Genomic DNA, 48,821 nt, shown 5'->3' with positions numbered 1-48,821 from the left:
TGGCCAGCGGCCAGGTATGCCGCGCAAACAGGCCGGACACATGACTGCCCCAGACCGGTGGTGCCTGCTTCACATTTCCCTTGCAACGCAGGGGCCGTCCACACATGAACACAGATAAGCACAGATGAATTTCCTATCTGTGTCCCGCGCAGCGGGAATCTGTGCTCATCTGTGGCCCATTTCCCTTCTCGATGTCCGCTTGAATGTCGATTGGCCCCAATGCCAAACGGCGTCGCAAAAACGAAGGGGGCGGAAATCCGCCCCCCCTTTTCTTATCCCAGCACCACCTGATCGGCGGAGCGCAGCCGGGCCACCGGATTGCCCATGCGGCGCCATTCCTCGAAGCGGCGCCGTGCATCGGCTTCGGCGTGTTTGCGATTGAAATAGCCGAGATAGGTCACCCTCATTTCGGCATGGTCGTGGCTGGCGGGGCTGCCGTCCAGGGCGAAGCCAAAGCGCAGCGGGCGAAACGATCCCATCTCAGTAGCTCCGCAGCAGGCCGACGAGGCGGCCCTGCACCTTGACCCGGTCGGGCGGGAAGATGCGGGTTTCGTACTTGGTGTTGGCCGGTTCCAGGGCGATGGAGGCGCCCTTGCGGCGCAGTCGCTTCAAGGTGACCTCCTCGTCGTCCACCAGGGCGACCACGATGGTCCCGGCATCGGCGGAATCGCACGAGCGGATCACCACGGTATCGCCATCATGGATGCCGGCATCGATCATGGAATCGCCCTCGACGGTCAGGGCATAGTGATTGCCACTGCCCAGCATGGCGGCGGGGATATCGACGCTGTTGGAATGATCGCGCAGCGCCTCGATGGGGGTGCCCGCGGCGATCTTGCCGTAAAGGGGCAGGGTGACCGCGTCGGAGGGGCCAGCCACCGGCGCCCCGGTCAAAGTGAAGCCGCCCTTGATGACGGTGGGCGAGAACGCCTTGCTGGACTGCGGCAGCGGTTGATCGGCGGCGTTCTCGGGCAGACGCATGACTTCCAGGGCGCGGGCGCGGTGGGCGAGGCGTCGGATGAAGCCGCGTTCCTCCAACCCGGTGATCAGGCGATGGATGCCGGACTTGGACTTGAGGTCGAGGGCGTCCTTCATTTCGTCGAAGGACGGCGATATGCCGGTGGCGCGCAGCCGCTGATCAATGAAAATCAACAACTCGTATTGTTTGCGTGTCAGCATTTCGATTCTCCCCGCCGATCGACCCCATGGGAACAAAGTTCAAACCTTCTGCGTTTGTTCTAGTCGCGTTCCCGTTATGCGTCAAGATGATTCTTTTTGGTTCTCATGGCGGAATCCTTGGCCGATAGGACAAGGCATGACGGAAGCGGTGCTGACCGCTGTTGCTTTGCCACAACATGTGGTATAGGCATGCCATCTCTTTTCATGGCGTTGGGGCTAGGGTCGGACCATGGCGGGTCATTCACAATTCAAGAACATCATGCACCGCAAGGGGGCGCAGGACGCCAAGCGGGCCAAGATCTTCACCAAGTTGATCCGCGAATTGACGGTGGCGGCGCGCGCGGGCTTGCCCGACCCGGCGGCCAATCCGCGCCTGCGGGCGGCCATCGTGGCGGCGCGTGGCGCCAATATGTCCAAGGACACCATGGACCGCGCCATCAAGCGCGGCGCGGGGGGCGAGGACGGCGCCAATTACGAGGAAGTCCGCTACGAGGGCTATGGTCCCGGTTCGGTGGCCATCATCGTCGAGGGGCTGACCGACAATCGCAACCGCACCGCCACCGAAGTGCGCACCGCCTTCAACAAGAACGGCGGCGCCCTGGGCGAGACCAATTCGGTGTCCTTCATGTTCGACCGCATCGGCGCCATCCGCTATCCGGCGGCGGCGGCCACCGGCGAGGCCATGTTCGAGGGCGCGCTGGATGCGGGGGCGGATAATGTGGAATCCGATGAGGAGGGCCACGAGGTCACCTGCGCGCCCGACGATCTCGGCGCCGTGCGCGACGCGCTGGAAGCCAAGTTCGGCACCCCGGAATACGCCCGCCTTGACTGGAAGCCGCAGACCACCGTGCCGGTGACCGATGAAGAGGCCGCCAAGGCGCTGCTCAAGCTGCTGGATATCCTGGAGGACAATGACGACGTCCAACGGGTTCAGGCCAATTTCGAGATTTCCGATGAGCTGATGGAGCGTCTCGGCGGGTGACCGCTTGGAGCGAAGCGACGAGCCCGTTGAGGGCGCGCGCCTTATGGCGCGAAAGCCAAGCACGCGGAGGCGTGCGCCGGCGATTGAGGCGGAAAATATGAGACTTCTAGGCCTCGATCCGGGGCTGCGCAATACGGGCTGGGGGGTCATCGACGTGGTGGACAACCGCCTGCGTCACGTCGCCGATGGCGTGATCCGCTCCGATGCGTCGCTGTCCCTGGCCGAGCGCCTGACTCAGTTGTTCGATGGGGTCAATGGCGTCATCGCCCAATGGGAACCGGAGGAGGCGGCGGTGGAGGAAACCTTCGTCAACAAGAACCCGGAAAGCACACTGAAGCTGGGCCAGGCGCGCGGCGTCGTGCTGTTGGCGCCCGCCAAGGCCGGTCTGGTGGTTGGGGAATACGCCGCCGCCCTGGTCAAGCAGTCGGTGGTCGGCACCGGCCGCGCCGCCAAGCAGCAGGTGGGCATGATGGTCCGCACCCTGCTGCCCGGCTGCCTCGCCGCCACCCCCGATGCCGCCGACGCCCTGGCGGTGGCCATCTGCCACGCCCATCATCGCTCGACCCAGAAACGACTGGCGAGGGCGCTGTCATGATCGCCAAGCTGAAGGGCCTGATCGATTCGCTGGGCGACGACTGGGCGGTGGTGGACTGCTCCGGAGTCGGCTATCTGGTGTCGTGCTCGGCCCGCAGCCTGGGGCGGCTGGAAGCGGGAACGGCCGCCAGCCTGTTCATCGAGACCCATGTGCGCGAGGACGCCATCCAGCTTTACGGCTTCCTCGAGACCGGCGAGCGCGACTGGTTCCGCCTGCTGACCACCGTTCAGGGAGTGGGGGCCAAGGTGGCGCTGTCCATCCTGTCGGTGGCGGCGCCCGAGCAACTTCTGCAAATCATCGCGGCCCAGGACAAGGCGGGGCTGACGCGGGCCAACGGGGTCGGCCCCAAGCTGGCGCTGCGCATCCTCACCGAGTTGAAGGACAAGGCGGGCAAGATCAGCCTAGGCGGCTTCGCGCCGGGCGGGCCGGTCGTCTCGCTGCCGGGGGCGCTGCCCATGCCGGTGAGTGCCGGGCGGATGGAAGACGCCATCTCCGCCCTGGTGAACCTGGGCTACAAGCGGCTCGAGGCCTTCCAGGCGGTGGGCGAGACGGCACGTGACCTGCCCGAGGAGGCCGACGCCTCCACCCTGATCCGCGCCGCCCTGAAGCGGCTGGGCAAGGATCTGGTGCGATGACGAGCGAGACCGATTTCACGGATCATGCCTTGGGTGCGGGCGGGACGCCCGCGCTCCCCATGCCGCCGGAGCGCGGGCGTCCCGCCCGCATGGTGCCTTCCTCCCATGAGGCGACGCCATGAGAGAGGTTTCCCCCGAACAGCGCCCCGGCGAGCCGGAGGCCTCCATCCGGCCGCAAAGCCTGGACGATTTCGTCGGCCAGCGTCAGGTCTGCGAGAATTTGAAGGTTTTCATCAGCGCGGCGAGCGCTCGTGGCGAGGCGCTGGACCATGTGCTGTTCCACGGCCCGCCCGGCCTGGGCAAGACCACCCTGGCCCAGATCATGGCCCGCGAACTGGGCGTCGGCTTTCGCGCCACCTCGGGGCCGGTGATCCAGCGGGCCGGGGATCTGGCGGCGCTGCTGACCAATCTGGAGCCCCGCGACGTCCTGTTCATCGACGAGATACACCGCCTTAATCCTGCCATAGAGGAAGTGCTTTATCCTGCCATGGAGGATTTTCAGCTCGACCTCATCATCGGCGAGGGGCCTGCCGCCCGCTCGGTGCGCATCGATCTCCCCCCGTTCACCCTGGTGGGAGCGACCACCCGTTCCGGCCTGCTGACCACGCCGCTGCGCGAACGCTTTGGCATACCGTGCCGGATGAATTTCTATACGCCGGACGAACTGGAAAGCATCATTAGCCGCGCCGCCCGCGTGCTGGGATTTGCCCTGACCGCCGACGGCGCCGCCGAGGTGGCGCGGCGCTCGCGCGGCACACCCCGGGTCGCCGGGCGATTGCTGCGCCGGGTGCGCGATTTCGCCGCCGTGGCGGGCAAGTCGCCGGTGAGCGCCCCGGTGGCCGATGCGGCGCTCAACCGGCTGGAAGTGGATCAGATCGGCCTGGACGCCATGGATCGCCGCTATCTGCGCTGCATCGCCGAGAATTACGGCGGCGGCCCGGTGGGGGTGGAAACCCTGGCCGCCGCCCTGTCGGAAAGCCGCGACACCCTGGAAGAGGTGGTGGAACCCTATCTGCTGCAGCAAGGCATGATCCAGCGCACCCCCAGGGGGCGCATGCTGTCGGCTTCCGGCTTCAAGCATATCGGCCTCAATCCGCCCAAGGATCTGTTGGTGCAGCTCGACCTGCTGGCCAAACTGCCGGAGGACGGGGAATGAGCGGTGGGCGGCCGGGATGGCCGCGCTCCGGAGCGCGGGCTTCCAGCCCGCCCCAGGCCGGGAGCGCGACGCCATGACCCGCCTTCACGCCTTCCCCATCCGGGTCTATTACGAGGACACCGATGCCGGCGGCATCGTCTATCACTCCAACTATCTCAACTTCGCCGAGCGGGCGCGGACCGAGCTGGTGCGCGAGATGGGTATCAGCCAGCGCGCCTTACTGGAAGAGGGCGGGGGCTTCGCCTTTGCGGTGCGGGGTGCGAATATCGACTTCATTCGGCCCGCCAAGCTGGACGATCTTTTGCGGGTGGAAACCCAGGTAATGGCGGTGGGCGGCGCCAGCGTCGAATTGCGTCAAGCCATAAAACGCGAGCCCGAGGGCACGGAAGTGGTTCGCATCGACGTTCGGCTAGGCTATATCACCCTGTCCGGCAAGCCCGCGCGCATTCCGGCCGGGGTTAGGGACTTGTTCGGGAACTGGATCAGCGAAAGGCGGTAGGTATCATGGATCCTTCTCAGGCAGTGGGTGCCGCAGGAGCGGCGGCTCAGATGGATTTGTCCATGTGGGCGCTGTTCATGCGCGCCGACATCATCGTCAAATTCGTCATGCTGGCCTTGATCGCCGCCTCGTTCTGGTGCTGGGCGATCATCTTCGACAAGCTGCTCAAGGTGCGCCAATTGCACACCAAGGCGGAGCAGTTCGAGGAAGCCTTCTGGTCCGGCGGATCGCTGGAAGAACTCTACGACCGCATCGGCTCGCGGCCCATGGACCCCATGTCCTCCATCTTCGTCGCCGCCATGCGCGAATGGCGCCGCACGGCGGCCAAGGGCCTCGCCGACCGCGACAGCACGCGGGCCAGCCTGCCCCAGCGCATCGACCGGGTGATGAGCGTCACCCTGGGCCGCGAGATGGAAATGCTGGAACGCCGCCTGGGCTTCCTGGCCTCGGTGGGCTCCACCGCACCCTTCGTCGGCCTGTTCGGCACCGTCTGGGGCATCATGAACAGCTTCCAGTCCATCGCGGCCACCAAGAATACCTCGCTGGCGGTGGTGGCTCCCGGCATCGCCGAGGCGCTGTTCGCCACCGCGCTGGGGCTCGTCGCCGCCATTCCTGCGGTGATCGCCTACAACAAGATTTCCAGCGACCTGGACCGCTATTCCAAGCGGCTGGAGAATTTCGCCGGTGAATTCGGCGCCATTCTGTCGCGTCAGCTCGAGGAGAAGGCCTGATGGGCGCCTCCATCGGAGCCCGCAAGGGAGGCCATTCCAAGCGCTTCCGCCCGGTGGCCGAAATCAACGTCACGCCCATGGTGGACGTGATGCTGGTGCTGCTGGTGATCTTCATGGTCACCGCGCCGCTGCTGACCGCGGGCGTCCAGGTGGACCTGCCCAAGACCTCGGCCGCGCCGCTCAAGGGCGACGACCAGCCGCTGTCGGTGACCATCGACGCCCACGGCAAGATCTGGATCCAGGAAACCGAGGTAGAGTTGGATCAATTGGCCCCGCGTCTCCAGGCCATCACCGCCCAGAAGCCCGATACCCGCATCTTCGTGCGCGGCGACAAGGGCATCGATTACGGCCGCGTCATGGAAGTGATGGGAACCCTGGGCGCGTCCGGTTTCCCCAAGGTGGCGCTGGTCACCGAGGTCAAGGGCTCCACCGATCCCGCCAAGCCCGTCAAGAAGGGAGCGCGCTAGGTCTCGATCATGGAAATGCGGCGCGAAAGTTACGTCTTCTCCGGCATCCTGCATCTGGCGATCTTCTTGATCGCGGTCTTCGGGCTGCCGCAGTTCTGGCGTGAGCCGCCCATGGACGAGACTCCCATGGTGGTCGATATCGTCCCCATCGGCGAAAAGAGCAATCCGCCGCCGTTGCAGGACAATAAGCCGCAGCCCGAACCCCAGAAGGCCGAGCCCGAACCGCCGAAGCCCGAGCCCCCAAAGCCCGAGCCGCCCAAGCCCGAGCCTCCCAAGCCTCAGCCGCCGCCGCCGCCGCCCACTCCGGCCCCGCCGCCGCCGCCGCCTCCCAAGCCGGAGCCTGCGCCCGCGCCCGCGCCCAAGCCGGAACCAAAGCCGGAACCGCCCAAGCCGGAGCCGCCGAAGCCGGAGCCCAAGCCGGAGCCGCCCAAGAAGCAGAAGAACGTCACCGACGAGTTGGATTCGCTGCTCAAATCCGTGGACAAGAAGAAGCCCAAGCCGCAGGACGAGTTGGACAAGCTGTTGAAGTCGGCCGAGAAGTTGAAGCCGACGGCGCCCGAGAACAAGGACGCCACCCAGACCCAGGCCCAGTCGGTGCGCGGCTCGCTGTCCAACAATCCCAACGAACCGGTCTCCATGACCGAGAAGGATCGCATCCGCGCCCATATCGAGCGGTTCTGGAACGTCCCGGCGGGGGCCAAGGACGCCGATAAGCTGGTGGTCTATATCCGTGTCTCGGTGCTGCCCGACGGCACCGTGACCGATGCCCAGATCCAGATGGGCGATCCCACCATGATGCTGAACCCTTATTATCAGGCCGCCGCCGACAGCGCCCGACGGGCGGTGAAGGCGGCCAGCCCGCTGCCCATACCGCTCAATAAATACGACCAGTTCAAGGACTTTACCCTGGCCTTCAACCCCAAATTCGCGGCAGGAAGGTGATCCCCATGTCACGCACCCGATTCCTCGCGGCAGTGGCCGCAGTCTACGCCCTCGGCATCCTGATGGCCTTTCCGGCCGTGGCCGAGGTGCGCATCGACATCACACGCGGCCAGATGAAGCCGATGCCCATCGCCATCCCCGAATTCGCGGGCGGTTCCGGGCAGGAGACCAAGATCGGCCACGACATCGCCATGGTGGTGTCGGCCGATCTTGAACGTTCCGGCCTGTTCAAGCCCATCGACCCCAAGGCCTTCATCCAGACAGTGGCCAGCCTGCAGGTGCAGCCGCGCTTCCCCGATTGGAAGGCCATCAATGCCGAGGCTCTGGTCTCGGGCAAGGTGGAAGCGACCCCAGACGGGCGGGTGAAGGTGGAGTTCCGCCTGTGGGACGTGTTCGCCGAGGCCTATATGACCGGCTGGACCTTGTCGGCGGCTCCGTCCGATTGGCGTCGCCTGTCGCACAAGGTGGCCGACGCCATCTATAAGCGCGTCACCGGCGAGGACGGCTATTTCGATACCCAGATCGTCTATATCGCCGAATCGGGTCCGAAGAACGACCGCAAGAAGCGCCTCTCCATCATGGACCAGGATGGCGAGAATCACCGCTTCCTGACCGATGGCAGCGATCTGGTCTTGACGCCCCGGTTCTCGCCCAGCTCGCGCGAGATCACTTATCTGTCTTATTTCAAGGGCGTGCCGCGCGTCTATATCTTCAATCTGGATACCGGTCGTCGCGAGGTGTTGGGCAATTTCCCCGGCATGACCTTCGCGCCGCGCTTCTCGCCCGACGGCAACAAGGTCGTGCTCAGCATGGCCGAGGATGGCAACACCGAAGTCTACGAAATGAATCTTCTGACACGTCAGAAGTCTCGTCTGACCAATCATCCCGCCATCGACACCGCGCCCAGCTATTCGCCCGACGGTCAGCAGATCGTGTTCGAATCCGACCGGGGCGGCGGGCAGCAGCTTTATATCATGACCGCTGGCGGGGCCAATCCCAACCGCATCAGCTTCGGCGACGGCCGTTACGGCACGCCGGTCTGGAGTCCGCGTGGCGATCTGATCGCCTTCACCAAGCAAAAGGGCGGGCAATTCTTCATAGGTGTCATGCGTCCCGACGGTTCGGGCGAGCGCCTGCTGGCGGAAGGCTTCCTGGTGGAAGGCCCCACTTGGGCGCCGAACGGGCGGGTTTTGGCCTTTTTCCGCGAATCTCCGTCCGATGAAAGAGGTCGTGGTCAGTCGGTGCGCCTTTACACCATCGATTTGACCGGAACCAACGAGCGGGTTCTTTTAACTCCGATTGATGGGTCCGATCCTGCGTGGTCCCCCTTGATTCCCTAGAATTATGTTTGTATAGTCCGCGCCGATTAGGATTTTTACCGGTGCCATCGGGTTGCAAGCCTACGATGTCACCGGCGGGGCGTGCCGGTCTGCGGCCGGCGCGGAGTCTCTTGGGTCCGATCGTTGTGTTTTTCCCGCGTCGCACTGAGGGGGAGTCCTCAAATATGAAACTGCGTTTCCTGAGCATCTTTGCCGCCGCCGCCCTGCTCGCGGCTTGCGAATCCGCGCCTTCCGATACCGGTACCAAGGGTGGTGCTGGTCAGACCACTCCGATGACCGGTGCGAAGACCATCGCCCCGGGCTCGAAGGAAGATTTCGTCGCCAATGTCGGCGATCGCGTCTTCTTCGACTTCGACAAGACCAGCCTGCGCGCCGACGCCAAGGCCACTCTGGCCAAGCAGGCCGCCTGGCTGAAGCAGTACGCCAACTACTCCATGACCATCGAAGGTCATGCCGACGAGCGCGGCACTCGCGAATACAACCTCGCCCTGGGCGAGAAGCGCGCGAATGCCGTCAAGGAATTCCTGGCCGCGAACGGCGTTGCCGCCGCCCGCGTCAAGGTTGTTTCCTACGGCAAGGAGCGTCCGGTTGCTCTCGGCTCGAACGAGGCCGCCTGGTCGCAGAACCGTCGTGGCGTGACCGTCCTGAACTAATCAGGTCGATTACGGCGTGAAAGTGGGGCGTCCGCCCGTTCGTCAGGTCCAACGACCGGCGGATCGGGCGGGCGCCTTATTTTTGCCTTGAAGTCATTGAAGACTATCCCTGACCATCACCTTTATCGCAGACGAGGCCGGCCCGTGCGACGCATCATCACTTCCACCGTGTTTGTCGCCCTGCTGGGTGGCCTTGTCGTCGTGGCATCCGCTCCCGCCCAGGCCCAAAGCGAGACTCGCGCCCTGTATGACCGCATCGAGCGGCTGGAACGCGATCTGTCCATCGTGCAAAGCCAGGCGGCGCGGGGAGGGGCCAGCCCTACCGTGATCCGCTCGCCCGCCGCCAATGACGGCAGTGTCGCGGGCAGCATGGCGTCGCGCCTGGAAGACCGCATCAACGAGTTGGAAGACGCCAACCGCTTCCTGACCGGCAAGATCGAGGAAGCCAATTTCAAGACTGCTCAAGCCATGAAGCAGCTCGAGCGCTTGCAGACGGACATAGACCTGCGCTTCAAGGAATTGCTGGATGCGCGGCCTCAGGGCTCGTCGTCCGTGCAGGCGCCGCAGAGTGCGACGCAAAGCGTCTCCATGCCCGCCACCACGCCCAATGGGGCGCCTGTGTTGATCCCGCCCAAGGGCGTCAAGCCGGGCGTCAATTCCGCCGACAACGACGGCCCGGCTCCGGGACCGCAAACCCTGGGGCAATTGTCCCAGAAGGATGCCAAGAAGGCCGAGGCCCAAGCCCAAGCCGCGCCCACGGCCGCCCCCGCTGCCACCCCCAAGGATCCGCAGGCGGCCTATGACGACGCCTATTCCCTGGCCCAGAAGGGCGATTACGACAATGCCGAGCGCGGCTTCCAGGCCTTCCTGAAGGCCTTTCCCAATCACCAACTGGCGGGCAATGCCCAATACTGGCTGGGCGATATCGCCTTTTCCCAGCGCAAGGACTTCGCCCAATCGGCAAAGCTGTTCGGCGAGGCCTACAAGAAATATCCCAAGCACACCAAGGCTCCCGACATGCTCTACAAGCTGGGGGCGTCCTTCGGTCAGTTGGACATGAAGGATCAGGCCTGCCGCACCTATGCCCTGCTGTTCGCCGAGCATCCCGGCATGGCTGATCGCATCAAGCGCGCAGCCACCGGCGACAAGCAGCGTCTGGGCTGCAAATAGGTGAGTACGGCGCGGTCCGAGCGCGCCCCGCTTACCGCCGATGATTTCTCGTCCTTGATGACCGGTCTGGGGCCGTTCGAGTCGCGTCCCCGTGTCGTCGTGGCGGTTTCGGGTGGTTCCGACAGCATGGCCTTGGCCCTTCTGGCCGCCCATTGGGCCCGCGCCCAGGGCGGCGAGGCCATTGCCGTGACCGTGGATCACGGATTGCGGGCGGAATCATCGGCTGAGGCGGTGCGGGTGGCCTGCTGGATGGAGGCGCGCGGCATTCGTCACGCCACCCTCCACTGGAGCGGCGACAAACCCGCCACCGGCATCCAGGCGGCGGCGCGAGACGCCCGCTACGGTTTGCTGGGCGCGTTCTGCCGATCGAAGGGCATTTTGCATCTGCTGTTGGCCCATCACCGCGAGGATCAGGCGGAAACCCTGCTGTTGCGCCTCGGACGGGGCTCCGGCGTCGATGGGCTTTCCGCCATGGCCCCGGTGCATCCGACCCGCTGGGGGCGATTGCTGCGGCCGCTGCTGGACATTCCGCGCCAACGTCTGATCGCCACCCTGACCGCTTCGGGCCAGGAATGGGTCGAGGACTTGTCCAATCAGGACGAAGCCTATGCGCGGGTTCGGCTGCGGCGCCTGATGCCTGCCCTGGCGGCGGAGGGACTGACGGCGGAGCGGCTGACGGCGACGGCGTCGCGCCTGGGCCGGGTTCGCGCCGCCTTGGAGCAAGCCACCGCCGAGGCGGCGGCCCGCTGGGTCGAGCCCCATGCCGCCGGTTTCGTTCGCATCCGCGCCGAGGCCTTGGCCGCGATGCCAGAGGAAATCGGCCTGCGGCTGCTGGCGCGTCTGATCATGGCGGTGGGCGGCGGCGTCCATGCGCCGCGCCTGGAAGCGCTGGAACGGCTGTATTTCCATCTGCGGGCGGGAATGGGCGAGGCGCGCACCCTGGGCGGCTGTCGGCTGGTTCCCGAGGTGGGGGAGATGATCGTCTGCCGCGAGCCCGCCAAGGTGGCCCCGGCGGTTGATCTCGTTCCCGGCGCGACCGTCTGTTGGGACGGACGCTTCATGGCCGAGGTGGCCCAGGATGCGCCCGCCGGGTTGCGGCTGGGGGCTTTGGGGGGGCGCAGGCCGCGTCCGGAACGCGGCGCCAGCCCCTTGATCAAGCTGCCCGCCTGCGTGCGCCCCACATTACCTGCGATTATGAACGAGGATGGTGTTTCCGCCGTGCCTCACCTCGGCTATAACCATGCATTGGCCGAGGCGGCGCTGCGACGTTTGGATGTTGCTCCCGCCTTTTGCCTGACGGCCTCGGCGCAGCGGCTTGTCTCGGCGTGAATCGGCATTATTTGTAGGACGACGCCTGCGGGCTGCATTGGTCATATTGGCCTAATTGGGAAGGACCGGACCTTGAATTTCAGCAAGAACCTGGCGCTGTGGGTCATCATCGCCGTGCTGCTGGTGATGCTCTTCAACCTCTTCCAGGCATCGACGCCGCCTCGGGGGTTGGGTCAGACCTCCTATTCCGACTTCCTGGCCGATGTGGACCGGGGCTCGGTGGCCGACGTCACCATCCAGGGAAGCGGTATTTCCGGTCACTTCACCGATGGTCGCCCCTTCACCACCTATATGCCGCAGGACGCCAACGTGGTCGACAAGCTGCGCGGCCAGAACGTGCGGATCACCGCCGTTCCGCCCGGCGACGATACGCCCACCCTGTGGAGCGTGCTGGTCTCCTGGTTCCCCATGCTGCTGCTGATCGGCGTCTGGGTGTTCTTCATGCGCCAGATGCAGTCGGGCGGCGGCAAGGCCATGGGCTTCGGCAAGTCCCGCGCCCGCCTGCTGACCGAAAAGACCGGCCGCGTCACCTTCGAGGACGTGGCGGGCATCGATGAGGCCAAGCAGGAGCTTGAGGAAATCGTCGAATTCCTCAAGGATCCCCAGAAGTTTCAGCGTCTTGGCGGCAAGATTCCGAAAGGCTGCCTGTTGGTCGGCCCGCCCGGCACCGGCAAGACCTTGCTGGCTCGCGCCATCGCCGGCGAAGCCAATGTGCCGTTCTTCACCATTTCCGGTTCCGACTTCGTGGAGATGTTCGTCGGCGTCGGAGCAAGCCGCGTCCGCGACATGTTCGAGCAAGGCAAGAAGAACGCTCCCTGCATCATCTTCATCGATGAAATCGACGCGGTGGGCCGTCACCGCGGCGCCGGTCTCGGCGGCGGCAATGACGAGCGCGAGCAGACCCTGAACCAGTTGCTGGTGGAGATGGATGGCTTCGAATCCAACGAAGGCGTCATCCTGATCGCGGCGACCAACCGCCCCGACGTGCTGGACCCGGCGCTGCTGCGTCCCGGCCGCTTCGACCGGCAGGTGACGGTGCCCAATCCCGACATCCTGGGCCGCGAGAAGATCATCAAGGTCCATATGCGCAAGGTGCCGCTGTCGCCCGACGTGGACGCCCGCGTCATCGCGCGCGGCACCCCCGGCTTTTCCGGCGCCGATCTGGCCAATCTGGTCAACGAGGCGGCCCTGCTGGCGGCGCGTATCGGCAAGCGGGTGGTGACCATGTCCGACTTCGAGGCCGCCAAGGACAAGGTGATGATGGGGGCCGAACGGCGCTCCATGGTCATGTCCGAGGAGGAGAAGAAGCTGACCGCCTATCACGAGGCGGGCCACGCCCTGGTGATGATGCATGTGCCCGGCCACGAGCCGCTGCACAAGGTCACCATCATTCCGCGGGGACGCGCCCTGGGCCTGACCATGTCGCTGCCCGAGCGGGACCGCTATTCCCTGTCGCTGCGCCAGATCAAGTCCATGATCGCCGCCTTCTTCGGCGGCCGCGTGGCGGAAGAGATGATCTTCGGCCTCGACGCGGTGACCACCGGCGCGTCCAACGACATCCAGCGCGCCACCGAACTGTCGCGCAAGTTGGTGACCGAATTCGGCTTCTCCGAGAAGCTGGGGCCGCTGCGCTACAACGACAACCAGGAGGAAATCTTCCTGGGCCATTCGGTGACCCAGCACAAGAGCGTGTCCGAAGCCACCTCCAGCCTGATCGATTCCGAGGTTCGCCGCTTCGTGGAGGAGGGCGAGAACACCGCCCGTGAAATCCTCGCCAAGTTCCGCGCCGAGTTGGAGATCATCGCCAAGGGGCTGCTGGAATACGAGACCTTGTCCCGTGACGACATCGACACCCTGATCCGGGGCGAGCCCCTGGTGAAGGGCGACAGCGACTATCGCCCCAAGGACCAGCCCCGCCGCTCCTCGGTGCCGACCTCCGGCCCCGCCGGTCGCGGCAGCTTCGGGCCAGAGCCCCAACCCGGTGCCTGAGGCCCTGGTGTCATCCGCCTTCCGTCGAAGCCCCGCCTTGCCGCGGGGTTTCGCGCATGAAGGGCTCGATCTCGCCCGCAATCTCTATCTGCTGCCCACCGGACTGGTGTGGGGCGAGCAGGCCGCCGCCGCAATCATCTCGGGCAACGGCTGGCCGCTGGCCGATGGTTGGGCCGCCTTCACCGCGCTCGCCGTCGCCCTGCGCCGGGAGGAGGGCGGTGCCGACCTCGCGGTGGCGCCGTTCAACGAGGCGGTGGAATGGGCCGAGGGCGAAAGCCCCGACATCGCCCGCCATGTGGCCCAGGCCATCCACCGCATCGGCGCCAAGCGCCCCGCCTGGGGCGGGCTGGAGATGGATCGCCCTCATGTCATGGGCATCGTCAATGTGACGCCCGACAGCTTCTCCGACGGCGGCGAGGCCTTCGCCCATGCCGACGCCGTCGCCCGCGCTCTGGCCATGGTCGAGGCGGGCGCCTCCCTGATCGACGTGGGCGGCGAATCCACCCGGCCCGGCGCCCAGCCGGTCTCGGTGGAGGAGGAAGAGCGGCGCGTCCTCCCCGTGGTGCGCGCCTTGGCCGAGAAGGGCATTTGCGTCTCCATCGACACCCGCCATGCCCGAATTATGGCGGCGGCGGTGGCGGCGGGGGCGAAAATCATCAACGACGTCACCGCGCTCAGCCATGATCCCGACGCCCTGGCGGTGGCGGCCCGCACCGGGGCCGATCTGTGCCTGATGCACATGCGGGGCGATGATCCCCGCACCATGCAGACCGATCCCCACTATGATTGTGCACCCCTAGACGTGCTGGACGGCCTCGCCGAGCGGGTGGAGGCCTGTCGCGTCGCCGGAATTCCGCTGTCGCGGATCTGCGTCGATCCCGGCATCGGCTTCGGCAAGACGGCGGGGCATTGCGCCCAGATCCTGGGATCGCTGGCGCTTTATCACGGTCTTGGCTGCCCGGTCCTCTTGGGCGTGTCGCGCAAAAGCTTTGTCGCGAAGCTATCCAGGGGCGAGGACGCCCAGCACCGCTTTCCCGGCACCCTGGCCGCCAATCTGGCGGGCCTGGATGCCGGGATGCAGGTGTTGCGGGTTCACGACGTGGCGGAGACGGTGCAGGCGGTCGCCGTGTGGCGGGCGATGCGGGGAGGGGGATAAGTCGCGACTTGACGAAAAAATGTCCCGTCACGTCGCGGCCCTTTCATTTCGCCGCGGCAGGCAAGGAGACGGTGGTCGGCTGGAAGGGCGGTGTGCCCTTGTCGGCCCATTCAAGCGTGATTGTCCGTGCCGCGCTTCTGAGATCGGCCTCGGTCTTTCCCCCCGTCTTGGGAGCGAGTAAGAGGACGAGGGAGAGTTGGTTGCTCTCGGCATCGTAATTTTGCGCGACCTTAAGGGGGAAATCAGAGTTGATGGTCGCCTTGATCTTCGACTTGCCGGGAGAGAAACCCGGAAAAGCCAGCTTTGCCTTCTGGGGCAATGACACCGTGATCGGCTGATCCAGCTTGGTCATTGGACCATCGGTCGAAACAGCGGCCTGAGGCTCGGAGCCGTAATAGACGATTTGGGCCGAAATGGGCTTGTACTCGGGGTCGCCACCCGGGTGCCGGGTCACGACCAGTCTGGCCTCCAACAGGGGGGCCGACTTGCCCTTTAGATTGATGTCCTCGGGATCGAGGGTGATTTTTTGGGCATAGGTCAGGCCGTCGTTGCTCGCCGAAACGGCTCCGGTTCCACTGATCCAGGTGGCTGGGACTCCGCCGCGGGGCGTGGTCGGCCGGACCTGAAGAGAGAGGGAGGCATAGTCCTTAAGCGGAGACCCGGTCTTTACCGTCAGCATGCCGCCGGTATTGACCAGATAATGGGTGACGGATGAGGACATGTTGCCCGGCAGGTTCGGATTCGGCTCTGCCGTGCCATTGCAGTTTTTTGGGCTGACGATATTCCTGAGCGCACGGGCGGGGCCGTCACGAGTCCATACCACCAGTTCCGCGTCCGTCATCGCCTTTGGCAACTTGCTGGAATCAAAGGTTGCCGCCAGCCCTGCCATATCGGGCAGGACATCGATCTGAGTGGCCTTGATCCCATTGAGATAGACCTGACTGCCCCGCCAGATGCTGGAGCCGTAGATCAGGATCGTGGTCTCCGATCCACATACAGTGACGGTGTTCGGGCTGGTGTCGATGATCCGGGTATTGGCCAGGGAGCCGCCGAAGGTGGCGCGCGCCAGCGCCTCGCTCAGACCGTCGAAATCGGCCCGGTTGGGAGACAGGTGTTTGACGATGCTTCGCTTCGCCGTCAGGTTCTCCTCGCCGTCCAGGGCCGACTTGGCGCTCTCGCCCTCATTCCAGTTGGCGATCCAGGCGCTTTCCACATCGAGGTTGATATAGGGCCACCATCCAGGAACCGAAATTTCGGCGGTCAGGGTGTGATCGCGCACGCCCTGGACCAGGGTGAGCTTTTGCGATGCGGGATCAAGCGCCACATGGGGGCCGAAAACCCAACCAAATTGAGGCAACGGAACCTGATTTCCCTCCGGAATTTTGCTTCCGGCAAATCCGACCACCAGGGGGATGCGCTCGCGCGCATCGACCTTACCCAGGGCGGAGCGGGTGTAATTGATATTGGCATTGGCCGTGGTGCCCTGAGCCATCAGGTTGGCGGTGACCGCGAGTCCCAATTCGAGCGAGGTGATGGCGGAGGTCGCGGTGGACATGCGCTGGACCAGTTCCGTCGGTGTCGCGGCATAAGCGGCGGCGATGGCGGGAGGGGGGGCCTTCCTCGTTGTTTTGGCGGAACTTCTTATAAAGTCACTGAACTCCTGCGGCACCGAACTCGTAAGGAGCTTCGCGCAGGCTTCTTTTGCCTTATCCGTCCCTCGCAATCGTCCGCGAAAGCGGCTCGCCTCGAATTCAAGGGATTGGATCGCCGAGACGAGGCGCTCAATCTTCTGAATCGCCGCGTCATCATTCAACTCGTTCCAATCGCCCATACCGCGAATGGACGCCGCGACATAACTTGCGAGGGAGGTCGCCCGACCGCCTGGGCCAGCAAGTTCAAACGCATCATAAATTGATAGCGGGTAATATGGTGATTTAGGGTGTTTCATATCTTCAAATGATGTCTTTGACCTGGATTCATCATTAATCTCGCAGTGATCATTTATTTCAAGTCCATAAATAATGTCATTGTATCTATTTGTCGGTGTATATGGCTTTCCGCTTTCGATAGACCTTCTTTCATTTATTTCATGTATGCGAAATTCGTCTTGAATGATGGTGTTGACATTGGCAATGGTATTTGCGGCCCTTCTTATTATGCTCACATCGTCTATCAAACGCTGGGCGTCGCCAAGCAATTCAGGAGGAACCACAATCTTGATGATGGCATTTGTATTTCCAATTGAAAGGTCAACATATCGATACAGAGGGCTGCCACCCGCCATGGCGAGATAATTGGTGTCTGCCTTTCGCTTTACACTCAGTCCATTCAATCGATAGGAGACGTGGGCAAGCCATAATTTATACAAATCATTGATGGCCTGCCCATCGATGTTTGGCGGCCGTACCGTAATTCTTGTCGCCGCATATTTGTCTTTACGCTCTCCCGGCAATACCGTGGCGTTGAATTGCAGGCGATAGAGGGCGCTGCCGCGGACGTCGTGGCCGTCATCCAGTCCGGCGGTTGCCAGCTTGGCGCGGATTTCGTCGCGATAGGCCTCGCGATCATGAAACTCTTCCAGCGGCGAGGAACTGATGCCATCCGTTCCGCTTGCCCCGGTGCCTGGAAATTTACTGGCATCGGGGCTAGCAGGGGAATTGGCGATCTGCTTCTTAATGGCATCGATGTCCGCCTGGAGGCTTTGTATCTTGGCGTTGAGAGCGTCCACCTTTGTCTGCTCGACCGGTACGGTCCCATTGGCGGTGCCGGGCGTCGTGCTGGCGATTTCATCGTTCAATCGCTTCCGGGCGATCTCGGCATTGAGCTTGGCATTGGTCAGGTCGGCCTGCTTTTGCTGCAACTCGATCTGATATTGAAGTTTGTCGAGTTGCTCGGTCCGGCGCGCCTGCGCCATGGCCATGGGGTCGATGGTTACGCTTCCAGTGGCCTTGAGGGCCTGCATCATCTGGACCTCGCGTTTGATTTGAGGCTCGAAGCTGAGGCTGGTGCTCTTGCCGAGCAGGTCGCGCAGATAGGCGACTTCATCGCGGCGATCATTGATCAGCGTCTCGCGGGCGAAGATCTGCGGATCGCTGATTTGGATGGCGGCTGGCTTCTGAGGGCCGCTTTCGTCGATGCTGTCCACCGCGAGGGCATAAGGATTTTGATTGCAGCCAGACAGTACAGTCGCCCCAGCGGCGAAGCCTAACGCAGCGAGTTTCCTCATCATTGTGCCCCCTTGCCGAATTATCCGTTAAAAGATAATCCGCATCAGGATAATATGCACTCAATAAGTTATGCGCGTCACCTCTATCACGGTAAGATAGTCCGGTGTCGAGTGTAACGCTATGAAATCGGCGAGAATCAAGGGGCGATGACGTCCCATCCAGAGACGGACTCCGGCAAGCCGACTCCACAACGGGGCAAAGCTGAATGCCTTGCGTGCCCCCCCCCTTTCCCCTTCCCATTCCGTCCGGCGCTTGGTAATCAATCCCCCTCTGCTAGAGGGAAGATGACCAGATTATGACGCGCAAGCTGTTCGGCACCGACGGGGTGCGAGGCACCGCCAATATCGAGCCCATGACCGCCGAGATGGCGCTGAAGCTGGGGATGGCCGCCGGGCGGCATTTCACCCGGGGCGACCATCGTCACATGGTGGTGATCGGCAAGGATACGCGGCTGTCGGGCTATCTGCTGGAACCGGCGCTGACGGCGGGGTTCATCTCGGTGGGCATGGACGTCATGCTGTTGGGGCCGCTGCCGACTCCGGCGGTGGCCATGCTGACCCGGTCGTTGCGGGCCGATCTGGGCGTCATGATCTCGGCGTCTCACAATCCTTATGAAGACAACGGCATCAAGCTGTTCGGCCCCGACGGCTACAAGCTGTCCGACGAGGACGAGCTGACCATCGAGGCCAGCATGTTCAACGGGCTTGAGGCCTATCGGGTCGGCTCCGACCATCTTGGCCGCGCCAAGCGGCTGGACGACGCCAACGGCCGCTATATCGAATACGCCAAGAACACCTTTCCGCGCGGGCTACGCCTGGACGGGCTGAAGATCGTGGTCGATTGCGCCAACGGCGCCGCCTACAAGGTCGCCCCCACCGTGCTGTGGGAACTGGGCGCCGAGGTGGTGCCCGTCGCGGTCAATCCCGACGGCTTCAACATCAACAAGGATTGCGGCTCGCTGCACACCGAGGTGATGCGCCAGCAGGTGGTGACCCATGGCGCCCATCTGGGCATCGCGCTGGACGGCGACGCCGACCGGGTGGTGCTGTGCGACGAATTGGGACACATGATCGACGGCGACCAGCTGATGGCGCTGGTGGGCGACCTGTGGTCGCGCTCCGGCCAGCTCAAGGGCGGCGGCGTCGTCGCCACCGTCATGTCCAATCTAGGGCTGGAACGCTTCCTGGATCAGCGCGGCCTGGGGCTTGCGCGCACCAATGTGGGCGACCGCTACGTGCTCGAACACATGCGCAAGGAAGGCTATAACGTCGGCGGCGAGCAGTCGGGCCACATCATCCTGTCCGACTATTCCACGACCGGCGACGGACTGGTGGCCGCCTTGCAGGTGCTGGCCGCCCTGGTTCAAAGCGGCAAGCCCGCCAGCGAGATGCTGCGGCTGTTCCAGCCACTGCCCCAGATTTTGAAGAATGTGCGGGTGACCAATTCCTCGGTGGCAGAGGTGTTGGCCGCCGCCGCCGTTACCACCGCCATCGCCGACGGCGAAAGCCGCCTGAAGGGCCGCGGCCGCTTGCTGATCCGCAAGTCCGGCACCGAGCCGCTCATCCGCGTCATGGCGGAGGGCGAGGATGAGGCCCTGGTCACCGCCGTGGTCGACGATATCATCGAGACCATCCGGCGGGTGGCGGGTTAAGGCAAGCCTCGCCCTAAGCCGCCCGAGGCTGCGACCGACGGTCGAACCGTTCAATCACCAAGCTCATGCTCCTGGAGATGTCCGGGCATAGCTGGCTGAGGCGTGCCGCCAGGGAGAGGGCGCGGTCGACCTCGATTCTGTGACCGGCGGCTTCCGCCTCGAGGATTTTGGCGAGTTGGTCGATCTCTTCATATCGGTACTGCATGGAGAGCCTCGTGCTATGGTGAAGCGTCGCTGATATAGAGTGAGTCGTACATTAGAATGGTGCGATGCACAATAGGGTAAAGCCCCCATCTGGTGCTGTATTACAATTTGTCACCTAGATGTAGTCTCGCATCTGCGTTGTGGCAGAATGTCGCCAAGCCATTCCAAATGAGAGGATTGCAAATGAAGGGGCGCGTACTGGTGGTTGCGGGCTCGGATTCGGGCGGTGGCGCTGGAATTCAGGCGGACATCAAGGCGATTACTTGCCTGGGGGGCTATGCCACCACCGCCATTACCGCCCTGACGGCGCAAAACACCGTGGGCGTCAGCGCCATAGCCGAAGTGGCGCCCGGCTTCGTGCGCGCCCAGATGGCGGCGGTCCTGAGCGATATCGGCGCCGATTGCATCAAGACCGGCATGCTGGCCTCGTTCGCCATTGTCGAGGCGGTGGCCGAGGCCCTGGCCGAATTGGCGCCCTCGGTGCCGCTGGTTGTGGACCCGGTCATGGTGGCCAAGGGGGGAGCATCGCTGTTGGCCGACAGCGCCGCCGAAGCCATGGCGCGCCTGCTGCTGCCCCGAACGCGTCTGCTGACTCCCAATATTCCCGAGGCGGAGGTTCTGCTGGGCCGCGCCATTCCCGATCTGGCCGCCATGGAGCATGCCGTACTGGATTTGCTGGCGTTGGGCCCCCAGGTGGTGTTGCTCAAGGGCGGCCATATGGACGGCGATATCCTGGTCGATCTCTTGGCCGATGGGGCCGGTGTGCGCAGCTTTTCCGGCCGCCGTATCGTCAGCCGCTCCACCCACGGCACCGGCTGCACCCTGGCGTCCGCCATCGCCGCCGGCATCGCCCAGGGGATGGATGTGGACATGGCGGTGGCGCGGGCGCGCGACTATGTCCGCAAGGCCATCGAGACCGCTCCGGGTCTGGGCGCGGGCCACGGTCCGCTCAACCACGGACATCCCCTAGGCTGAGACAGTCGGAGCGAACCCTTGGCGGATACAGGCAAGCGCAAGCGGAACTTCGTGGCGGCCATCGTGCTGGCGGGTATCAGTTGGGCCGCCATCTACGCCGCCATTGCCGCCTGGCCCAGCCAATCCAAGACGCGCCCCATCAAGGTGGGGGTTTTGCATTCCTTGTCGGGCACCATGGCGGTGTCGGAACGCACCGTCGCCGACGCCACCTTATACGCCATCGAGGAGTTGAACCGGCGGGGCGGCGTGCTGGGCCGCAAGGTGGACGCGGTGGTGGTGGATGGCAAGTCCGACTGGTCCGTCTTCGCCGCCGCCGCCGAGCGCCTGATCGTCGCCGACAAGGTGTCGGCGGTGTTCGGCTGCTGGACTTCGGCCTGCCGCCGCACCGTCAAGCCGGTATTCGAACGCCATGACGCGGTACTGTTCTATCCGGTGCAGTACGAGGGTTTGGAGCAGTCGCCCAACATCGTCTATACCGGCGCCGCTCCCAACCAGCAGATCATTCCCGCCATCAAATGGAGCCTCGACCATCTGGGGCGCCGCCTGTTCCTGGTGGGCTCCGACTACGTGTTTCCGCGCACCGCCAACAAGATCATCGCCGCCCAGGTGGCCGCCTTGCAGGGCCAGGTGGTGGGCGAGGCCTATGCCGTCCTGGGCGACCAGGATTTCACGGCCATCGTTGACCAGATCAAGCGGGCCAGGCCCGACGTTATCTTCAACACCATCAACGGTGATTCCAATCTGGGCTTCTTCCGGGCGTTGCGCGATGCCGGGATTCATCCCGACCGGATTCCGGTCATGAGCTTTTCCATCGCCGAGGCCGAGGTCAAGGCCATGGGCGCCGAAATGCTGGTCGGCGATTATGCCGCCCGCAACTATTTCCAAAGCGTCGATACCGATGAGAACCGCGACTTCGTGTCGGGCTTCAAGGCTCGTTACGGCGAGGGCTATGTCACCACCGCCCCCATGGAGGCCGCGTATTTCGGCGTCATGCTGTGGGCCAAGGCGGTGGAAGAGGCGGGCTCGGCCGAGTTCCGCGACTTCCGCGCCACCATCAAGGGCCAGAGCATGGCGGCGCCGGGCGGCACCGTCACCATCGATCCGGTGACCCAGCATACCTGGAAGACGGTGCGCATCGGCCGCATCCGGGCCGATGGCAATTTCGAGATTCTGTGGGATTCCCAGCGGCCGGTCCGTCCGGTGCCGTATCCGTCCTTCCTGCCCAAGGGCGAGTGGATCAGCTTTCTCGACCGGCTCTACAGCGGTTGGGACGGTAATTGGGCGGCCCCCGCCCGGGTGGCGCGGCCATGAAGCGCATGGGCTTGGCGGTGGAGATCGCGGCCGGTTATCTGCTGTTGGGGGTCTTGCCGCTGCTGATGGTGGTCTGGGCCTATTTCAGCGTGTCGGAGCGGGCGCTGGAAGACGAGATCCGCCACAATGTGGCCTCGCTGGCCGACCAAAAGACGGCGCGCATCGAGGCCTTGGCGCAGGAAAGGCTGCGCGAGATCTCCCTGCTGGCCTATATCCCCACCGTGGTGGAGGCCATGACGGCGTTGTCGCCCCCGGCCTCGCGCACCGCCGCGCAGGACCGCTTCCGGCCCATCTTGTCGCGTTTCGCCGATACCTATGGCGCCCGCAATCTGATGCTGGTCACCGCCGGGGGCGACGTGGCCTTCGCCTCCACCGCCGGACCGGCCAGCGGCACCAATCTGCTGAGCGGGTCGTTGCGCGGCTCGCTGCTGGCCAGTGTGTTCGACCGCGCCCGCACCTTGCTGGAAAGCGAGATGTCCGATTTCGCGCCCTCGGCGCCCTATGGCCAGCCCGCCGCCTTCGTGGCGTCGCCCATCCTGAATGGTGGCAGCCTGATCGGCGTCGTGGTCATGGAGATCGATCCCGCCGCCATCACCGACATCCTGGCCGATTACGCCGGTCTGGGCCGGACCGGCGAGACCCTGGCGGGCGGTCGGTTGGGCGGCGGGCGCATCGCCCTCTATGGACCGGTGCGCCACGCCCAGGCCCTGGCTCCCGAGCGCCAGTTGTCGGAATCAGATCCGCTGGGCCGTTTGTTCGACCGGGCGCTGCGCGGCGAGCGCGGTGTCGGCTTGGCGGAGGATTACCGGGGCGAGACGGTGCTGGCGGCGTGGCGTTATATTCCCAGCTTCCGCTGGGGCGTGGTGGTCAAGATGGATGTGTCCGAGACCCTGGCCAGCGTTGCGCGGTTGCGCGTCATGGGGCTTTGGATCGCGGGCATCGTCGCCATCTGCGGCTTGGTGATGGCCACCTTCATGTCGCGCGCCATCACCGGGCCGCTGCACGAATTGGGATTGGCGACCCGGACCTTGTCCAAGGGCGCGTTCGACGAGCCGGTGATGGTTGAGGGCAGTCAGGAAATCGCCGAACTGGCCAGCGCCTTCAACGACATGGCGTTGGAACTGCACACCTACCACCGGGGCCTGGAGCGCAAGGTCGCCGAGCGCACCCAGGAACTGCGGGACGCCAAGGAGCACGCCGAGGCGGCCACCAAGGCCAAGACCGAGTTCCTCGCCATGATGAGCCACGAGCTGCGCACCCCCATGAACGGCATCATCGGCATGACCGAACTGCTGAAGGACAGGGTGTCCGGCGACGATCAGGCCATGGCCTGGCTTGGCACCGTCCGCCAGTCGGGCGAGACCCTGACCGTGCTGCTGTCGGACATTCTGGACATGTCGCGGGTGGATGCGGGCGAGGTGGCGTTCGATCAGCGCGCCTTCAACCCGGCGGAGCTGGTCCACAGCCTCGTCTCCCTGATGCGGGTTCCCGCCGACGCCAAGGGCTTGCAACTGCACGGCCGCGTCGGCGAGGATGTGCCGGGCGAACTGGTGGGCGATCCGGCCCGGCTGCGGCAAGTCCTCCTCAACCTGCTGGGCAATGCCATCAAGTTCTCCGAGCAAGGTGGCATCGCCATCGCGGTGACGGTGGTGGAGACCGATGGCGGCCGGGTTCGCCTGCGGTTCCAGGTGACCGACAGCGGCATCGGCATCGCGCCCGACGCCGTCGAAGGATTGTTCGAGCCCTTCGCCCAACTGGATGCCTCCATTTCGCGGCGCTATGGCGGTGCCGGGCTCGGCCTGTCCATCTGCAAGCGCCTCGTGGATGGCATGGGCGGCGCCATCACGGTGGAAAGCGAAGTGGGGGTGGGAAGCTGCTTCACCGTGCTGCTGGACTTCGTCCGTTCGGAGGCCGCCGCCGGTCAGCCCGGACCGCCGGGCGACGAGTTGGAGCCGGTGCCGCCGCTGTCGGTGCTGATGGTCGAGGACGAGGAGGTCAATCGGCAGGTGCTGGCCGGGCTGCTGCTGCGGGCCGGGCATCGGGTCGTGACCGCCAAGAATGGCGCCGAGGCCATCGCCGCCGTGGGCGACGAGGATTTCGACGTGGCGCTGGTGGATATCCGGCTGCCCGGCATGGACGGCTTCGAGGCGACACGGCGCATGCGCGACGTGGTGGCGGGCCGAGGTGGCCGGTTGCCGGTGGTGGCGGTTACCGCCAATCTGATGCGCGATGACATGGCGGCTTGCGTCGAGGCGGGTATGCTGGACGTGGTCGCCAAGCCCATCGATCCCCGCCGCCTGCACCAAGTCCTGGCCGCCGTTCGGTCGGGCGCGGCTTCCGTCACGGCGGTCCAGGCCGAGTCCGAGCCCGATGGCCCCCTCAATCTTCGGCTGCTCGAGGAATTGGAAGAGGCGCTCGGCCTGGAGGAATTGGAGCGCCTGTCCATGGTCGCCGAGGCGGCGGTGCTGGCGGGATTGCAGCGTCTGCATCGTGCCATCGCCGAGAAACGCGACGAGGAGACCGCCGACGCCGCCCACCGATTGGCGGGCAGTGCCGGTTCCAATGGCATGGCGGCGCTGCGGGCGCTGGCGAAGGCGGTGGAAGGCGAGATCCGTGCCGGTGATCCGGCGCGGGCGACGTCCCTGGCGGCTTCGATGGATGGCGCCGCCGAAATCGGGCTGGCCGCCTTGAAGGCGTGGATCAGGTCGCGCGCGTGATCTTGGCGGTGAAGCGATAGCCGTGGCCGCGACAGGTCTCGATCAGCGCGGGATCAAGCAACTTCTTGCGCAGGCGGCTGATCAGGATGTCGACGCTGCGCGGTCCAGCCTCCGTTTCGGCCGAGCCCAGCGCCTCCATCAATTGGTCGCGGCTCTGCATGCGTCCGGCCCGCTCCACCAGGATGGACAGCAGATCGAATTCCGCCGGAGTCAGGTCGAGGGCGCGGCCGTGGCGGTCGGCCACCACCCGCTCACGCCCATCCATGGTCCAATCGGCGAAATCAAGTCGGTGGCCGTCCGCCTGCGGTCTGGATCCGGCGCGGCGCTCCAGCACGTTCTTGATGCGCGCCAGCAATTCGCGGGGATAGACCGGCTTGGCCAGATAATCGTCGGCGCCGATCTCGAGCCCCAGGGCGCGTTCGTCGGGGGCGCCCTTCTCGGTCACCATGATGATGCCCACGTCGTATCTGGCGCGGAGGTCGCGGGCCAGGGCAAATCCGTTGCCGTCGGGCAAGGTGACGTCCAGCAGGATCAAGTCGATGCCGCCATGATCCAGCCAAGCCCGCAGACCGGCGGCATCCTCTGACTGGGCCACGCGATATCCGGCCTTGGCGGCACAGGCGGCGATGATGCCCCTGACCGCCTCATCGTCATCGACCACCAGGATTTGCGGCTGTTGCGACATGACGCTCTTTTTTTGTTGCCTTGGAAAAATACCAGAAACACAGCCGACGTATAGTCTGCCGGTCACAGCCTGCACGTTCTTGCACCCGGCTGCCGTAAATGGCAGTGTCCGGTCGATTATGTTTTATGTAATGGCAAGTAAAGCAATAGTCTGTGTCGGGTTAATGGCCTAAAAACTAGGCATTGATATATTTGTTCCGACGTTGTGGTGGTGTTGATCGCATCGCATTGCCGACAAATGATTTTTTGCTGCACGTGCGTTGTTGTGGTCTGCGCGCTAGCATAGCGAAATATGCGAATGATTAGTTTTTAGGCGGCGACAGTGTTGCGGTGATTATTTAATGCGCTGATTCGGCGGGCTATTTGATGAAAGTTCCGCTAACGTATTGAAAAATAACAACATAGCCCTGTTGGCCCGATCCTTGCCTTACTCCCGGCATCGTCAACGTCTCGCACGGGAGACAGCACATGAAATTCGTTCGGGCCCTCGGCGCCGGTCTGCTGGCCGCCGCCTCGCTTCTGCCCTTCACGGCGGCAAATGCCGCCGATGACACCATCAAGGTCGGCGTCCTGCACTCGCTGTCGGGCACCATGGCCATTTCCGAGACCACCTTGAAGGACACCGTCCTGATGATGGTCGACGACATCAACAAGCATGGCGGCCTGCTGGGCAAGAAGGTGGAGGCCGTGGTGGTCGATCCCGCCTCGAACTGGCCGCTGTTCGCCGAAAAGGCGCGCGAACTGCTGGAAAAGGAAAAGGTCGCGGCGGTGTTCGGCTGCTGGACCTCGGTGTCGCGCAAGTCGGTGCTGCCGGTGTTCGAGCAGTTGAACGGCCTGCTGTTCTATCCGGTGCAGTACGAGGGCGAGGAAAGCTCGCGCAATGTGTTCTACACCGGCGCCGCGCCCAATCAGCAAGCCATCCCGGCGGTGGACTACCTGATGAGCAAGGACGGCGGCGAGGTGAAGCGCTGGGTTCTGGCTGGCACCGACTATGTCTATCCCCGCACCACCAACAAGATTCTCGAAGCCTATCTGAAGTCCAAGGGCGTCAAGGCCGAGGACATCATGATCAACTACACCCCGTTCGGTCATAACGACTGGCAGACCATCGTCGCCGACATCAAGAAGTTCGGCGCCGCCGGCAAGAAGACCGCCGTGGTGTCCACCATCAACGGCGACGCCAACGTGCCGTTCTACAAGGAACTGGCCAACCAGGGCATCAAGGCCGATCAGATCCCCGTCGTCGCCTTCTCGGTGGGCGAGGAAGAGCTGGCCGGTATCGACACCAAGAATCTGGTGGGCCATCTGGCCGCCTGGAATTACTTCCAGTCCGTCAAGGCGCCCGAGAACGACGCCTTCATCGCCCAGTGGAAGACCTTCATCAAGAATCCGAAGCGGGTGACCAACGATCCCATGGAAGCCACCTATATCGGCTTCAAGATGTGGACCCAGGCCGTCCAGCAGGCAGGCACCACCAATGTGGACGCGGTGCGCCAGGCCATGTACGGCCAGAAGGTGAAGAATCTGACCGGCGGTACCGCCGTGATGAACACCAACCATCACCTGTCCAAGCCCGTCCTGATCGGCGAGATCCAGGCCAACGGCCAGATGCAGACCGTGTGGAAGAGCAAGGACGTCATCAAGGCCGACGCCTGGAGCCCCTACATCCCGGAAAGCGCCAAGCTGAAGGCCGACTGGACCTATCCCTGGGTCTGCGGCAACTGCGCCGAGCCCAAGTTCAAGATGTAGCCTGTCCCACTTGCTTCCCGTCATTCCCGCGAAAGCGGGAATCCATGGCAGCCCCATGCACCATGGACCCCCGCTTTCGCGGGGGTGACGGAGGAGGGGGGTATTAAGAGAAATTCGTCCCTCGGGAGTTTGCCCCTTGAAAGCCTTCCGACTGCTCCTTGTCCTGTTGGCGCTGCTGGCCTGGGCACCTGCCCATGCCGACGAATTCTCGGACGCGGTGCGTGCGCTGAACGCCGATAATTTCGCCGACAAGATCGCCGCCGCCGAAGCTCTGTCCGCCCTGGGCGACGGCCGCGCCGCCGTCATCCTGGAAGCCCTGGCCGATGGCCGCCTGCATGCGGCGGGCGACGGGACCATCGTGATGGAGCAGGGCGGCGCCTATCGCGACGCCATCACCCAGGCCGCCGCCTCCAGCGCCGATGCCTCTCCCATTACCGTCAACAACCGCCTGCGCGGCGTGCTGCGCGGGGCGGTGGGACGGCTGGGTCTGTTCAGCCCCGATCCCGAGCTGCGCAAACGCGCCGCCGAATCGGTGATCGCCTCGCCCACCCCCGAATCCGCCGCCATGGTGCGCCGGGCGCTGGAGACCGAGACCTTGCCCGAGGTCAAGCGCATGCTGAGCCTCGCCCTCGCCAATCTGGATCTGGCCGATGCCGACCCGGAGCGGCGTAAGGCCGCCATCCAGGCTTTGAGGGACTCCTCCGATCCCATGGTGCGCGGGCAGCTGCAGCACATGCTGGAGACCGAGAGCGACCCCGAGGTCAAGGCCGCCGCCGACAAGGCGGTCGGCGCCATCAATTCCCGGCTGGTCTGGGTGTCGGTCGGCGCCAATATCTTCCAGGGTCTCAGCCTGGGCAGCGTGCTGCTGCTGGCCGCCATCGGCCTGGCGGTGACCTTCGGCGTCATGGGGGTCATCAACATGGCCCATGGCGAGATGATCATGCTGGGCGCCTATACCGCCTTCGTGGTCCAGGAGGTGTTCCGCGCCACCCTGCCGCCCGAATATGTGGGCCTCTACCTGCCGGTGGCGGTGCCGGTGGCCTTCGTCGTCACCTTCGTCATCGGCGTCGGTCTGGAACGCACCGTCATCCGCTTCCTCTATGGCCGCCCGCTGGAAACCATGCTGGCCACCTGGGGCATCTCGCTGATGCTGCAGCAACTGGTGCGGTCCATTTTCGGCGCCAGCAACCGCGAGGTGGCCAATCCCGCCTGGATGACCGGCGGCATCGATCTGATCGGCGGCTTCACGCTCACCTACAACCGGGTGATCATCATCGGCTTCTGCCTTGCGGTGCTGCTGGCCCTGGCGGCGCTGCTGCGCTGGTCCAGCTTCGGCCTCCATATGCGCGCCGTCACCCAGAACCGCCCCATGGCCGCCGCCATGGGCATTCCCACCGGCCGCATCGACGCGGCAACCTTCGGCCTGGGCTCGGGCATCGCCGGAATGGCGGGGGTGGCGCTGTCGCAGATCGGCAATGTCAGCCCCAATCTGGGCCAGGGCTATATCGTCGATTCCTTCATGGTGGTGGTGTTCGGCGGCGTCGGTTCGCTGTGGGGCACCCTGTTGGGCGCCCTGTCGCTGGGCCTCGTCAACAAGGTGCTGGAACCCTATGCCGGCGCCATGCTGGGCAAGATCCTGGTTCTGGTGGTCATCATCCTGTTCATTCAGAAACGTCCCAGGGGGCTGTTCGCCCTTAAGGGAAGGTCGGTGGAATCATGAACGCGCCGTCTCTCTCCGCCCGTCTGCTGGCCGCCGACGACCGCCGCCTGTGGTTGGGCATGGCCGGTTGCGCCATCGCCTTCCTGGTGGTGGTGCCGATGCTCAATCTGGCGATGCCGCCGGACTCGGCGCTGCACATGCCCAATTACATGGTCACCCTGCTGGGCAAGTATCTGTGCTACGCCACCCTGGCGCTGGCCATGGATCTGGTCTGGGGCTATTGCGGCGTTCTGTCCCTGGGCCACGGCGCCTTCTTCGCCCTGGGCGGCTATGCCATGGGCATGTTCATGATGCGCTCCATCGGGGCGCGGGGCGTCTATGGCAATGCCGACCTGCCCGATTTCATGGTCTTCCTCAACTGGAAGGAACTGCCCTGGTATTGGATGGGCTTCGACCATTTCTGGTTCGCCGCCCTGATGGCTTTGGCGGTGCCGGGCGCCCTGGCCTTCGTGTTCGGCTGGCTGGCCTTTCGCTCCCGCATCACCGGCGTCTATCTGTCCATCATCACCCAGGCCATGACCTATGCCCTGATGCTGGCCTTCTTCAGGAACGAGATGGGGTTCGGCGGCAATAACGGCCTGACCGATTTCAAGGACATCCTGGGCTTTCCCCTGGCGGAGCCGTCCACCAAGCTGGGTCTGTACATGCTGTCGGCACTGGTGCTGGGGCTGGCCTTCCTGGTGGCGCGATTCGTGGTCACGTCCAAGCTGGGCCGCATCATGATGGCGGTCCGCGATGCCGAAAGCCGGGTGCGCTTCCTCGGCTATTCCCCCACCTGGGTCAAGCTGTTCGGCTTCACCCTGTCGGCCATGCTGGCTGGGCTGGCCGGAGCGCTTTACGTGCCGCAGGTGGGCATCATCAATCCGTCGGAATTCTCGCCCGCCAATTCCATCGAGATCGCCATCTGGGTGGCGGTGGGCGGGCGCGGCACCCTGGTGGGCGCCGTGCTGGGCGCCTTCGCCGTCAACGGTGCCAAGACCTGGCTGACCGGGGCGGCGCCGGAACTGTGGCTGTTCCTGCTGGGCGCCCTGTTCATCGCCGTCACCCTGGGGCTGCCCAAGGGGCTGCTGGGCTTGTGGGGCCAGATTCGACGCAAGGAGAAGGCCCATGCTTGACGACAAATTCGAAGTCCAGGTGGACGAACCCCATGGCCCCGGCGTTCCCGCCGCCGGTTCCATCCTCTATCTGGACGGCGTCTCGGTCAGCTTCGACGGCTTCAAGGCGCTGAACGCCCTGTCGCTGATCCTGGCGCCCGGCGAGCTGCGCACCATCGTCGGCCCCAACGGGGCGGGCAAGACCACCATGATGGACGTGATCACCGGCAAGACCCGGCCCGACGAGGGCGACGTGCTGTTCGACGAGAAGGTCGACCTGACCCGGCTCGACGAGTCCGAGATCGCCAATCTGGGCATTGGCCGCAAGTTCCAGAAACCGACGGTGTTCGAGCATCTCAGCGTGTTCGAGAATCTGGAACTGGCGCTGAAAGCCGATCGCGGCGCCTTCGCCACCCTGATGTTCTGGCTGAGCGGCGAGCAGCGCGACACCATCGACGCCACCATGGCCCGCATCGGCCTGGCCGACAAATCGCGGCACTTGGCCGGAGCGCTGTCCCATGGCCAGAAGCAGTGGCTGGAGATCGGCATGCTGCTGATGCAGGACCAGCGGCTGCTGCTGCTGGACGAGCCGGTGGCGGGCATGACCGATTCCGAGACCGAGGCCACCGCCCAACTGATCCTGGATCTGGCCAGGGACGGCTCGCGTTCGCTGGTGGTGGTGGAGCACGACATGGAATTCGTCCGCGCGCTCGGCGCCAAGGTCACCGTGCTGCATGAGGGCTCGGTATTGGCCGAGGGCACGCTGGAAACCATTCAGGCCGATTCCAAGGTCATCGAAGTCTATCTGGGGCGCTGAGAGAATGCGGAAAGCCATGAAAAGTCCGGGCAAGACACCCTCTCCCCTCGTGGGAGAGGGGCGGGGTGAGGGGGCGCGCGTCCGCGCGGCGCGTGACTCTTGTCCACGGACTCTACGGAATAGACTCGTATCGCGCGCCGACGCGCGGCCCCCTCACCCTAAATCCCTCTCCCACAGGGGGAGAGGGACTTTGCTGCCCACGGGGGCTTCATCATGCTGACGGTCGAGAATATCAACCTCTATTACGGCGCCAGCCACGCGCTCCGCGGCGTCTCGCTGGCGGCCGAGCCGGGCAGGGTCACCTGCGTGCTGGGGCGCAACGGCGTCGGCAAGACCAGCCTGATGCGCGCCGTCATGGGGCTGCAAGGGGTCAAGAGCGGCGCCATCCGCTGGGAGGGCAAGGACATCACCGCCATGAGCGCCCATCAGCGGGCACGGGCCGGTATCGGCTTCGTTCCCCAGGGGCGCGAGATCTTCGCTCGCCTGACGGTGAAGGAAAATCTGGAAACCGGCTTCGCGCCGCTGCCGCGCGCGCGGCGCACCATTCCCGACGAAATCTTCGAACTGTTCCCGGTGCTCAAATCCATGCTGAGTCGGCGCGGCGGCGACCTGTCGGGCGGCCAGCAGCAGCAGCTTGCCGTCGCGCGGGCCCTGGTGACGCGGCCGCGCCTCCTGATCCTGGACGAGCCCACCGAGGGCATCCAGCCCTCCATCATCAAGGATATCGGCCGGGTCATCCGCCTGCTGGCGGACTCCAAGCTGACCGAATGGGGCGCTATGGCGGTTTTGCTGGTGGAGCAATATTTTGACTTCGCCAAGGAACTGGCCGACGATTTCGCGGTCATGGACCGGGGCGAAGTGGTCCTGTCCGGTCAAGCCGCCACCATGGTCGAGGATGATGTTAGACGCTACCTCACCGTCTGAGACGCCGCTTGCCCGCATGTGGGGCAAGGCCGAAATCGTCTTCGAGCCGGGTCGGCTGGGCCGTCTGTACCAGCAGGCGCCGTTGCGCGTGCTGTTCCCCGATCCCCCCGATGGCGAGCCGATCCAGGCTGCCCTGGTCACCACCTCCGGCGGGCTGGCGGGCGGCGACCGGCTGGAGCTTTCGGCGCGGGCGGCGGCGGGTGCCGTCGGCATGGTGGTCGCCAGCGCCGCCGAGAAAATCTATCGTTCCACCGGTCCCGATACCAAGGTGGACATCGGCTTGACGGTGGAGAAGGGGGCTTGGCTGGAAGTCCTGCCCCAGGAGACCATTGTGTTCGAAGGCGCCCGCCTGCGCCGTTCCACCCGGCTGGATCTGGCGGCCGATGCCCGCGCCATGGTGGGGGAAATGCTGGTGTTCGGCCGCACCGCCAAGGGTGAAAGCCTGAGCCAGGGTCTCGTCCACGACGCCTGGGAAATTCGCCGCGACGGCCGTCTGATCTGGGCCGATGCCCTGCATCTGGACGGCGACATCGCCGCCAAGCTGAAGGCGCCGGGCGGGTTCGGCGGCGCCCTCGCCTGCGCCACCCTGGTGCTGGCCACCCCGCGGCCGATGATCCTGCGCGATGGGGTCCGCGAGATGCTGGACGGCCGCGCCGGGGCGACGGTGGTCGGTGATCTGCTGATCGTGCGATGGCTGGACGAGGATGCCGCCCGGCTGCGCAAGAGCTTCGGAACAGTATGGGCGATGTTGCGGCATGAAGCGGCGGGACTACCGCGACGGCTGCCGAGGATTTGGGAGATTTGATCCACGAATGAACACGGATAAACACGAATAATTTTTTAAAATCAGGGTGAAAATATCAAATTTTTATTCGTGTTCATTCGTGGACTTCCTTCATGGTCTTGACGAAAGAGGACTGGGAATCATGAACTTGAGCCCTCGGGAAAAGGACAAGCTGCTGATCGCCATGGCCGCCATGGTGGCGCGCCGCCGGTTGGAGCGCGGCGTCAGGCTGAACTACCCGGAAGCGGTGGCGCTGATCACCGACTTCGTGGTCGAGGGCGCCCGCGATGGCCGCAACGTGGCGGAGCTGATGAGCGAGGGCGCAAGCGTGCTGACCCGCTCACAGGTCATGGAGGGCATCCCCGAGATGATCCACGATATCCAGGTGGAAGCCACCTTTCCCGACGGCACCAAACTGGTGACCGTCCACAATCCCATTCGCTGACGGGGGCCGCCATGATCCCAGGGGAAATCATCACCGCGCCGGGCGAGATCGTGCTGAACGACGGCCGCGCCACCGTGACGCTCGCCGTCGCCAATACCGGCGACCGTCCCATCCAGGTGGGCAGCCATTACCACTTCTTCGAGACCAACGGGGCGCTGTCCTTCGATCGCGCCAAGGCCAAGGGCTTCCGCCTCGACATCCCGGCCGGAACCGCCGTCCGCTTCGAACCCGGCCAGACCCGCGACGTGACCCTGGTGGCCTATGCCGGGTCCGGCGAGGTCTGGGGCTTCAACGGCCAGATCAATGGGACGCTAAAATGAATTCATCCACGAATGAACACGAATGAACACGAATAGGCCGTCCGGCGGTGAAGGACTGTCGCCCGAGGTCGAAGCGGTGACCAAGACCGTCATCGGCGCCGCCTTCGAGGTGTCCAATGTGCTTGGAGCCGGGTTCCTCGAGGTTCTCTATCGGCGCGCCATGGTCAAGGAGCTTCGCCTGCGCGGTCTGGAGGCGGAGGAAGAGGTTCGATTCACCGTTCATTACAAGGGCGATGATATCGGTACTTATGTTGCCGACCTCGTGGTCGATGGATGTGTCGTCGTGGAGTTGAAAGCTTTGGACAGTCTGACCGGTGCCCATTCCGCCCAAGTCCTGAATTATCTAAGGGCGAGTGGCCTTAAAGTCGGGATGCTGTTCAATTTCGGCAGGCCGCGCCTGGAAATGAAAAGACTTCTACTGTGACTTCTCCCCATTCGTGTTCATTCGTGTTCATTCGTGGACAATAAAGACAATTCCTGGACAGGATGCATCCCATGGCATTTCGCATCGAACGCAAGGCCTATGCCGCCATGTTCGGCCCTACCACTGGCGACAAGGTGCGGCTGGGCGATACCAATCTGGTGATCGAGGTGGAGAAGGATTTCACCACCTATGGCGAGGAGGTGAAGTTCGGCGGCGGCAAGGTCATCCGCGACGGCCAGGGCCAATCGCAATTGTCGCGCGCCCAAGGCGCGGTGGACACCGTCATCACCAATGCCCTGATTCTCGATCACTGGGGGGTGGTCAAGGCCGATATCGGCTTGAAGGATGGACGCATCGCCGCCATCGGCAAGGCGGGCAATCCTGACATCCAGTCCGGCATCGACATCATCATCGGCCCCGGCACCGAGGTCATCGCGGGCGAGGGCCGTATCGTCACCGCTGGTGGCATCGATTCCCATATCCATTTCATCTGCCCGCAACAGGCCGACGACGCGCTCTATTCCGGCGTCACCACCCTGCTGGGCGGCGGCACCGGCCCGGCCGAGGGCACCAACGCCACCACCTGCACCCCCGGTCCCTGGCATCTGGGCCGCATGCTGCAAGCCGCCGAGGGTTTGCCGGTCAATCTGGGCTTCTTCGGCAAGGGCAATACCACCCGGCCCGACGGGCTGGAGGAGATGATCCGGGGCGGCGCCTGCGGCCTGAAACTGCACGAGGACTGGGGCACCACCCCGGCCTCCATCGACAATTGCCTGACGGTGGCGGATCGGTTCGACGTTCAGGTGGCCATCCACACCGATACCCTGAACGAATCCGGTTTCGTGGAAAACACCGTGGCCGCCTTCAAGGGCCGCACCATCCATGCCTTCCATACCGAAGGCGCGGGCGGCGGCCATGCGCCCGATATCCTGAAGCTGTGCGGCGTCGCCAATGTGCTGCCGTCGTCGACCAATCCCACCATGCCGTTTACCGTCAACACCATCGACGAGCATCTGGACATGCTGATGGTCTGCCATCACCTGGATTCGCGCATCCCCGAGGATGTGGCCTTCGCCGAAAGCCGTATCCGCCGCGAGACCATCGCGGCGGAAGACGTGCTGCACGATCTCGGCGCCATGAGCATGATGAGTTCGGATTCCCAGGCCATGGGCCGCATCGGCGAGGTCATAACCCGGACGTGGCAGACCGCCCACAAGATGAAGGCCCAGCGCGGCCAGCTTCCCGGCGAGGCGGGCAACGACAATCTGCGCGCCAAGCGCTATATCGCCAAATACACCATCAATCCCGCCATCACCCACGGCATTTCCGCCCATGTGGGCTCGGTGGCGGTGGGCAAGCTGGCCGATCTGGTGATCTGGAAGCCCGCCTTCTTCGGGGTGAAGCCCGATCTGGTGCTGAAATGCGGCACTATCGCCGCCGCCCTGATGGGCGATCCCAACGCCTCGATCCCGACACCGCAGCCGGTGCATTACCGCCCCATGTTCGGAGGCTTCGGCCGGGCGCTTCAGTCCGGTTCGGTGACCTTCGTCTCCCAGGCGGGGCTGGAAGCCGATCTGGGCCGCAAGCTGGGCCTGTCGCGTCAATTGCTGGCGGTGTCGGGCACGCGGGGGCTGACCAAGTCGGCCATGATCCACAACGACGCCTGCCCCCAATTGGAGGTGGATGCGGAAACCTACGAGGTGCGGGCCGACGGGCAATTGCTGAGTTGCGAACCTGCGGCGGAATTGCCGCTGGCCCAGCGCTATTTCCTGTTCTGACCATGCGCCGCGCCACCGCGATCCTTGCCGCCGGAACCTTCGCCGAGACCACCGCTTCGGTGACCCTGGCCGCCCATGACCGCCATCGCCGCCGTTTCCGCATGTGTGACGACAGCGGGGCCGAGTTCCTGCTGGATCTCCCCAATGCCGTCCATCTCAAGGACGGTGACGGCCTGGCGCTGGATGGCGGCGGGGTGATCGTGGTGCGGGCGGCACGGGAAGAGGTGGCCGATATCCATTGCAATTCGCCGGACCTGGCCGCGCGCGTGGCATGGCATGTGGGCAATCGCCATGTGCCGGTTCAGGTCTTGGCGGGCGGTGGGTTGCGGGTGACGGCCGATCCGGTTCTGATGGACATGGTGGAAGGGCTGGGGGCGAGCGTGACCCGTCACACGGCGCCGTTCCAGCCGGAACCGGGCGCCTATGACCCGCACGGGCTGCTGGCGGCGCCCGAGCCGCTGGTGAGGTGGGGATGAAGTCGCTTCTGCGTCTGATGGCGTGGCTGTCGCCCTCGTTTCCGGTGGGGGCGTTCGGCTATTCCCACGGGCTGGAATACGCGGTGGAGGCGGGCCTGTTGCGCGATCTGGCCGGTACCCTGGACTGGCTGACCACGTTGATTTTGGAGGGAAGCGGCCGGATCGATGCCGATCTGTTTCTCGCCGCCCATGGCGCCGAAACCGACGAGGATCTGGATCGGGTGGTCGATCTGGCCGCCGCATGGCGGGGCACCCAGGAACTGGCCCTGGAATCCTCGGCCCAGGGCGCCGCCTTCCTGATCGCCGTTTCGGCCGCCTGGCCCGATCCGTGGTGGGAGGAATGGAAGGCCCGGCTCAAGGTTCTGGCCCGCCAGCCCGCCTATGGGGTGGCGGTGGCGGTGGCCGCCAAGCGGGCGGGCATCGCGGCGGAACCGGCCCTGGCCGCCTATCTCCACGCCTTCGCCGCCAATCTGGTCTCGGCTTCGGTGCGGCTGGTGCCGCTGGGCCAGACCGACGGCCAGCGGGCCATGGCCGCCCTGGAGGCGGTGGTGCTGGATGCGGTGGCGGCGGCGCTGGTCCGTCCCGCCGAGGACATGGGGGCGGCGACCCCCATGTTGGACTGGTGCTCCATGGCGCATGAAACCCAATATACGAGGCTGTTCCGCTCATGAGTGCATTTCGGGTCGGGATCGGCGGACCGGTGGGGTCGGGCAAGACCGCCCTGATGGATTCCTTGTGCAAGCGGCTGCGCGACGACTACGACATCGCCGCCATCACCAACGATATCTACACCCGCGAGGATGCCGAGTTCCTCACCCGCTCCGGCGCCCTGGCGCCCGAGCGCATCCTGGGGGTGGAGACCGGCGGTTGTCCCCATACCGCCATCCGCGAGGATGCCTCGGCCAATCTGGCGGCGGTGGCCGAGATGCAGGACCGCTTTCCCGACCTACAAATCATCCTGGTGGAATCCGGCGGCGACAATCTGTCGGCCACCTTCTCGCCCGAACTGGTGGACGTGACCATCTATGTCATCGACGTGGCGGCGGGCGAGAAGATCCCCAGGAAGGGCGGTCCCGGTATCACCCGCTCGGACCTGCTGGTCATCAACAAGATCGACCTCGCCCCCCTGGTGGGCGCCAGCCTGGAGGTGATGGAGCGTGACGCGGCCCGCATGCGCGGAACCCGGCCGTTCCTGTTCTCCAATCTGAAGACCGGCCAAGGGCTGGCCGAGATCAGCGGTTTTATCCTGAAGAGTGGCGGATTGGCCTAACAGGGTGAGGGAAAAACTCGTTCCCGCCCTTTTTATCGTCACCCCCGCGCAGGCGGGGGCCCATGTTGACGCAAGGGCGGGCTTTAGCCAGAAGGTACTGAGCGGCTGATGCATGGATTCCCGCTTTCGCGGGAATGACGGGGGGTTACTGCCCCCCCTAACGCTTCTTCTTGCCGTTCTTGGCCTGTTTGGCCAGGGGCGGGAACCAGTCGTGCAGACGCGCCTCGGCGGGGAAGACCTTCTCGCCCCGCCACCATGCGGCACTGGCGTCGGGGCGGTGGATCACCGCCTTCAGGGCGGGCATGAAATCGACGCCGGGGCAATCGCGTCCGGCACGGTGGAAGGGCAGGGCAAGGCCGAACACCGCGCCGTCGAACACGTCCTTGGGCGGCGTCTGGTATTCGTGGCTGGGGGCGGGGCCGAACATGGGCAGGTCCATCTTGGCGTAGGTGGTCATGCACCAGCGGGCGTCCAACTGATACAGCCCCCGGCATTTCAGCGGCCGCAGCGCATAGATGGAACAGGCGCCGTCCACCAGGAAGGCGCAGGCGCGACCCTGGGGCCAGGCATCCAGGCGGGCGATCAGCGCCTCGGCATCGGGATGGGAGCGCAATTGCTCGGCGATATGCAGAACCTCGACGGCGGCGGCGCCGACCCGCTGATGGCAGCACCAGCCGCAGCCCTTGCCGCAGGCCGCCTTTGGCGTTCCCAGGGCGAAGGCGGGGGTGGCGCGCACCTCGGCCCACAGGCCCTCGGCGATGGCGAAGGCCTCGGCCACGGCGGCGGTGGCGCCCGCCGCCCCCTGGGCGAGGTGTGGCGTGACGGCGGCATGGACGGCGTCGAAGGCGGCGTCCTTGATAGGGGAACTGGCGGCCCCGCCCGAGCGGGAGGCGGAAATGGCGCCAAGCGCCGAATCGGCGGTGAAGGGAGTGTTCATGGCGGCAAGATAGCAAGTCGGATGCGGCCACGCTACCGGTCAGAGGAATCTTACGCCACGTCCAAAAGCCTCGTTGACGCCTTCGCCCCGGCCCTCATACACTCCGCCCGGGCCACGGCCCCCCAACGGGCCGCGTCCCTTCCTAGCTGGGAGGGTTTCATTTCATGTCCGATTTTCCGCAGCCGAGCGTTCGGCCGAGCAATCCCAATTTCTCTTCTGGTCCCTGCGCCAAGCGTCCCGGTTGGACGGTCGACGCGCTGAAGGATACCCCGGTCGGCCGGTCGCACCGCGCCAAGATCGGTAAGGCCAAGCTGGAAGAGCTCATCACCCGTACCCGCGACATTCTCGGCATTCCCGCCGATTACCGCATCGGCATCGTTCCCGCCTCGGATACCGGCGCGGTGGAAATGGCCATGTGGTCGCTGCTGGGCGCGCGCGGCATCGACGCGCTGGCCTGGGAAAGCTTTGGCGATGGCTGGGTGACCGATATCACCAAGCAGCTCAAGCTGGAAGACACCCGGGTCTTCAAGGCTGGCTACGGCGAGCTGCCCAAGCTGGGCGAGGTGGATTGCGACCGCGACGTGGTCTTCACCTGGAACGGCACCACTTCGGGCGTTCGGGTTCCCAACGGCGACTGGATCAAGTCCGACCGCAAGGGCCTGACCATCTGCGACGCCACCTCGGCCGTGTTCGCCATGGATCTGCCGTGGGACAAGCTGGACGTGGTCACCTGGTCCTGGCAGAAGGTGCTGGGCGGCGAGGGTGCCCACGGCATGCTGGTGCTCAGCCCCCGCGCCGTCGAGCGCCTGACCACCTACAAGCCCGCCTGGCCGCTGCCCAAGATCTTCCGCATGACCTCGGGCGGCAAGCTGTCGGAAGGCATCTTCAAGGGCGAGACCATCAACACGCCCTCCATGATCGCGGTGGAAGATCAGTTGGACGCCCTGAAATGGGCCGAGTCCCTGGGCGGCCTCAAGGCCCTGATCGCCCGTTCGGAAGCCAATCTGAAGGCGGTGCAATCCTGGCTGGACAAGTCCGATTGGGCCGCCAATCTGGCCGACGACGCCAAGGTGCGGTCCTGCACCTCCATCTGCCTGTCCATCAAGGCGCCCTTCTTCGCCAAGCTGTCGGCCGACGACCAGGCCGCCGCCGCCAAGAAGATCGTCTCGCTGCTGGAGAAGGAGAAGGTGGCCTACGACATCGGCGCCTATCGCGACGCGCCGTCGGGTCTGCGGGTCTGGGGCGGCGCCACCGTCGAGACCTCGGATATCGAAAAGCTGCTGCCCTGGCTGGACTGGGCCTTCGCCCAGGTCAAGGCCGAATTCGCGTCCAAGGCCGCTTAAGCCAAATCAACACAAAACACGGGCGCCGCTTCATTGCGAAGCGGCGCCCGAATACCATGAGGGAGTTGTCATGCCCAAAGTCCTGATCAGCGACAAGCTGAGCCCGGCCGCCGTCCAGATCTTCAAGGATCGCGGCATCGAGACCGACGTCAAGGTCGGCCTCGCCCCCGACGAGTTGAAGGCCATCATCGGCAATTACGATGGTCTCGCCATCCGCTCCAACACCAAGGTCACCGCCGAGATCCTGGCCGCCGCCGCCAATTTGAAAGTCGTCGGGCGCGCCGGCATCGGCGTCGACAACGTGGATGTGCCCGCCGCCACTGCGCGCGGCATCGTGGTCATGAACACCCCCTTCGGCAATTCCATCACGACGGCCGAACACGCCATCGCCATGATGTTCGCCCTGGCCCGCGACATTCCCCAGGCCGACGCCAGCACCCATGCGGGCAAGTGGGAAAAGTCCAAGTTCATGGGCGTCGAGCTGACCGGCAAGGTGTTGGGCATCGTCGGCTGCGGCAATATCGGCGCCATCGTCGCCGATCGCGCCCAGGGTCTGCGCATGCGCGTCATCGCCTATGACCCCTTCCTGTCGCATGAGCGCGCCAAGGAGCTGAATGTCGAGAAGGTGGAGCTGGACGAGCTGTTCCCCCGCGCCGACTTCATCACGCTCCACACGCCGCTGACCGATGCCACCCGCAACATCATCGACGCCAAGTCCATGGCCAAGATGAAGAAGGGGGTTCGCATCATCAACTGCGCCCGTGGCGGTCTGGTGGTGGAAGAGGATCTGAAGGCGGCCATCGAATCCGGTCATGTGGCCGGGGCGGCGCTGGACGTGTTCAAGGCCGAGCCAGCCAAGGAGAACATCCTGTTCGGCAATGAAAAGGTGGTCTGCACGCCGCATCTGGGGGCCTCGACCTCGGAAGCCCAGGAAAACGTCGCGCTGCAGGTGGCCGAGCAGATGGCCGACTATCTGCTGACCGGCGCCGTGACCAATGCCTTGAACATTCCCTCGGTCTCGGCCGAGGACGCGCCCAAGCTGCGCCCCTATATGACGCTGGCCAATCAGTTGGGCAGCTTCGCCGGTCAACTGACCGAAACCGGCATCAAGGAAGTCAAGATCGAGTATCTCGGCCATGTGGCCAGCCTCAACACCAAGCCGCTGACCGCCGTGGTGCTGGAAGGGCTGCTGAAGCCCATGAACGAGGCCGTCAACATGGTCAACGCGCCTGTCGTGGCCAAGGAACGCAATATCAAGGTGTCCGAGGTCAAGTCCGAGAGCGAGGGCGACTATCACACCCTGGTCCGCCTGACCGTTACCACCGACCAGCGCGAACGCTCGGTGGCCGGGACTCTGTTCGGCGGCGACAAGGCCCGCGTGGTCGACATCAAGGGCATTTCCATCGAGGCCGAGCTTGGCCCCAACATGCTCTACGTCACCAATCAGGATAAGCCGGGCTTCATCGGCGCCCTGGGCACCCTGCTGGGTCAGAACGGCGTCAATATCGCAACCTTCCATCTCGGCCGCTCTGTGTCGGGCGGCGACGCCATCCTGCTGACCCAGGTGGATCAGCCGGTCGGCAGCGAGCTGCTGGAGAAGGTGCGGGCGCTGCCGCAGGTGGTGCAGGCCAAGGCGCTGAAATTCTGATCCTGGATCGGAGACGAAACCCCGTCGGATTTCGGTCCGGCGGGGTTTTTTATTGGGCGGCTGGGAAACGCGGCGCCGTCAGCACATCGGTGTGCTCGTGCAGCTCCCATCGGGTGGGGCACATGCCGCAAATATGCTCCGGCGCATAATTGGCATTGAGGAAGGCGGCGTATTCGGCCGCCGAAGCCATGACGTCGAGGCCCTGATAGGCAAGATAGGGCTGCCACTCCGGCACGTCCTGGAGCCCGAACTTCGCGGTCACCAGATCCAGGAAGGCGATGGGCGGGCATTTCCACAGCCGCCCCTTGTACAGCGTCGTGCAGAATTTGCTGGTGCACAGCTCCCAGGATTGCTGTGGCGCGCCCTCGGCATAGGGGCGCATGGTGGGGCCTTCGCCCAGATAATTCCGCGCAAAGGCGTAGTAGCCTTCGCGCACCACCATGTCGACGCCATGGCGCTCCGCCTGCTCACGGGCGGCGACCAGGGCGGGCTCGAAGCGCTGCAGATAGGCCTGGTCCAACTGGGAATGGCGGCTGATGGCCAGCTTGGCGCCGGTATCGGCCAGGGTCCGCCACAATTCCGGCTGGCGATCCAACAGCAGGCCGTTGCTGGCAACGATCAACTCCACCTCGGGCCACAGCTCGCGGGCCAGGACGATATAGTCGCACAGTTCGGGGTTGAGAGTGGGCTCGCCGCCCAGGATCTGGAAATGGCGCGGCCGGACGCGGGCCTTCAAAGCCGCCAGCCAGGGGGCCGATTCGCGCAGCGAAACCAGTCCCTTCAATCCGTAGTTGGAGTAATGGGTGCAAAAACGGCAGTGGAGATTGCACGACTGCGCGATATCCATCTCGATGCCGAAAGGAAGGTCGAAAATGTCTTGCGGCGCGTCGTTCACTGGCCGTCTCCGAAGGGGGCTTCGGCATTGTGCGCCACCGGGCGGAGGCGGGTCAATGTCCTGCGGCCCATGGGCGGCGGAGGCGCTGAAGCGGCGTTTCCCAGGTCACCGAGCTTGTGGGGTGTTGTCGACAATATTCAACATGTGGTATGCACATACGAAATATATGCCTATTACACCATAGGTATCGGTTGATCAATTGGTGGTGCTCTAGAACGTCTCCAATGCTACCCTTTTGGATAGGGGGCTGCCAGGGGTGGCGGTCATTCGGGAGGGGTGGGATAGGATGTCTTGGATATTTTCTTCGCGCGGCGCCGAGCCTGCGGTTGTGAGTGATCGGTCATGTGAATCCGATACCATCGTGAAAAGCCCAATGGCCGCCATCGAGGCGACGGTGGACATGATCATCGCCGGAAAATACCACAGCGTTCCCGACGGCGATTGCTCCCTGACCCGTAAGTTGAAGGAAGCCGCCCGACTGTTGGAGGGCAAGGCCAAGGCGACCCTTGCCATGGATGTGGAGCTTTCGGTCAATATCAACGAGGCCGTCACCAAGGCGGCGGGCATGATGCGCGACGTCAACGAGGTGGATCGGCGCAGCCAGGCCATCGCGGCGGCTTCCGAGGAACTGGTCGCCAGCGTCGGCGAGATCGCGCGGAATTCCGATGCCGCCGCCGAGGAAGCCCGCTCGGCCCAATCCGTCGCCCAAGACGGCCAATCCGCCGCCGATCAGGCCATCCATGCCATGCATTCCATCGCCGAGGCGGTGAAGGCCGCCGCCAGCAAGGTGGATGTCCTGGCGCAAGCCTCGGTGAAGATCGGCGATATCGTCAATCAGATCGAGGATATCGCCTCGCAGACCAATCTGCTGGCGCTGAACGCCACCATCGAGGCGGCGCGGGCGGGAGACGCCGGTAAGGGCTTCGCGGTGGTGGCCAACGAGGTCAAGACCCTGGCCAATCAGACCGGCAAGGCCACGGTGGATATCCGCAGCCGAATTGAAAACTTGCGGGTCGAAATGGGCGAGATCGTTCGGACCATGCAGGAAGGCGCCGAGGCGGTCCAGCGCGGCGAGGATGTCATCAATGCCACCAGCAACGGCATGCGCCGCCTCGCCGGGCAGGTGGAGGGGGTCTCGATCAAGATGGCTGAAATCGCTGGCATTCTCAGCCAGCAGACCGCCGCGTCCCAGGATGTCTCGGAAGGCGTGGGGGCCATCGCCAATCTGGCCGCCAACAATGTCGCGACCATCGGCGATGTGGTCCAGGAAATGGACAGCGCCTCCAAGAAGGTGGTGGCCACATTGAACGGCATGGCCGATCTGGAGATCGAGGATTTTACCCTGCATGTGGCCAAGTCCGATCACATGTTGTGGCGCAAGCGGCTGGCCGACATGGTGGTGGGACGCGAAATCCTCAATCCCGACGATTTGGCCGACCATACCAAGTGTCGACTGGGGAAATGGTGCGCCACCTTGCAGGATCAAAGCATTCTGTCGCATCCCGCCTTCGCCCGGTTGGAACAGCCCCACCGCGAGGTTCACCAACACGGTATCGATGCGGCGCGCCGCTTCAAGGCTGGTGATCTGGACGGCGCCCTGGTGTCCATCGCCCTGGCGGCGGAGGCCTCAAAGGGGGTGATGTCCAGTCTGGAAGAGCTGGGAAATCGCAACAGGTTCTGACGCAGCCCCGTCACACCGTCATTTCCGTTTGCCGTTCCGCGCTAAAAGCGATACCTAGGCTGTTGCTCGAATAACAGGGCGGCGATGGCCGTCCATTTTTCAGGTTGCGACATCTCCGATGACCGATTACGCCAATCGCGCCTTGCTGCCCGGCGGCCTGCGCGACCTGCTGCCGCCCGATGCCGCCTTCGAGGCAAGTGTCGTCAGCGGGGTGATGACTCATTTCGCGGCTCACGGCTATGAGCGGGTCAAGCCGCCGCTGATTGAATTCGAGGAAAGCCTGCTGGACGGCGCTGGCGCCGCCACCTCGTCCCATACCTTCCGGGTGATGGACCCGCTCAGCCAGCGGATGATGGGCCTGCGCGCCGACATGACGCCGCAGGTGGCCCGCATCGCCACCACCCGGCTGGCCCAGGAACCCCGGCCGCTGCGGCTGTCCTATGCCGGTCAGGTGTTGCGGGTGAAGGGGACGCAACTGCGCCCCGAACGCCAGTTCGGTCAGGCGGGCATCGAGCTGATCGGTAGCGATTCGCCCGCCGCCGATGCCGAGATCCTGGTGCTGAGCGCCGAATCCCTGATGGTTCTGGGCGTGCCCGGTGTCAGTGTCGATCTCGCCCTGCCGACCTTGGTCCCGGTTCTGTTCGCCGAATTGGGCATCACCGGCGCCCTGGCCGAGCGCATGCGCGCCGCCTTGGATCACAAGGACACCGCCATGGTGGCCGATGCGGGCGAGGCGACGCCGCTGTTGCGCGCCCTGATCGCGGCGGCCGGTCCCGCCGACCGCGCCATCGCCGCCCTCAAGGCTTTGGCGCTGCCGCCCGCCGCCGCCCAGGAACGCGACCGCCTGTCTCGGGTGGTGGATTTGGTGCGCGCCGATCTGCCCGGACTGGCGCTGACCGTCGATCCGGTGGAAAATCGCGGCTTCGAGTATCATACCGGTGTCGGCTTCACCCTGTTCGCCCGTAACATAGGGGCCGAGTTGGGGCGGGGTGGCCGTTATCTGGCGGGTGGCTCCGAGCCCGCCACCGGCGCCACCTTGTTCATGGACTCGGTGCTGTCGGCCCTGTCGCGCCCCAAGGCCAAGGCGCGGGTGTTGGTGCCGCCGGGCACGCCCAGGGCCACGGCCCAGGCGATCAGGGACCGGGGATTCGTCACCGTCGCCGGACTGGAGCCGGATTCGGCATCGACGGCGGAAGCCAAGCGTCTGGGCTGTGGGCATCTGCTCGGCGCGGACGGTATTGTTGAGATTCACTAGGGTAAAGGACGACGAGAATGGCGAATGTCGCGGTGGTCGGCGCTCAGTGGGGCGACGAAGGCAAGGGCAAGATCGTCGATTGGCTCAGCGAGCGCGCCGATGTGGTGGTTCGCTTCCAGGGCGGTCATAACGCCGGTCATACCCTGGTCATCAACGGCGTGACCTACAAGCTGTCGCTGTTGCCGTCGGGCGTCGTGCGCGGAAAGCTGTCGCTGATCGGCAACGGCGTGGTGGTGGACCCCTGGGCGCTGCTGGACGAGATCGCCCGCATCAAGGCCCAAGGCATCGACATCACCCCCGATGTGCTCAAGGTGGCCGAGAACGCCTGCCTGATCCTGCCGCTGCACGCCCATCTCGACAAGGCGCGGGAAGAGGCCAGCGGTTCGGCCAAGATCGGCACCACCGGGCGCGGCATCGGTCCCGCCTACGAGGACCGGGTGGGGCGCCGCGCCATCCGGGTCTGCGACCTGGACGACCGGGCGGTGCTGGAAGCCAAGATCGAGACGCTGCTGCGTCACCACAACGCCCTGTTGCGCGGCCTGGGCGCCGCCGAGGTGGACGGCCAGGAAGTGCTGAACAAGCTGCTGGAGGTCGCGCCCAGGATCCTGCCCTTCGCCGACGTGGTGTGGAAGCGCCTGGACGAAATCCGCCATACCAAGAAGTGGGTACTGTTCGAGGGCGCCCAGGGGGCCATGCTCGACGTGGACCACGGCACCTATCCCTATGTGACCTCGTCCAACACCGTGTCGGGCAATGCCGGGACCGGCGCGGGGGTGGGGCCGGGGCAGGTGGGCTATGTGCTGGGCATCTGCAAGGCCTACACCACCCGGGTCGGTTCCGGTCCGTTTCCCACCGAGCTGTTCGACTCCATCGGCGAGCGCATCGGCGATCGCGGCCGCGAGTTCGGTACCGTCACCGGCCGCCGCCGCCGCTGCGGCTGGCTCGACGCGGTGATGGTGCGCCAGGCCATCAAGGTCGGCGGCATCAACGGCATCGCGCTGACCAAGCTGGACGTGCTGGACGGCCTGGACGAGCTGAAGATCTGCGTCGGCTACAAATCCCAGGGCCAGACCCTGGCCCATTATCCGGCCTCGCAGTCCCGCCAGGCGGATGTGGAGCCCATCTACGAGACCATGCCCGGCTGGTCGGAAAGCACCTATGGCGCCCGCTCGTGGAATGATCTTCCCGCCTCGGCCAACAAGTATATCCGCCGTATCGAGGAACTGATCGAGGCGCCGGTCTCCATGCTGTCCACCAGCCCGGAGCGTGACGACACCATTCTGGTCCACGATCCTTTCGCGACATGATTGTCGGACGGCGCGGCTGCCTCTAAAGTGTTAGCCGCGTCGGCGGTCCGTGGCCGACAAACGGATGGGGCAGATGGCAGAAGCCGAACACGCCGAAGTCGAGGTCGAGGAAGAGGAAAGGGTAGAGGTCGTCCAACCCGTAGCCGGCCCGCCGGGCATGCTGCGCGATCGCTACATGATCCGCTCCAATCATCCCATCCCGGAGCTGTCCACTCCGGGCGGCGAGGCATTCGCCGCCGAGGATAAGCGCGATGCCAACCGCGCCCTCTACGCCCTGATCTGCAAGCCTGAATTGCCGCCGCGAGTCACCGTGATGCGGGCGTTGAAGGGCGTGTCCTCGCCCGGATTGCAGCAACTGGTGGAATGGGGGCCGATGAACTGGGCCCCGGCCGGACGGCAATGCATGGCCGTGATCTACGAAAGGCCGGGCGGCAAACGCTTCATCTCATCGATGAAAAGCGAATTCAAGCGCATCGACGAATACGAGATCGTCAAGCGGGTGATCGAACCGCTGACCTCGGCCATCAAGGAAATCTCGTCGCGCGGCGTCACCCATCGCGCCATCCGCCCCACCAATCTGTTCGATATGAGCGGCAATGGCGATCGGCTCGCTTTTGGCGATTGCGTGTCCTCGCCCGCCGCCTTCGACCAGCCCATCATGTTCGAGACCATCGAATCGGGCATGTGCACCCCCATCGCGCGCGGCAGCGGCACCTTCGCCGACGACTTCTATGCCCTGGGCGTCACCATCGCGCTGCTGCTGTTGGGGCGTAACCCCTGCGCGGGCATGAGCGACGAGGCCGTTCTCTCCTCCAAGATCCAGAATGGCAGCTACAATACCTTGATCGGCGAGGAGCGCCTGCCGCTGGCCATGATCGAGCTGCTGCGCGGCTTGCTCTGCGATGACGGCGACTTGCGGTGGGGGCTCGAGGATATCGATCTGTGGGGGTCGGGGCGTCGCATGTCTCCCCTGCAGCCGCGCGGCGAAAAGCGGGCGGCCCGCGGCTTTCCGTTCCAGGGCAAGGAGTATTTCAACGGTCGCGAATTGTCCCAGGCCATGTCCAAGGCCTGGGAACAGGCGATTCCGCCGGTGGTCGAAGGCAAGGTGGAGCTGTGGCTGCGCCGCGCCGTCGAGGACAAGGACAAGGCCAATATCGTCGCCGACGTGGTGCGCATGGCGCTTAACGAGAGCAGCGACAAGAAAAGCGCCACCGACCTGATGCTGTGCAAGGTGCTGATCATCTTGGATCCGGCGGCGCCCATCCGCTACAAGGGCTTCAACTTCATGCCCGACGGCTTCGGCCCCGCCTTGGCGGCGGTGGTCGCCAGCCGCAGCGACACCCGCCTGATGACCGAGATCATTCTGCGCGAGGTGCCCAAGTTGTGGTTCGGCTTCCGGGGGGAATACCAGCCCGACAATTCCCTGATGGAAACGAACTTCAAGGAGTTGCGTCACTATCTGGCGGCGACCGGCATGGGCTTCGGGTTGGAACGCTGCCTGTATGAAATGAACGACGCGCTGCCCTGCCAAAGCTCGCTGCTGGGCGAGGAATACGTGGTGGACGTAAAGGAACTGCTGCCGGCGCTCAACGCGGCGGCGGCCAAGCGCTCGGACAGTAAGAACGGCCCCATGGACCGCCATATCGCCGCCTTCCTGGGCGCGCGCATGCGCTCGGACATCGACCGCAATCTCAACCAGCTCAACGATTCCAATCCGGGGACCATGATGCTGGCGGTGCTCAATCTCTACGCCGTCTTGCAATATCGCCTGGGGCCTGAATCCATGCCGGGGCTGGCGGGCTGGATGGGGGCGGTTCTGGCGCCGGTGGTGGCCGGATTCCACGGTCGGGTCAAGCGCAAGGAGCTGGAAAAGGAAATTCCCAAGCTGGTGCGCAAGGGCTCCATCGTCGAGATCTACAATCTTTTGGAAAACGTCGACGAAAAGGTGCGCGACGAGCACGAATTCCATTGGGCGCAGGCGCAGTACCATGCCGCCGAGGAAGAGATAAAGCACATCATCACCGAAACCGAGGAGCGCGCCGTCGAGGCAGATCGCATCGGCCGCCAGACGGCGGCGGTCACCGGCATCATCATCGCCATGGTCACCGCCACCGTGACTGTGATCTTGGCGGTGTTCTAGGGTCTATCGACTTTCCGGCGGATAGGCCAAGACATGGGCCACAGATGAACACAGATCCCCGCTGCACGGGACACAGATAGGATATTTTCTCAATTCATCTGTGTGTATCTGTGTTCATGTGTGGACGGCCCCTGCGTTGCAAGGGAAATGTGAAGCAGGCACCACCGGTCTGGGGCAGTCATGTGTCCGGCCTGTTTGCGCGGCATACCTGGCCGCTGGCCA

General features: G+C 64.6%; 44 protein-coding genes. 37 read left to right on the top strand and 7 right to left on the bottom strand.

Annotated features, from left to right (window positions below; all coding sequences use genetic code 11):
* Nucleotides 1-272: 272 nt before the first annotated feature.
* Nucleotides 273-479, bottom strand: coding sequence for a hypothetical protein (locus CU669_RS18320; RefSeq protein ID WP_112147043.1), 207 nt, complete (start codon nt 477-479; stop codon nt 273-275).
* 1 nt (nt 480) lies between these two features.
* Nucleotides 481-1,179 carry a transcriptional repressor LexA gene (gene lexA / locus CU669_RS18315; RefSeq protein WP_112147042.1) on the bottom strand — a complete coding sequence of 233 codons (699 nt, stop codon included), beginning with the start codon at nt 1,177-1,179 and terminating at the stop codon, nt 481-483.
* Nucleotides 1,180-1,408: 229 nt separating this feature from the next.
* Between lexA and CU669_RS18310 the strand changes: the two genes are divergently transcribed.
* The 14 genes from CU669_RS18310 to folP all read left to right on the top strand — a co-directional run bounded on the left by CU669_RS18310 (nt 1,409) and on the right by folP (nt 14,823).
* Nucleotides 1,409-2,161 (top strand): YebC/PmpR family DNA-binding transcriptional regulator, encoded by a 753-nt coding sequence (locus tag CU669_RS18310; protein WP_112147041.1) that lies wholly within the window; start codon nt 1,409-1,411, stop codon nt 2,159-2,161.
* 97 nt (nt 2,162-2,258) lie between these two features.
* On the top strand, nt 2,259-2,756 hold the full coding sequence (gene ruvC / locus CU669_RS18305) for a crossover junction endodeoxyribonuclease RuvC (RefSeq protein WP_112147040.1): 498 nt from the start codon (nt 2,259-2,261) through the stop codon (nt 2,754-2,756).
* Entirely contained in the window at nt 2,753-3,391 is a 639-nt protein-coding gene (gene ruvA, locus CU669_RS18300; RefSeq protein WP_112147039.1) for a Holliday junction branch migration protein RuvA, read from the top strand. Before ruvC ends, ruvA begins: the two co-directional genes overlap by 4 nt.
* A 118-nt stretch (nt 3,392-3,509) precedes the next feature.
* Nucleotides 3,510-4,547 carry a Holliday junction branch migration DNA helicase RuvB gene (ruvB, locus tag CU669_RS18295; protein ID WP_112147038.1) on the top strand — a complete coding sequence of 346 codons (1,038 nt, stop codon included), beginning with the start codon at nt 3,510-3,512 and terminating at the stop codon, nt 4,545-4,547.
* Nucleotides 4,548-4,620: 73 nt separating this feature from the next.
* A complete protein-coding gene (locus tag CU669_RS18290; RefSeq protein ID WP_239988782.1) occupies nt 4,621-5,046 on the top strand; it encodes a YbgC/FadM family acyl-CoA thioesterase in 426 nt (141 codons plus the stop codon).
* A gap of 5 nt (nt 5,047-5,051) precedes the next feature.
* Nucleotides 5,052-5,777, top strand: a complete 726-nt coding sequence (gene tolQ / locus CU669_RS18285; protein ID WP_112147036.1) for a protein TolQ — start codon at nt 5,052-5,054, stop codon at nt 5,775-5,777.
* Nucleotides 5,777-6,244, top strand: a complete 468-nt coding sequence (tolR, locus tag CU669_RS18280) for a protein TolR (protein WP_112147035.1) — start codon at nt 5,777-5,779, stop codon at nt 6,242-6,244. The genes tolQ and tolR overlap by 1 nt, the downstream gene beginning before the upstream one ends.
* 15 nt (nt 6,245-6,259) lie before the next feature.
* Complete coding sequence (locus tag CU669_RS18275; protein ID WP_239988781.1) at nt 6,260-7,186, top strand: TonB C-terminal domain-containing protein; 927 nt, start codon at nt 6,260-6,262, stop codon at nt 7,184-7,186.
* 5 nt (nt 7,187-7,191) lie between these two features.
* Complete coding sequence (gene tolB, locus CU669_RS18270; protein ID WP_112147046.1) at nt 7,192-8,526, top strand: Tol-Pal system beta propeller repeat protein TolB; 1,335 nt, start codon at nt 7,192-7,194, stop codon at nt 8,524-8,526.
* Nucleotides 8,527-8,690: 164 nt separating this feature from the next.
* Nucleotides 8,691-9,179 carry a peptidoglycan-associated lipoprotein Pal gene (pal, locus tag CU669_RS18265; RefSeq protein WP_112147033.1) on the top strand — a complete coding sequence of 163 codons (489 nt, stop codon included), beginning with the start codon at nt 8,691-8,693 and terminating at the stop codon, nt 9,177-9,179.
* Nucleotides 9,180-9,323: 144 nt separating this feature from the next.
* Nucleotides 9,324-10,349, top strand: coding sequence for a tol-pal system protein YbgF (ybgF, locus tag CU669_RS18260; protein ID WP_112147032.1), 1,026 nt, complete (start codon nt 9,324-9,326; stop codon nt 10,347-10,349).
* A complete protein-coding gene (tilS, locus tag CU669_RS18255; protein WP_239988779.1) occupies nt 10,350-11,678 on the top strand; it encodes a tRNA lysidine(34) synthetase TilS in 1,329 nt (442 codons plus the stop codon). It abuts the gene before it with no gap.
* A gap of 126 nt (nt 11,679-11,804) precedes the next feature.
* On the top strand, nt 11,805-13,667 hold the full coding sequence (gene ftsH, locus CU669_RS18250; RefSeq protein ID WP_456095314.1) for an ATP-dependent zinc metalloprotease FtsH: 1,863 nt from the start codon (nt 11,805-11,807) through the stop codon (nt 13,665-13,667).
* 37 nt (nt 13,668-13,704) lie between these two features.
* Nucleotides 13,705-14,823 carry a dihydropteroate synthase gene (gene folP, locus CU669_RS18245; protein ID WP_239988778.1) on the top strand — a complete coding sequence of 373 codons (1,119 nt, stop codon included), beginning with the start codon at nt 13,705-13,707 and terminating at the stop codon, nt 14,821-14,823.
* A 43-nt stretch (nt 14,824-14,866) separates the two neighbouring features.
* Here the strand turns inward: folP and CU669_RS21200 are convergent, their stop codons facing one another.
* Nucleotides 14,867-18,052, bottom strand: coding sequence for a hypothetical protein (locus CU669_RS21200; RefSeq protein WP_146747783.1), 3,186 nt, complete (start codon nt 18,050-18,052; stop codon nt 14,867-14,869).
* A gap of 290 nt (nt 18,053-18,342) precedes the next feature.
* Here CU669_RS21200 and glmM point away from each other — a divergent pair, with 290 nt between their 5' ends.
* Nucleotides 18,343-19,701 carry a phosphoglucosamine mutase gene (glmM, locus tag CU669_RS18230; RefSeq protein ID WP_192884636.1) on the top strand — a complete coding sequence of 453 codons (1,359 nt, stop codon included), beginning with the start codon at nt 18,343-18,345 and terminating at the stop codon, nt 19,699-19,701.
* A gap of 13 nt (nt 19,702-19,714) precedes the next feature.
* On the opposite strand, the gene CU669_RS18225 is transcribed toward glmM, so the two are convergent.
* Nucleotides 19,715-19,906 (bottom strand): hypothetical protein, encoded by a 192-nt coding sequence (locus CU669_RS18225; RefSeq protein ID WP_239988777.1) that lies wholly within the window; start codon nt 19,904-19,906, stop codon nt 19,715-19,717.
* A gap of 182 nt (nt 19,907-20,088) precedes the next feature.
* On the opposite strand from CU669_RS18225, the gene thiD reads away from it, so the two are divergent.
* Genes thiD through CU669_RS18210 form a run of 3 tightly spaced genes read left to right on the top strand, consistent with a single transcriptional unit; the run spans nt 20,089 to nt 24,908 of the window.
* Nucleotides 20,089-20,880: a bifunctional hydroxymethylpyrimidine kinase/phosphomethylpyrimidine kinase gene (gene thiD, locus CU669_RS18220; RefSeq protein ID WP_112147025.1), complete on the top strand. Its 792-nt coding sequence runs from the start codon at nt 20,089-20,091 to the stop codon at nt 20,878-20,880.
* A gap of 18 nt (nt 20,881-20,898) precedes the next feature.
* Complete coding sequence (gene urtA, locus CU669_RS18215; protein WP_112147024.1) at nt 20,899-22,191, top strand: urea ABC transporter substrate-binding protein; 1,293 nt, start codon at nt 20,899-20,901, stop codon at nt 22,189-22,191.
* The gene (locus CU669_RS18210; RefSeq protein ID WP_146747782.1) at nt 22,188-24,908 is read left to right on the top strand and encodes a hybrid sensor histidine kinase/response regulator; all 2,721 of its coding nucleotides are present in this window, start codon (nt 22,188-22,190) and stop codon (nt 24,906-24,908) included. Before urtA (CU669_RS18215) ends, CU669_RS18210 begins: the two co-directional genes overlap by 4 nt.
* On the opposite strand, the gene CU669_RS18205 is transcribed toward CU669_RS18210, so the two are convergent.
* A complete protein-coding gene (locus CU669_RS18205) occupies nt 24,892-25,593 on the bottom strand; it encodes a response regulator transcription factor (protein WP_112147022.1) in 702 nt (233 codons plus the stop codon). The genes CU669_RS18210 and CU669_RS18205 overlap by 17 nt on opposite strands.
* Before the next feature lie 467 nt (nt 25,594-26,060).
* Between CU669_RS18205 and urtA (CU669_RS18200) the strand changes: the two genes are divergently transcribed.
* From urtA (CU669_RS18200) to ureG, 13 genes are all read left to right on the top strand, one after another.
* On the top strand, nt 26,061-27,341 hold the full coding sequence (gene urtA, locus CU669_RS18200; RefSeq protein WP_112147021.1) for an urea ABC transporter substrate-binding protein: 1,281 nt from the start codon (nt 26,061-26,063) through the stop codon (nt 27,339-27,341).
* A gap of 136 nt (nt 27,342-27,477) precedes the next feature.
* Nucleotides 27,478-29,061: an urea ABC transporter permease subunit UrtB gene (urtB, locus tag CU669_RS18195; RefSeq protein WP_239988776.1), complete on the top strand. Its 1,584-nt coding sequence runs from the start codon at nt 27,478-27,480 to the stop codon at nt 29,059-29,061.
* 59 nt (nt 29,062-29,120) lie between these two features.
* Nucleotides 29,121-30,176, top strand: a complete 1,056-nt coding sequence (gene urtC / locus CU669_RS18190; RefSeq protein ID WP_205119503.1) for an urea ABC transporter permease subunit UrtC — start codon at nt 29,121-29,123, stop codon at nt 30,174-30,176.
* A complete protein-coding gene (gene urtD / locus CU669_RS18185; protein ID WP_112147018.1) occupies nt 30,169-30,972 on the top strand; it encodes an urea ABC transporter ATP-binding protein UrtD in 804 nt (267 codons plus the stop codon). The genes urtC and urtD overlap by 8 nt, the downstream gene beginning before the upstream one ends.
* 213 nt (nt 30,973-31,185) lie before the next feature.
* Nucleotides 31,186-31,896: an urea ABC transporter ATP-binding subunit UrtE gene (urtE, locus tag CU669_RS18180; protein WP_112147017.1), complete on the top strand. Its 711-nt coding sequence runs from the start codon at nt 31,186-31,188 to the stop codon at nt 31,894-31,896.
* Nucleotides 31,868-32,701 carry an urease accessory protein UreD gene (locus CU669_RS18175; RefSeq protein WP_205119501.1) on the top strand — a complete coding sequence of 278 codons (834 nt, stop codon included), beginning with the start codon at nt 31,868-31,870 and terminating at the stop codon, nt 32,699-32,701. Before urtE ends, CU669_RS18175 begins: the two co-directional genes overlap by 29 nt.
* Nucleotides 32,702-32,822: 121 nt before the next feature.
* Nucleotides 32,823-33,125 carry an urease subunit gamma gene (locus CU669_RS18170; protein WP_112147015.1) on the top strand — a complete coding sequence of 101 codons (303 nt, stop codon included), beginning with the start codon at nt 32,823-32,825 and terminating at the stop codon, nt 33,123-33,125.
* 11 nt (nt 33,126-33,136) lie between these two features.
* The gene (locus tag CU669_RS18165) at nt 33,137-33,445 is read left to right on the top strand and encodes an urease subunit beta (RefSeq protein ID WP_112147014.1); all 309 of its coding nucleotides are present in this window, start codon (nt 33,137-33,139) and stop codon (nt 33,443-33,445) included.
* 22 nt (nt 33,446-33,467) lie between these two features.
* Nucleotides 33,468-33,869 (top strand): GxxExxY protein, encoded by a 402-nt coding sequence (locus CU669_RS18160; protein ID WP_112147013.1) that lies wholly within the window; start codon nt 33,468-33,470, stop codon nt 33,867-33,869.
* Nucleotides 33,870-33,940: 71 nt separating this feature from the next.
* Nucleotides 33,941-35,647 carry an urease subunit alpha gene (gene ureC / locus CU669_RS18155; protein WP_112147044.1) on the top strand — a complete coding sequence of 569 codons (1,707 nt, stop codon included), beginning with the start codon at nt 33,941-33,943 and terminating at the stop codon, nt 35,645-35,647.
* Between the two features lie 2 nt (nt 35,648-35,649).
* A complete protein-coding gene (locus CU669_RS18150; protein WP_112147012.1) occupies nt 35,650-36,123 on the top strand; it encodes an urease accessory protein UreE in 474 nt (157 codons plus the stop codon).
* Complete coding sequence (locus CU669_RS18145) at nt 36,120-36,794, top strand: urease accessory protein UreF (RefSeq protein WP_112147011.1); 675 nt, start codon at nt 36,120-36,122, stop codon at nt 36,792-36,794. Before CU669_RS18150 ends, CU669_RS18145 begins: the two co-directional genes overlap by 4 nt.
* Nucleotides 36,791-37,393: an urease accessory protein UreG gene (gene ureG, locus CU669_RS18140; protein WP_112147010.1), complete on the top strand. Its 603-nt coding sequence runs from the start codon at nt 36,791-36,793 to the stop codon at nt 37,391-37,393. The genes CU669_RS18145 and ureG overlap by 4 nt, the downstream gene beginning before the upstream one ends.
* Nucleotides 37,394-37,550: 157 nt before the next feature.
* Here the strand turns inward: ureG and CU669_RS18135 are convergent, their stop codons facing one another.
* Nucleotides 37,551-38,330, bottom strand: coding sequence for a YkgJ family cysteine cluster protein (locus CU669_RS18135; RefSeq protein WP_112147009.1), 780 nt, complete (start codon nt 38,328-38,330; stop codon nt 37,551-37,553).
* Nucleotides 38,331-38,494: 164 nt separating this feature from the next.
* Between CU669_RS18135 and CU669_RS18130 the strand changes: the two genes are divergently transcribed.
* Both CU669_RS18130 and serA read left to right on the top strand, forming a co-directional pair.
* Nucleotides 38,495-39,673 (top strand): phosphoserine transaminase, encoded by a 1,179-nt coding sequence (locus CU669_RS18130; protein ID WP_112147008.1) that lies wholly within the window; start codon nt 38,495-38,497, stop codon nt 39,671-39,673.
* Nucleotides 39,674-39,743: 70 nt separating this feature from the next.
* Nucleotides 39,744-41,321: a phosphoglycerate dehydrogenase gene (gene serA, locus CU669_RS18125; protein ID WP_112147007.1), complete on the top strand. Its 1,578-nt coding sequence runs from the start codon at nt 39,744-39,746 to the stop codon at nt 41,319-41,321.
* Between the two features lie 49 nt (nt 41,322-41,370).
* On the opposite strand, the gene CU669_RS18120 is transcribed toward serA, so the two are convergent.
* Complete coding sequence (locus CU669_RS18120) at nt 41,371-42,216, bottom strand: radical SAM protein (protein ID WP_112147006.1); 846 nt, start codon at nt 42,214-42,216, stop codon at nt 41,371-41,373.
* A 361-nt stretch (nt 42,217-42,577) separates the two neighbouring features.
* Between CU669_RS18120 and CU669_RS18115 the strand changes: the two genes are divergently transcribed.
* The 4 genes from CU669_RS18115 (at nt 42,578) to CU669_RS18100 (ending at nt 48,599) form a co-directional block, all read left to right on the top strand.
* Nucleotides 42,578-43,897, top strand: coding sequence for a methyl-accepting chemotaxis protein (locus CU669_RS18115; protein WP_239988775.1), 1,320 nt, complete (start codon nt 42,578-42,580; stop codon nt 43,895-43,897).
* Between the two features lie 118 nt (nt 43,898-44,015).
* Complete coding sequence (locus CU669_RS18110) at nt 44,016-45,152, top strand: ATP phosphoribosyltransferase regulatory subunit (RefSeq protein WP_112147004.1); 1,137 nt, start codon at nt 44,016-44,018, stop codon at nt 45,150-45,152.
* 17 nt (nt 45,153-45,169) lie between these two features.
* Nucleotides 45,170-46,459, top strand: a complete 1,290-nt coding sequence (locus tag CU669_RS18105) for an adenylosuccinate synthase (RefSeq protein WP_112147003.1) — start codon at nt 45,170-45,172, stop codon at nt 46,457-46,459.
* A 73-nt stretch (nt 46,460-46,532) separates the two neighbouring features.
* Nucleotides 46,533-48,599 carry a protein kinase family protein gene (locus CU669_RS18100; protein ID WP_112147002.1) on the top strand — a complete coding sequence of 689 codons (2,067 nt, stop codon included), beginning with the start codon at nt 46,533-46,535 and terminating at the stop codon, nt 48,597-48,599.
* Nucleotides 48,600-48,821 lie beyond the last annotated feature (222 nt).

The sequence above is a fragment of the Paramagnetospirillum kuznetsovii genome, assembly GCF_003284725.1.
GTDB classification, from domain to species: domain Bacteria; phylum Pseudomonadota; class Alphaproteobacteria; order Rhodospirillales; family Magnetospirillaceae; genus Phaeospirillum; species Phaeospirillum kuznetsovii.
Note: the sequence above shows the minus strand (reverse complement) of the source record. Positions and strands in the feature narration are given on the sequence as shown.

What these genes read in the sequence shown, in the direction of transcription:
- pal (WP_112147033.1), top strand. Translation starts at nt 8,691, where the DNA reads ATGAAACTGCGTTTCCTGAGCATCTTTGCCGCCGCCGCCCTGCTCGCG.
- CU669_RS18100 (WP_112147002.1), top strand. Translation starts at nt 46,533, where the DNA reads ATGGCAGAAGCCGAACACGCCGAAGTCGAGGTCGAGGAAGAGGAAAGG.
- CU669_RS21200 (WP_146747783.1), bottom strand. Translation starts at nt 18,052, where the DNA reads ATGATGAGGAAACTCGCTGCGTTAGGCTTCGCCGCTGGGGCGACTGTA.
- CU669_RS18135 (WP_112147009.1), bottom strand. Translation starts at nt 38,330, where the DNA reads ATGAACACTCCCTTCACCGCCGATTCGGCGCTTGGCGCCATTTCCGCC.
- CU669_RS18160 (WP_112147013.1), top strand. Translation starts at nt 33,468, where the DNA reads ATGAACACGAATAGGCCGTCCGGCGGTGAAGGACTGTCGCCCGAGGTC.
- urtA (WP_112147021.1), top strand. Translation starts at nt 26,061, where the DNA reads ATGAAATTCGTTCGGGCCCTCGGCGCCGGTCTGCTGGCCGCCGCCTCG.
- tolQ (WP_112147036.1), top strand. Translation starts at nt 5,052, where the DNA reads ATGGATCCTTCTCAGGCAGTGGGTGCCGCAGGAGCGGCGGCTCAGATG.
- CU669_RS18205 (WP_112147022.1), bottom strand. Translation starts at nt 25,593, where the DNA reads ATGTCGCAACAGCCGCAAATCCTGGTGGTCGATGACGATGAGGCGGTC.
- CU669_RS18170 (WP_112147015.1), top strand. Translation starts at nt 32,823, where the DNA reads ATGAACTTGAGCCCTCGGGAAAAGGACAAGCTGCTGATCGCCATGGCC.
- CU669_RS18310 (WP_112147041.1), top strand. Translation starts at nt 1,409, where the DNA reads ATGGCGGGTCATTCACAATTCAAGAACATCATGCACCGCAAGGGGGCG.
- ruvA (WP_112147039.1), top strand. Translation starts at nt 2,753, where the DNA reads ATGATCGCCAAGCTGAAGGGCCTGATCGATTCGCTGGGCGACGACTGG.
- CU669_RS18110 (WP_112147004.1), top strand. Translation starts at nt 44,016, where the DNA reads ATGACCGATTACGCCAATCGCGCCTTGCTGCCCGGCGGCCTGCGCGAC.
- ruvC (WP_112147040.1), top strand. Translation starts at nt 2,259, where the DNA reads ATGAGACTTCTAGGCCTCGATCCGGGGCTGCGCAATACGGGCTGGGGG.
- urtD (WP_112147018.1), top strand. Translation starts at nt 30,169, where the DNA reads ATGCTTGACGACAAATTCGAAGTCCAGGTGGACGAACCCCATGGCCCC.
- CU669_RS18150 (WP_112147012.1), top strand. Translation starts at nt 35,650, where the DNA reads ATGCGCCGCGCCACCGCGATCCTTGCCGCCGGAACCTTCGCCGAGACC.
- CU669_RS18145 (WP_112147011.1), top strand. Translation starts at nt 36,120, where the DNA reads ATGAAGTCGCTTCTGCGTCTGATGGCGTGGCTGTCGCCCTCGTTTCCG.
- ureC (WP_112147044.1), top strand. Translation starts at nt 33,941, where the DNA reads ATGGCATTTCGCATCGAACGCAAGGCCTATGCCGCCATGTTCGGCCCT.
- urtC (WP_205119503.1), top strand. Translation starts at nt 29,121, where the DNA reads ATGGCCGGTTGCGCCATCGCCTTCCTGGTGGTGGTGCCGATGCTCAAT.
- CU669_RS18210 (WP_146747782.1), top strand. Translation starts at nt 22,188, where the DNA reads ATGAAGCGCATGGGCTTGGCGGTGGAGATCGCGGCCGGTTATCTGCTG.
- ruvB (WP_112147038.1), top strand. Translation starts at nt 3,510, where the DNA reads ATGAGAGAGGTTTCCCCCGAACAGCGCCCCGGCGAGCCGGAGGCCTCC.
- CU669_RS18320 (WP_112147043.1), bottom strand. Translation starts at nt 479, where the DNA reads ATGGGATCGTTTCGCCCGCTGCGCTTTGGCTTCGCCCTGGACGGCAGC.
- ureG (WP_112147010.1), top strand. Translation starts at nt 36,791, where the DNA reads ATGAGTGCATTTCGGGTCGGGATCGGCGGACCGGTGGGGTCGGGCAAG.
- CU669_RS18290 (WP_239988782.1), top strand. Translation starts at nt 4,621, where the DNA reads ATGACCCGCCTTCACGCCTTCCCCATCCGGGTCTATTACGAGGACACC.
- urtE (WP_112147017.1), top strand. Translation starts at nt 31,186, where the DNA reads ATGCTGACGGTCGAGAATATCAACCTCTATTACGGCGCCAGCCACGCG.
- thiD (WP_112147025.1), top strand. Translation starts at nt 20,089, where the DNA reads ATGAAGGGGCGCGTACTGGTGGTTGCGGGCTCGGATTCGGGCGGTGGC.
- CU669_RS18105 (WP_112147003.1), top strand. Translation starts at nt 45,170, where the DNA reads ATGGCGAATGTCGCGGTGGTCGGCGCTCAGTGGGGCGACGAAGGCAAG.
- tolR (WP_112147035.1), top strand. Translation starts at nt 5,777, where the DNA reads ATGGGCGCCTCCATCGGAGCCCGCAAGGGAGGCCATTCCAAGCGCTTC.
- CU669_RS18175 (WP_205119501.1), top strand. Translation starts at nt 31,868, where the DNA reads ATGATGTTAGACGCTACCTCACCGTCTGAGACGCCGCTTGCCCGCATG.
- lexA (WP_112147042.1), bottom strand. Translation starts at nt 1,179, where the DNA reads ATGCTGACACGCAAACAATACGAGTTGTTGATTTTCATTGATCAGCGG.
- tolB (WP_112147046.1), top strand. Translation starts at nt 7,192, where the DNA reads ATGTCACGCACCCGATTCCTCGCGGCAGTGGCCGCAGTCTACGCCCTC.
- serA (WP_112147007.1), top strand. Translation starts at nt 39,744, where the DNA reads ATGCCCAAAGTCCTGATCAGCGACAAGCTGAGCCCGGCCGCCGTCCAG.
- CU669_RS18225 (WP_239988777.1), bottom strand. Translation starts at nt 19,906, where the DNA reads ATGCAGTACCGATATGAAGAGATCGACCAACTCGCCAAAATCCTCGAG.
- CU669_RS18275 (WP_239988781.1), top strand. Translation starts at nt 6,260, where the DNA reads ATGCGGCGCGAAAGTTACGTCTTCTCCGGCATCCTGCATCTGGCGATC.
- CU669_RS18165 (WP_112147014.1), top strand. Translation starts at nt 33,137, where the DNA reads ATGATCCCAGGGGAAATCATCACCGCGCCGGGCGAGATCGTGCTGAAC.
- CU669_RS18130 (WP_112147008.1), top strand. Translation starts at nt 38,495, where the DNA reads ATGTCCGATTTTCCGCAGCCGAGCGTTCGGCCGAGCAATCCCAATTTC.
- ftsH (WP_456095314.1), top strand. Translation starts at nt 11,805, where the DNA reads ATGCTCTTCAACCTCTTCCAGGCATCGACGCCGCCTCGGGGGTTGGGT.